General features: G+C 65.6%; 44 protein-coding genes (1 of these 44 running past the window's edge). 17 read left to right on the top strand and 27 right to left on the bottom strand.

The features are described 5' to 3' along the window. On the bottom strand, window positions 1-1237 hold the 5' portion of the coding sequence (locus tag FAS41_RS15730; RefSeq protein WP_138523810.1) for a TonB-dependent siderophore receptor. The gene continues 968 nt to the left of window position 1, outside the view; only the first 1237 of its 2205 coding nucleotides appear in the window; the start codon lies at window positions 1235-1237; its stop codon lies off the left edge, out of view. Between the two features lie 422 nt (window positions 1238-1659). Between FAS41_RS15730 and FAS41_RS15725 the strand changes: the two genes are divergently transcribed. Beyond that, window positions 1660-3231 (top strand): sensor domain-containing diguanylate cyclase, encoded by a 1572-nt coding sequence (locus FAS41_RS15725; RefSeq protein WP_138523808.1) that lies wholly within the window; start codon window positions 1660-1662, stop codon window positions 3229-3231. A gap of 147 nt (window positions 3232-3378) precedes the next feature. Next, a complete protein-coding gene (locus FAS41_RS15720; RefSeq protein ID WP_138523806.1) occupies window positions 3379-3693 on the top strand; it encodes a hypothetical protein in 315 nt (104 codons plus the stop codon). 42 nt (window positions 3694-3735) lie between these two features. Here the strand turns inward: FAS41_RS15720 and FAS41_RS15715 are convergent, their stop codons facing one another. From FAS41_RS15715 to FAS41_RS15695, 5 genes are all read right to left on the bottom strand, one after another. Continuing rightward, entirely contained in the window at window positions 3736-5685 is a 1950-nt protein-coding gene (locus tag FAS41_RS15715; RefSeq protein WP_138523804.1) for a hybrid sensor histidine kinase/response regulator, read from the bottom strand. Window positions 5686-5759: 74 nt separating this feature from the next. After that, window positions 5760-6944, bottom strand: coding sequence for a hybrid sensor histidine kinase/response regulator (locus FAS41_RS15710; protein WP_138523802.1), 1185 nt, complete (start codon window positions 6942-6944; stop codon window positions 5760-5762). Then, entirely contained in the window at window positions 6934-7521 is a 588-nt protein-coding gene (locus FAS41_RS15705; protein ID WP_138523800.1) for a chemotaxis protein CheB, read from the bottom strand. The genes FAS41_RS15710 and FAS41_RS15705 overlap by 11 nt, the downstream gene beginning before the upstream one ends. Next, a complete protein-coding gene (locus FAS41_RS15700) occupies window positions 7518-8336 on the bottom strand; it encodes a CheR family methyltransferase (protein ID WP_138523798.1) in 819 nt (272 codons plus the stop codon). The genes FAS41_RS15705 and FAS41_RS15700 overlap by 4 nt, the downstream gene beginning before the upstream one ends. Before the next feature lies 1 nt (window position 8337). Continuing rightward, a complete protein-coding gene (locus FAS41_RS15695) occupies window positions 8338-11808 on the bottom strand; it encodes a response regulator (RefSeq protein WP_138523796.1) in 3471 nt (1156 codons plus the stop codon). A gap of 289 nt (window positions 11809-12097) precedes the next feature. On the opposite strand from FAS41_RS15695, the gene FAS41_RS15690 reads away from it, so the two are divergent. After that, on the top strand, window positions 12098-14611 hold the full coding sequence (locus tag FAS41_RS15690) for an ATP-binding protein (RefSeq protein WP_138523794.1): 2514 nt from the start codon (window positions 12098-12100) through the stop codon (window positions 14609-14611). Window positions 14612-14626: 15 nt separating this feature from the next. Here FAS41_RS15690 and FAS41_RS15685 read toward each other — a convergent pair whose 3' ends face one another. The 8 genes from FAS41_RS15685 to pqqA form a co-directional block, all read right to left on the bottom strand. Continuing rightward, on the bottom strand, window positions 14627-16321 hold the full coding sequence (locus tag FAS41_RS15685) for a PAS domain-containing hybrid sensor histidine kinase/response regulator (RefSeq protein WP_138523792.1): 1695 nt from the start codon (window positions 16319-16321) through the stop codon (window positions 14627-14629). After that, window positions 16305-17468 carry an alcohol dehydrogenase-like regulatory protein ErcA gene (gene ercA, locus FAS41_RS15680; RefSeq protein ID WP_138523790.1) on the bottom strand — a complete coding sequence of 388 codons (1164 nt, stop codon included), beginning with the start codon at window positions 17466-17468 and terminating at the stop codon, window positions 16305-16307. The genes FAS41_RS15685 and ercA overlap by 17 nt, the downstream gene beginning before the upstream one ends. A 109-nt stretch (window positions 17469-17577) precedes the next feature. Further along, window positions 17578-19371 carry a S9 family peptidase gene (locus FAS41_RS15675; RefSeq protein WP_138523788.1) on the bottom strand — a complete coding sequence of 598 codons (1794 nt, stop codon included), beginning with the start codon at window positions 19369-19371 and terminating at the stop codon, window positions 17578-17580. 2 nt (window positions 19372-19373) lie between these two features. Continuing rightward, entirely contained in the window at window positions 19374-20522 is a 1149-nt protein-coding gene (pqqE, locus tag FAS41_RS15670; protein WP_138523786.1) for a pyrroloquinoline quinone biosynthesis protein PqqE, read from the bottom strand. After that, window positions 20494-20772 carry a pyrroloquinoline quinone biosynthesis peptide chaperone PqqD gene (gene pqqD / locus FAS41_RS15665; protein ID WP_017518379.1) on the bottom strand — a complete coding sequence of 93 codons (279 nt, stop codon included), beginning with the start codon at window positions 20770-20772 and terminating at the stop codon, window positions 20494-20496. Before pqqD ends, pqqE begins: the two co-directional genes overlap by 29 nt. Beyond that, on the bottom strand, window positions 20772-21521 hold the full coding sequence (pqqC, locus tag FAS41_RS15660; protein ID WP_138523784.1) for a pyrroloquinoline-quinone synthase PqqC: 750 nt from the start codon (window positions 21519-21521) through the stop codon (window positions 20772-20774). The genes pqqD and pqqC overlap by 1 nt, the downstream gene beginning before the upstream one ends. Window positions 21522-21546: 25 nt before the next feature. Next, a complete protein-coding gene (gene pqqB / locus FAS41_RS15655; protein ID WP_138523782.1) occupies window positions 21547-22461 on the bottom strand; it encodes a pyrroloquinoline quinone biosynthesis protein PqqB in 915 nt (304 codons plus the stop codon). 47 nt (window positions 22462-22508) lie between these two features. Next, entirely contained in the window at window positions 22509-22580 is a 72-nt protein-coding gene (pqqA, locus tag FAS41_RS15650) for a pyrroloquinoline quinone precursor peptide PqqA (protein ID WP_003106462.1), read from the bottom strand. 402 nt (window positions 22581-22982) lie between these two features. Here pqqA and FAS41_RS15645 point away from each other — a divergent pair, with 402 nt between their 5' ends. Beyond that, on the top strand, window positions 22983-24911 hold the full coding sequence (locus FAS41_RS15645) for a sigma-54-dependent Fis family transcriptional regulator (protein ID WP_138523780.1): 1929 nt from the start codon (window positions 22983-22985) through the stop codon (window positions 24909-24911). 318 nt (window positions 24912-25229) lie between these two features. On the opposite strand, the gene aldA is transcribed toward FAS41_RS15645, so the two are convergent. The 8 genes from aldA to pedF all read right to left on the bottom strand — a co-directional run bounded on the left by aldA (window position 25230) and on the right by pedF (window position 36849). Beyond that, window positions 25230-26666, bottom strand: a complete 1437-nt coding sequence (gene aldA, locus FAS41_RS15640; protein ID WP_138523779.1) for an aldehyde dehydrogenase — start codon at window positions 26664-26666, stop codon at window positions 25230-25232. Between the two features lie 37 nt (window positions 26667-26703). After that, window positions 26704-28887, bottom strand: a complete 2184-nt coding sequence (locus tag FAS41_RS15635) for a PQQ-dependent dehydrogenase, methanol/ethanol family (protein WP_138523777.1) — start codon at window positions 28885-28887, stop codon at window positions 26704-26706. A gap of 583 nt (window positions 28888-29470) precedes the next feature. Continuing rightward, on the bottom strand, window positions 29471-30991 hold the full coding sequence (gene exaC / locus FAS41_RS15630) for an acetaldehyde dehydrogenase ExaC (RefSeq protein WP_138523775.1): 1521 nt from the start codon (window positions 30989-30991) through the stop codon (window positions 29471-29473). A 746-nt stretch (window positions 30992-31737) separates the two neighbouring features. Continuing rightward, the gene (locus tag FAS41_RS15625; protein WP_138523773.1) at window positions 31738-33510 is read right to left on the bottom strand and encodes a methanol/ethanol family PQQ-dependent dehydrogenase; all 1773 of its coding nucleotides are present in this window, start codon (window positions 33508-33510) and stop codon (window positions 31738-31740) included. A 309-nt stretch (window positions 33511-33819) separates the two neighbouring features. Beyond that, window positions 33820-34749: a quinoprotein relay system zinc metallohydrolase 1 gene (locus FAS41_RS15620; protein WP_138523771.1), complete on the bottom strand. Its 930-nt coding sequence runs from the start codon at window positions 34747-34749 to the stop codon at window positions 33820-33822. 15 nt (window positions 34750-34764) lie between these two features. Further along, the gene (locus FAS41_RS15615) at window positions 34765-35517 is read right to left on the bottom strand and encodes a quinoprotein dehydrogenase-associated SoxYZ-like carrier (RefSeq protein ID WP_425467718.1); all 753 of its coding nucleotides are present in this window, start codon (window positions 35515-35517) and stop codon (window positions 34765-34767) included. A gap of 7 nt (window positions 35518-35524) precedes the next feature. After that, window positions 35525-36406: a substrate-binding periplasmic protein gene (locus tag FAS41_RS15610; RefSeq protein ID WP_138523767.1), complete on the bottom strand. Its 882-nt coding sequence runs from the start codon at window positions 36404-36406 to the stop codon at window positions 35525-35527. A gap of 5 nt (window positions 36407-36411) precedes the next feature. Continuing rightward, on the bottom strand, window positions 36412-36849 hold the full coding sequence (gene pedF / locus FAS41_RS15605; protein ID WP_138523765.1) for a cytochrome c-550 PedF: 438 nt from the start codon (window positions 36847-36849) through the stop codon (window positions 36412-36414). Between the two features lie 307 nt (window positions 36850-37156). On the opposite strand from pedF, the gene exaA reads away from it, so the two are divergent. The 3 genes from exaA to FAS41_RS15590 all read left to right on the top strand — a co-directional run bounded on the left by exaA (window position 37157) and on the right by FAS41_RS15590 (window position 40300). After that, on the top strand, window positions 37157-39013 hold the full coding sequence (exaA, locus tag FAS41_RS15600) for a quinoprotein ethanol dehydrogenase (RefSeq protein ID WP_138523763.1): 1857 nt from the start codon (window positions 37157-37159) through the stop codon (window positions 39011-39013). A gap of 57 nt (window positions 39014-39070) precedes the next feature. Beyond that, the gene (locus FAS41_RS15595) at window positions 39071-39733 is read left to right on the top strand and encodes a pentapeptide repeat-containing protein (RefSeq protein WP_138523761.1); all 663 of its coding nucleotides are present in this window, start codon (window positions 39071-39073) and stop codon (window positions 39731-39733) included. 132 nt (window positions 39734-39865) lie between these two features. Then, window positions 39866-40300 (top strand): carboxymuconolactone decarboxylase family protein, encoded by a 435-nt coding sequence (locus FAS41_RS15590; protein WP_138523759.1) that lies wholly within the window; start codon window positions 39866-39868, stop codon window positions 40298-40300. A gap of 230 nt (window positions 40301-40530) precedes the next feature. On the opposite strand, the gene codA is transcribed toward FAS41_RS15590, so the two are convergent. Genes codA through codB form a run of 3 tightly spaced genes read right to left on the bottom strand, consistent with a single transcriptional unit; the run spans window position 40531 to window position 44259 of the window. After that, a complete protein-coding gene (codA, locus tag FAS41_RS15585) occupies window positions 40531-41769 on the bottom strand; it encodes a cytosine deaminase (protein ID WP_138523757.1) in 1239 nt (412 codons plus the stop codon). Window positions 41770-41791: 22 nt separating this feature from the next. Next, window positions 41792-43003, bottom strand: coding sequence for a PucR family transcriptional regulator (locus FAS41_RS15580; RefSeq protein ID WP_138523755.1), 1212 nt, complete (start codon window positions 43001-43003; stop codon window positions 41792-41794). Next, window positions 43000-44259, bottom strand: a complete 1260-nt coding sequence (gene codB / locus FAS41_RS15575) for a cytosine permease (protein WP_138523753.1) — start codon at window positions 44257-44259, stop codon at window positions 43000-43002. The genes FAS41_RS15580 and codB overlap by 4 nt, the downstream gene beginning before the upstream one ends. A gap of 518 nt (window positions 44260-44777) precedes the next feature. Between codB and FAS41_RS15570 the strand changes: the two genes are divergently transcribed. The 5 genes from FAS41_RS15570 to FAS41_RS15550 are packed head-to-tail and all read left to right on the top strand — an operon-like array spanning window position 44778 to window position 48158. Further along, window positions 44778-45866, top strand: a complete 1089-nt coding sequence (locus FAS41_RS15570; RefSeq protein ID WP_425049046.1) for an amine dehydrogenase large subunit — start codon at window positions 44778-44780, stop codon at window positions 45864-45866. 33 nt (window positions 45867-45899) lie between these two features. Further along, a complete protein-coding gene (locus FAS41_RS15565; RefSeq protein WP_088421441.1) occupies window positions 45900-46439 on the top strand; it encodes a MauE/DoxX family redox-associated membrane protein in 540 nt (179 codons plus the stop codon). Window positions 46440-46443: 4 nt separating this feature from the next. Beyond that, entirely contained in the window at window positions 46444-47076 is a 633-nt protein-coding gene (mauD, locus tag FAS41_RS15560; protein ID WP_054910258.1) for a methylamine dehydrogenase accessory protein MauD, read from the top strand. A gap of 17 nt (window positions 47077-47093) precedes the next feature. Then, entirely contained in the window at window positions 47094-47615 is a 522-nt protein-coding gene (locus tag FAS41_RS15555; protein WP_017518360.1) for a methylamine dehydrogenase light chain, read from the top strand. Between the two features lie 15 nt (window positions 47616-47630). Continuing rightward, window positions 47631-48158 carry a c-type cytochrome gene (locus FAS41_RS15550; protein WP_138523749.1) on the top strand — a complete coding sequence of 176 codons (528 nt, stop codon included), beginning with the start codon at window positions 47631-47633 and terminating at the stop codon, window positions 48156-48158. Between the two features lie 327 nt (window positions 48159-48485). On the opposite strand, the gene gntR is transcribed toward FAS41_RS15550, so the two are convergent. Further along, window positions 48486-49529, bottom strand: a complete 1044-nt coding sequence (gene gntR / locus FAS41_RS15545; RefSeq protein ID WP_138523747.1) for an HTH-type transcriptional regulator GntR — start codon at window positions 49527-49529, stop codon at window positions 48486-48488. 217 nt (window positions 49530-49746) lie between these two features. On the opposite strand from gntR, the gene FAS41_RS15540 reads away from it, so the two are divergent. The 4 genes from FAS41_RS15540 (at window position 49747) to FAS41_RS15525 (ending at window position 55546) form a co-directional block, all read left to right on the top strand. Further along, the gene (locus FAS41_RS15540) at window positions 49747-50268 is read left to right on the top strand and encodes a gluconokinase (RefSeq protein ID WP_138523745.1); all 522 of its coding nucleotides are present in this window, start codon (window positions 49747-49749) and stop codon (window positions 50266-50268) included. A 108-nt stretch (window positions 50269-50376) separates the two neighbouring features. Next, on the top strand, window positions 50377-51729 hold the full coding sequence (locus tag FAS41_RS15535) for a GntP family permease (RefSeq protein ID WP_138523743.1): 1353 nt from the start codon (window positions 50377-50379) through the stop codon (window positions 51727-51729). A gap of 482 nt (window positions 51730-52211) precedes the next feature. Continuing rightward, window positions 52212-53837 (top strand): NADP-dependent glyceraldehyde-3-phosphate dehydrogenase, encoded by a 1626-nt coding sequence (locus tag FAS41_RS15530; protein WP_138523741.1) that lies wholly within the window; start codon window positions 52212-52214, stop codon window positions 53835-53837. A gap of 437 nt (window positions 53838-54274) precedes the next feature. Continuing rightward, the gene (locus tag FAS41_RS15525) at window positions 54275-55546 is read left to right on the top strand and encodes a RidA family protein (protein ID WP_138523739.1); all 1272 of its coding nucleotides are present in this window, start codon (window positions 54275-54277) and stop codon (window positions 55544-55546) included. Window positions 55547-55725: 179 nt separating this feature from the next. Here FAS41_RS15525 and FAS41_RS15520 read toward each other — a convergent pair whose 3' ends face one another. Beyond that, a complete protein-coding gene (locus FAS41_RS15520; protein WP_138523737.1) occupies window positions 55726-56199 on the bottom strand; it encodes a BRO-N domain-containing protein in 474 nt (157 codons plus the stop codon). 395 nt (window positions 56200-56594) lie between these two features. On the opposite strand from FAS41_RS15520, the gene FAS41_RS15515 reads away from it, so the two are divergent. Then, window positions 56595-56948, top strand: coding sequence for a hypothetical protein (locus FAS41_RS15515; RefSeq protein ID WP_138523735.1), 354 nt, complete (start codon window positions 56595-56597; stop codon window positions 56946-56948). The last annotated feature ends 723 nt before the right edge of the window (window positions 56949-57671 follow it).

The following is a 57671-nucleotide window of genomic DNA, read 5'->3' as shown; positions in this document are numbered from 1 at the left end:
CATCGCCCGAGCCGTTGCTCGGATCGAAGCTCTGCGGGCGGAACGAGCCCTGGTCGTTGAGCGACTCGTAGAGGTATTCACCGCCAAGGGTCAGCATGTGTGGGGTCTCGCCCCAGGCCAGCGGCAGGTTCACCTCGCTGCTGGCGCGGGTATTGCGCAACCGCGACATGGCCGCGCCGGTATCGTTGATCGAGCCTTCCGGCCCGCCGGCCAGGCCTTCGTTCATCCGCCAGTTGCGCACGTACTCATAGTTCAGCGAGCTTTTGGTGGTGCCCCAGTCGAAGTGGCCGAGGTGGGTCAGGTCCCAGGTACTGCGCTGGATGACATTGGTCTCGTGGCCGTAGAGGCTGGAGATGTAGTCAATGTCGCCGCCGCCATTGCTGTTCATGGTGTCGCCGGCATAGATGTTGCCCTGGCGCCCATAGCCGGCGCTCAGTTCCAGGGTGTGTTCGTCGTTGACCCGCCAGCTCAGCAGGCCGTCGATGTCCTTGTTGCGCACACCCTCGCGACCGGCCGGCAGCGCCGCCTTGGCCTGGTCAGCGTTGATGTCGAGGTCGTCCGCATCGGTCTTCGACAGACCGCCGTAGGTGCGGAAGGTCAGGTTGTCCGCCAGGGCGCCGCTGAGGTTGAAGTTGGCGCGCTGGCTGGCGCCCTCGGCCTTGTCCTCGGGCATCAGCGTGTAAAGGCTGACCTGCCCCTTGAGCTCTTCGCTCGGGCGCTTGGTAATGATGTTCACCACCCCGCCCATGGCGCCGGATCCATAGCGCGCCGCCGCCGGACCGCGAAGGATCTCGATTCGCTCCACCGCCTCGGCCGGTACCCAGTTGGTATCGCCCCGGGTATCGCGGTCGCCGTTCCAGCCATAGCGCACGGCATTACGCGAACTGGAGGGCTTGCCGTCGATGAGGATCAGGGTGTTTTCCGGGCCCATGCCGCGCAGGTCGATCTGCCGGTTGTTGCCGCGGGCACCACTGGCGCTGTTGCCGGTCAGGTTCACGCCGGGCTGGCGACGGATGATCTCCGACAGGTCGTTGGCCGGCGGGTGGCGCTCGATGTCCTCGGCGGTGATCACCGAGGAGCCCAGCGCCTGCTTGGCCTCCTGCTCCGCGGTGACGACGGTTTCGCCGAATTCCACGACGTCACCGGGGATCTCGGCATCGGCGGCCATCACGGCCAACGGCTGAAACGACAGGACCATGGCCAGCGCCAGGCGATTAGGGGTGAATAGGGACTCCATGTGTGCTCTCCACGCAACTGCAGGGGCAAGTCGACCTCCCCGGCGGCGCAGTATTCGCGGACTCCCCCGGTCGATCGGGTCGACTCAGGCGTATAGAGGGTATCCATATGCAGATGCGAATCACTATTATTTACTAAATTTACGAAACGCCCCTTTGCGTTGTTGACAGGAGCAGACAGCCTCTGCCGCCTACCGCTTGCTGGATGCACTGATCCGCCTGGACGCCTGATCCGCGCGGAACATGTGACTGGCGGCGCATCCCTGCCTATCCTGAAACTCGACCCGTCGAGGACAGACGAACCAGCCAGCCCGCCCCAGCACGGACCCGGCCCCATGGACAGCCCCCTGACATCGCGCCCCGGCGCAGCGCTCCGGCCCCTCGACGACGCCCCTGGCACTCGTCGCCCGTCCACGGTGGCCGCATGAAGCGCTGGAGCCGCAAGCCCCTGACCCTGCGCGTACTGATCCTGGTCTTTGTCCTGCTTGCCGCCCTGGCAACCCTCGGCAATAGCCTGTACGTGGCCTATACCGTGCAACGCTCGGCCCTGATCCACTCGACCCTGGAAGCCAACCGCGCCTATGCCGCCAAAGTCGCCTCGAGCATCAGCGAATTCATTCATTCGGCGCAGCGCAACCTGGCCTTCAGCGCCAATATCCTCGCCGCGCACCAGGGCGACCACGCCGTATTGCGTGCTGAAGCGATGCGCCTGCAATCCCAGGACACCTACTTCAACTCGATCGCCGTCGTCGACGCCCAGGGCAAGGTACTGGAGGCCTATCCCGACTCCCTGCAGATAGTCGGCACCACACTGCGCTCGGTCGGTGTTCAACAGGCGCTGCAACTCAAGCGCCCGACAGTCAGCCAGGCCTACGTATCCATTGCCGGCAACCTGGTGGTGTTCATCTCCCAGCCGATCATCAGCCCCTCCGGCGAATACCTCGGGCTGGTCGGAGGCTCGGTGTACATCCTCAAGCAGAGCGTGCTGCACACCATCATCGGCAGCCACTTCCACCACGAGGGCACCTATGCCTTTGTCGCCGACGCCAACCGCCGCCTGCTCCACCACCCCGAGGCTCAGCGTGTGGGCGAACTGCTCAAGGACAATCCGACCGTGGAGTCCGCCCTGCGAGGCGAAACCGGCTCGATGGAAGTGCAGAACACCCAGGGCATGGAAATGCTCGCCGGCTACGCCCAGGTACCCGAAGCCAACTGGGCGGTGGTGGCACAGAAGCCGCGCGACCTGAGCCTGGCCCCGCTGGGCCTGCTGATGAAAGACATGTTTTTCGGCCTGATCCCCGCCAGCCTGCTGGGCGTGCTGCTGATCTGGGGCGGCGCCCTGCTGATCACCCGGCCGTTGCGGCAACTGGCCTACAGTGCCGAGCGCCTGTCGGCGCCGGAAACGCCGGGCGAGCTGCGCGCCATCAATACCTGGTACCGCGAGGCCGCAGCCATTCGACAGGCGCTTTTGACGGGTGTAGGGCTCATGCAGCAGAAGCTCGGCCGGCTCAGCCAGGAAGCCCAGAGCGACGCCCTCACCGGCCTGGCCAACCGCCGCGCACTGAGTGCGGCCCTGATAACACTCGAGCAGTCTGCCCTACCCTATGCGGTGCTGCTGCTGGATATCGATCACTTCAAGCAGGTCAACGACAGCTGGGGTCACGACGCCGGCGACGAAGCTTTGCGCCAGGTCGCCAGCGTGCTGCGCGACTCTTCCCGCGCCGAAGACCTGGCCTGCCGCTCCGGGGGTGAAGAGTTCGTCCTGCTGCTGCCGGGGACAAGCCTGGAAGCCGCTCGCAGCATCGCCGAACGTATCCGCGAGACAGTCGCCGGCACGCTGATTCCGCAGGTGGGCAAGGTCACCCTGTCCATTGGCGTGGCCGAGAGCGGCGGCACATCGCGTCCGTCCGATGCCGTGCTCAAGCAGGCCGACCAGCGCCTGTACAGCGCCAAGCAGGCCGGCCGCAACCGGGTTGTCAGCAGCGACGCGCCCTGACCTGTCGCGCTGCGGATAAACCGTTCGTCCCCTTTCTCCGAACAGCCGAGCCGTGCCACCAGTCTTACCTGAACACGGCGCGCGCTCGTCCCGACTCCCTGCGCCACCCGGTCATCGGGTTTTAGTCAATCGAAGGAGGTGCCGACGATGGGCTGGAACGATCATCAGGACGTGGAACTCACCGACGGGCTTCGTCGTCTGCTCGACGAAGGAACGCTGGATGCCAACGGCGACCCGGCGATACTCGCCCAGTACATCCTCAACCACGGCTTGGCCGCCCTGTCCGAGGACCAACAACAGCAGTTCCAACGGGAGCTGCTGTCCTTGCTCAACTGTCGAGCACGAAGCGAAGGGCTGATGCCGCAGGGCGAGTTGGACGCGCTGATCAACGACCCGGGCAATGAAGACCCCGGTTCACTGATCGAGGTGGAAACCTCGGAAGGCTTGAACCTGCGACGCTGATCCCCCACGACGGCTCCCTCGCGGTGGACCAGGGGCGATCCCCTAACCCGTGCCCCTGACCCTCCGCAACAGGGAATACAGCTGCTCGCGGTCGAACGGCTTGGGCAGTCGCGGGACCGAGTCGGCGAGGATGTCAGGACGACCGGCGTAACCGGTGGTGAGCACGCAGGTCAGCGCCGGCTGGAGCAAGCGTACTTGCTGGATCAGCTGCATGCCGTCCATGTCCGGCATGGCGAAGTCGGTGATCAGCAGGTCGAACGGTGACTGCTCCAGCAAGCCAAGCGCCGTGCGCGCTGACTCGGCACGGGAAACCTGGCACCCCAGATCGGCCAGCAGCGCGCTGGTGCCCATGAGCACCAGCGCGTCGTCGTCCACCACCAACACCCGAAGGCCCAGGGGCTCATCCGGGTCAGCACTCATCTCAATCGGAGTGGCCACTTCCGGCACCGGCGATTCCGCCTTGGGCTTGACCGCCGGCAGCCAGATCTCCGCCGTGGTACCCATGCCGGGTGTGCTGCGCAGTAACAAGGCACCACCCTGCTGCTGGGCCAGCCCGTGGACGATGGAGAGCCCGAGGCCAGTGCCCTTGCCGGTGGCCTTGGTGGTGAAGAAGGGCTCGGCAGCGCGGCGCAGGGTTTCCTCGTCCATGCCCTGCCCGGAGTCGGTGACTGCCAGGCAGACATAGTCACCGGCTGTCAGCTTGCCGCTCTGGCGCGGCCCGACCTGGGCGTTGCGCGCCGAAAAGGTGATGCTGCCACCGCCAGGCATGGCGTCACGGGCGTTGGTGGCAAGGTTGATGATCGCCAGCTCCAACTGGTTCTGGTCACTCATCACGCAGTCCAGTTGCAGCGGAAAGCGGGTTTCCAGGGCGATGGTCGGCCCCAGGGAGCTGACCAGCAGCTCGCTCATGTCCTGCAGCAGCGCGGGTAGCTGGATCGGTTGCGGGAACAGCCGCTGCTTGCGGGCGAAGGCCAGCATCCGCTGGGTCAGCTGGGCACCACGGCGGGTCGCTTCCAGGGCATTGCGCCAGATGCCCTGGACCTTTTCGTTATCGCGGGGCAGCTGCCGCTCCAGCAATTGCAGGCCGCCGAGGATCACCGTGAGCAGGTTGTTGAAGTCATGGGCCACCCCACCGGTGAGCTGGCCGAGGGACTCCATCTTCTGCGACTGGATCAGCTCGTCGCGGGCGCGCTCCAGTTCCTCCTGGGCGCGACGTTTGTCGGTGATGTCGCGGGTGATCTTGGCGAAGCCCAGCAGCTTGCCGGTGTCGTCGAACACCGGGTCGATGACGATGTTGGCCCAGAAGCGCGAACCGTCCTTGCGCATCTGCAGGCGCTCTTCCTCGTAGCGTCCCTCGGCCAGCGCAGTATCCAGGCTGGCCTGCGGGACGCCGCCCTGGCGGTCCTCGTCGCAGTAAAAGCCGTCGAAATGTCGGCCGATGATCTCCTCCGGGTGATACCCCTTGATCCGCTCGGCTCCGGAGTTCCAGCTGGTGACATGGCCCTCGGCATCGAGCATGTACAGGGCATAATCGGTCACGCCATTGACCAGCAGACGGAACTGCTGCTCGCTGCGCCGCAGGGCCTGCTCGGTTTCATGCTGTTCGGTGCGGTCGCGGGTGATCTTGGCGAAACCCAGCAGCTCGCCATCGGCACTGCGAATGGCATCGATCACCACGTGGGCCCAGAACGAACTGCCATCCCGGTGCAGACGCCATCCTTCACTCTCGTAACGGCCGACCCGCGCCGCCTCACCCAGGGCCAGCTCGGGCAGCCCGGCCTCACGGTCGGCGGGCGTGTAGAAGCGTGAAAAATGCTCGCCGAGAATCTCGTCGGCGGCGTAGCCCTTCAGCCGTTGCGCTCCGGAACTCCAGCTGCTGACCCGGCCATCGGGGTCAAGCATATAGATGGCATAGTCGGTAACCGCCTCGACCAGCAGGCGGTAGCGCGCATCTTCGACGAGTTGGGCGGTGCTGGCGGTCGTGTCGGGCATCAGATCGGCTCTCTTGGCTCATTGGAGCAAAGCATAGGCGTAACGGCCCCATCGGAGATGCCGCCAGACGGCGCTCAATCCAGCGGCAGGTAGAGGCTGAACGCCGCGCCCTGCCCGGGCTCGCTGCGCAGCTCGATACGACCGCCGTGGGCCTGGACGATCTGCTCGGAGATGTACAACCCCAAACCCAGCCCAGCGATACGAGCCGCGCCGGCACCGCGCTCGAACTGCTGGAAGATGCGCCGCTGCTCATCGACGCCGATGCCGTCGCCATGGTCGCGTACGCAGAGCTGCGCCTGTCCCTCCTGCACTGCGACAGTCACCTCCACCGGTTGGCCGGGCCCATAGCGCAAGGCGTTGCTGACCAGATTGCTGATCACCTGCTCCAATCGGTAGGCGTCCCATACGCCCTCCACCACCTCGGGTGAATTCAGGCTCAGCTCGCAGCCAGCAGCCTGGGCCTGCACGGCGAAGTTGCCCAGCACGCGACGGGCGATGTCGGCGAGGTCGGCCGGTTCCGGGCGGATGGACAGCTTGCCCGTGCGAATGCGCGAGACATCGAGCATGTCTTCGATGAGTCGGTTCAGGCCGGTAAGCTGGCGTTCGTCGCGCTCGAACAGCACGCCAAGGCGGTCGGCCGCGAAGTGCTCCAGCTTGCCCTTGGCCAGGTGCAACCGACGCAGCTGGGTATCGAGCATCAGGCCATTGAGCGGCGTGCGCAGTTCATGGGAAACGATAGACATGAAATCGTCGCGCATCTTCACCGCGCGCTGCAGTTCCACCTGGGTTTCGCGCAGCTCGGCAAGCAGTGCGTCCTGCTCCGCACGCGCCTGCTCCAGCGCTTCCAGCTGCCGTGCCAGCACCTTGCGCTGGCGGTACAGATCGACGAAGACGTTCACCTTGCTGCGCACCGCATGGTTGTCCAGCGGTTTGTAGAGAAAGTCCACCGCGCCGCTCTCGTAACCCTTGAAGGCATAGTTCAGCTCGCGCCCGGCGGCGGTGACGAAGACGATGGGGATATTCTTGGTGCGCTCGGTGCCGCGCATCAGCTCGGCCAGGGCGAAACCGTCCATGCCCGGCATCTGCACGTCGAGCAGCGCCAGGGCGAATTCGTGCTCCAGCAGCAGCGACAGCGCCTCGTCCGCCGAGGACGCCTTGAATACCTCGCGACCCTCGCCCTTGATCAAGGCCTCCAGTGCCAGCAGGTTCTCCGGCAGGTCATCGACGATCAGCAGTTTGCTTCCCTGGTTACGCAGCATGTGGGGTGCCCATTCGGGTCAGGAGCGCGTGAATCTCACGCAGCGGAAGAATGTGGTCCGGGGCATGCAATGCGATCGCCGCCTCCGGCATGGTGGACACGGCGGCTTCGGCCGGGTCCTGGACGATACTCAGCCCGCCCTGGCGCTGGATGCGCACCAGCCCCTCGGCGCCATCCTGGTTGGCACCCGTGAGCAGGATGCCCGCCAGCCCCTCCCGGTAGGCGTCGGACGCCGAGTCGAAGAGGATGTCGATCGACGGCCGGGAGAAGTTCCTCGGCGCCTCGCGACTCAGGGCGAAGGTGCGTTCCCGCTCGATGGACAGGTGATAGCCGGCGGCGGCGAAGTACAGCGTGCCGGCTTCCACCGGCGCCTTGTCACGGGCCTCTTGCACCGGGATCGCCAGGCGCCGGGCGAACAGGTCCACCAGCTGGCTCTCATGGTTTTCCGGCAGGTGCAGCACCGCCACCATGGGCAAGGCGAAGTCCGCCGGCAACCCGCCGAAAAGCTGGAACAGGGCGTCCACGCCGCCCGCAGAGGCGCCGATGACCACGGCCTGGATCGTGCGTTGCGCGCTCATCGCTTGCGAAACACCCGCTCGCGGCGATTCACCACTTCGAATTCCGAGGCGAAGTCGGTGAAGTCCAGGCTTTCCTTGCTGCCCAGGCCGAGAAAACCCCGGTGGCACAGCGATTCGTGGAACAGCCCGATGGCACGGTTCTGCAACTGACGGTTGAAGTAGATCAGCACGTTGCGGCAGGAGACCAGGTGCGTCTCGGAGAACACGCTGTCGGTGGCCAGGCTGTGGTCGGCGAAGGTCACGTTGGCGCGCAGCATCTTGTCGAACAACGCGCCGTCGTAGGCCGCCGTGTAGTAGTCCGACAGCGAACCCTTGCCGCCGGCCGCGCGGTAGTTCTCGCTGGCCTGGGCCAGATCCTCGACGGCGTAGATACCGCGCTGGGCCTGTTCCAGCGAGCGCGGATTGATGTCGGTGGCATAGATCAGCGTGCGTTCGAGCAGACCTTCCTCGTGCAGCAGGATAGCCAGCGAATGCACTTCCTCACCGGTGCTGCAGCCCGCCACCCACAGGCGCAGCGACGGGTAGGTCTGCAGCACCGGCACCACCTCCTGGCGCAGCGCGAGAAAGTAGCTGGGGTCGCGGAACAGCTCGCTCACCGAGATGGTGAGGTACTGCAGCAGCTCATGGAAGGCGTGCGGGTCGTGCAGGATGCGCTCCTGCAGCGCCGATATGCTGCGGCACTCGAAGAGCTTGGTGGCATGCAGCACACGGCGCTTGAGCGAGGTGCCGGAGTAATCCCGGAAGTCGTAGCTGTACTTCAGGTAAATCGCCTCGATCAGGAGGCGCAGCTCGATATCCTGGCTGCGATCGGGCATGTCAGATGCGCTCCAGCTTCGGCAGCCAGACCCGGACCAGGGAGAACAGGCGATCCAGATCGATGGGCTTGGCCAGGTAGTCATTCGCGCCCGCGCGCAGGCACAGCTCGTGGTCGTCCTTCATCGCCTTGGCGGTCACCGCGAGGATCGGCAGCTTCTTCCAGCGCGCGTCCTGGCGGATCAGCCGGGTCGCTTCGTAGCCGTCCATCTCCGGCATCATCACGTCCATCAGCACCAGGTCGATGTCGCTCACTTCATTGAGCCTCTCGATCGCTTCGCGGCCGTTGCGCGCCACTTCCACCCGCGCGCCCTTGTGCTCCAGGGCGCTGGTGAGGGCGAAGATATTGCGCACGTCGTCGTCCACCAGCAGGATGCGCCGCTCCTCGAACGCGCGGTCGCGGTTACGCGAGGTGCGCAGCATGCGCTGGCGTTCGCTGGAGAGCTGCGACTCGACCTTGTGCAGGAACAGCGTCACTTCGTCCAGCAGGCGCTCCGGCGAGCGCGCGCCCTTGATGATGATCGAGCGTGAATACTTGAGCAGCTCGGCTTCCTCGTCACGGGTCAGGTTGCGCCCGGTGTAGACGATCACCGGCGGGAAGGAGCAGATGTCCTCCTCGCCCATGCGCTGCAGCAGTTCGTTGCCCTGCATGTCCGGCAGCTTGAGATCGATGATCATGCAGTCGTAGATGTTCTTGCGCAGCAGCTCCAGGGCCTGCGCCCCCTGCTCCACCGCGGTGATTTCGATGTCGTCGTCGCCGATCAGGCGCGAGACGCTGTCGCGCTGCAGTGGGTCGTCCTCCACCAGCAGGATGCGCTTGACCTCCTGGGTCAGCTTGGCTTCCAGCTTGCCGAACACCTCGCGCAGTTGCTCGCGGGTAGTGGGTTTCAAGGCATAACCGATGGCGCCCAGGTGCAGGGCCGCTTCACTGCGATCCTCCACCGACACCACATGCACCGGCACATGGCGGGTACGAGGGTTGGCCTTCAGGCGCTGCAGCACGGCGAGGCCGGATTCGTCGGGCAGGTGCATGTCCAGCAGGATGGCGTCGGGGCCGTGCTCATCGGCCAGGCGCAGGCCCTCCTCGGCGCCCATGGCGACCAGGCAGCGATAGCCCAGCTCGCGGGCCAGGTCATAGAGGATGCGGGCGAACTTCGGCTCGTCCTCCACCACCAGCACGCAACGCTGCCCCACATTGACCTGCTCGCGGTCGTCGGCGAAGGCCGCCGCAGCCGGCGCGCGCACCACCGGCGGCGCGACCGGGGCCGGCGCCACGATTGGCGCGGGCGCACTGACGATTTTCTCTTCGGCAGGCGCCTGGTAGTTCAGTGGCAACAGCAGGCTGAACACACTGCCCTTGCCCGGCTCGCTGCTGACGATGATGCTGCCACCCAGCAGGTGCGCGAGGTCGCGGGAGATCGACAGGCCCAGGCCGGTACCGCCGTAGCGACGGTTGGTGGCGCCATCGGCCTGCTGGAAGGCTTCGAAGATGCGCGCAAGCTGGTCCTCGGCGATGCCGATACCGCTGTCGCGCACATCGAAGCGCAGGCCCTCGGGTGCGGCGCTCACACGCAGGGAAACCTCCCCGGCATCGGTGAACTTGAAGGCGTTGGACAGCAGGTTCTTGAGGATCTGCTCGACCCGCTGGCGGTCACTGTAGAGCAGCGTCGGCGCGCCCTCCTCGACCTCGGCGACGAAGCGCAGCCCCTTGTCATCGGCCTGTGGGCGGAACAGTGTTTCCACCGCCTCCACCAGACGCCGCACGTGGGCATTCTCCGGGCGCACCTCGAGCTTGCCGGCCTCGACCTTGGAGATGTCGAGGATGTCGTTGATAAGGTTGAGCAGGTCGTTACCGGCACCATAGATCGACTCGGCGAACTTGATCTGCTCGTCATCGAGGTTGCCCTGCTCGTTGTCCGCCAGCAGGCGCGCCAGGATCAACGAACTGTTGAGCGGCGTGCGCAGCTCGTGGGACATGTTGGCGAGGAACTCGGACTTGTAGCGGCTGGCGCGCTGCAGTTCGTCGGCGCGGCCCTGCAGGTCCAGACGAGCCTGGTTCAGCTCGGTGTTCTTGCCGTCGAGGTCGTCGCGCTGGGCGGCCAGTTCCTGGGTCTGTTCGGCGAGACGTTCGTTGGTCTGCTCCAGTTCCGCCTGCTGGGCCTCCAGGTGCGCCTGGGACTCCTTGAGGACCCGCGACTGTTCCTCCAGCTCCTCGTTGGCGGTTTTCAGCTCTTCCTGCTGCACCTGCAGTTCTTCGTTGAGCTGCTGGGTTTCCGCCAGCACGTCTTGCAGGCGCTGGCGATGCAGCGCCGCCGCCACGGCACTGCCCAGGGTGTCGGCCACGCCCTGGAGGAACGCTTGCTCGCGGTCGCTCAACGAGCGCAGGAAGCCCAGCTCCAGCACGCCGACCACGCCCCCCTCATTGAGCAACGGCAATAGCGCCACGCTCACCGGCGAGCCGTTGCCCAGCGCCGAATTGACCTTCAGATAGTCCGCCGGCAACCCGTCCAGCACACGCAGCTTGCGCTGGCGCGCGGCCTGGGCAATCAGGCTTTCATCGGCGGCGAAATATTCCACGCCTTCCTGTTCGCGGGCGAAGCCGAAGGTCGCGCCGCGCAGCAGGCCGCCATGGTCATCGCGCACGTACAACGCACCGATGGGCGACCCGACGAACTCGCCGAGGAACTCCATCAGGTTGCGTCCCAGCGAAGGCAGCGACTGCTGGCCGATCAACTGCTCGCTCAGGCGGCTCTGGCCATCGCGCAGCCAGGCCTGTTGCTGCAGCTGCTCGTTATGCAGCACCTGCCGCCGCAGGGACTCGGCGTAGGACTCGGACAGGCTGACCAGTTGCCGGCGCCCGAAGTAGGCCAGCAGCGTGCCCACCACGATGCTGAACACCAGGTAGAGCACCACCACGCCGGTGGACAGGGTCGAAGCGAACTGGTTGCGGTCGTGGCGCAGTTGCTGCTCGGTGTTGATCATCGCGCCGTACTGGACGCGGATGGCGTCCATCATGCTCTTGCCGCGCCCGGCCTTGATGGCGTCCGCCACGTCCTGGCCGCTGCGGCGCAGCTGGATCATCTCCTGGGCGAAGCTCAACCACTCTTCCTGCATGGAACCCAGGCGCTGCACGCGCTCCACCTGCGGGGGATTGTCGGCCACCAGTTCGGCGAGGTTCTTGAGCCCCGAATTGATGCGCGGCCGCGCCTGCTCCAGCGGTTCGAGGAAGCGTGGATCATTGGTGATCAGGAAGCCGCGCAGACCGCTTTCCTGGTCCACGCTCAGGCGCTGCATCTCGTTGGCGCTGGAGATCACCCGATCGGTGTGCTCGACCCACCCCAGCACGTCGAGCATGTAGAGAATCAGACCGATGAACAGCACCGCTCCCAGCAAACAGATGCCCAGCGGCAGCGCCATGTTGCGCGCGAGGATGCGGCGGAAGGCGCTTTCGTCGGCGACGACTTTCTGGTTCATCGATGGATTCCCTGATGCAGTCCTTCCCTGGAAGCAATCGGCCGGTGTGGCAGCGACGGCAAGAAAGCCAGGTAAGTGTTTGAAGTTATTGTAAGAACGCTCTTAAAACGGCAGAAATAATAACGTGAAGCGTTGTAGGCTACACACCGGCTGGCCAATTGACACGCGACCCCGCACGGGCGTTCGAATTATTTGCGACCGGCCACGGAGAAAAGTGGAATCTTCTGTCACGGGGCCTTTCCAACGTCCGACAAGGAACAGAAGATCAATCGATCGCAGGATTTGCTCGATGCCAAGCTCCCAGGGGGACACCCCTATTTCGCCAGGCGATTTCCTCAACAGCAGTAGCGCCATGGCGCCGCTGATTCGTCAGCATGACTGGGCATCCTCCCCGCTCGGCCCCATGGATCAATGGCCGGCCATCCTCAAGGGCATCCTCGAAGTCGGGCTGAACTCGCGCCTGCCGGTGTGTATCTACTGGGGCCCCGAATTCATCCTGCTGTACAACGATGCCTGGAGTGCCATTCCCGGCGACAAGCACCCCGCCTGCCTGGGCCAACCGGCCCACGTCGCCTGGTCGGATATCTGGTCGATCCTCGACCCCATGTACAACGGCATCCTGCAGACCGGCGTCGCCGCCCACGAAGAAGATCGCCTGCTGCCCATGGTGCGGTTCGGCTACGTCGAGGAAGCCTACTTCACCTACAACGTCAGCCCGATCTTCGGCCAGGACGGCAAGCCCGTCGGCCTGTTCAACACCGCCGTCGAGACCACCGGCAACGTCATCGAACAACGCCGCCAGCGCCTGCTCACGCGCCTGGCCGAACGTCTCGGGCAGGCCGAGGACAGCGCGCAGATCTGCGCCCGCGCTTTCGCCCTGCTTGCGGAAGCCAACCATGACGTGCCCTTCTGCCTGCTCTACCAGGCCGGCACCCTGCTCGGCTCCTGCGGCACCGACACCAGCGACCGTTTCGCGCCAGCGCAACTGACGCTCGACGACGACCCACTGCACCTGTTCAACGGTTTGAAGGAAGCCCATCAGTCCCCGCTGGGCAGCCAGTACGTGCGCGCCTTCGCACCCTGGCCGGAAGTGCTCGACAGCACCTATGCCACCCCGCTATCCGACCACGTCGACAGCCTCGCGGTGTTCGGTATCAGCCCGCGCCGACGCCTGGACGAGCACTACGCGACCTTCTTCAAGGAACTGGCCGCCCTGCTCGGCCATGCGCTGGCGGCCGCCAGCCAGCGCACGGAGGAACGCCGGCAGAAGGAAGCGGTACAGGAGGAAGCCCGCCAGCGCACCCTGGAGCGCGACCGCGTCTGGACGGTCAGCCAGGACCTGCTCTGCGTGCTCGATCACCAGGGCGTACTGCGCAGCGTCAATCCCGCCTGGGGCAGCCTGCTGGGCTGGAGCGAGGAGCAGCTCACCGGCCGCAGCAGCGAAGAGCTGGTGCATCCGGACGACCTCGCGCCGAGCATCGACATCCGCGCCACCCTCACCCGCGGCGAGCGCCTGCAGCACTTCGAGAACCGCATGCGCCACGCCGATGGCAGCTACCGCTGGATTTCCTGGCACGCCACCGAGGACAAGGGCGTGATCTACGGCTGCGGCCGCGACATCACCGAGCAGAAGCGCGGCGCCTTGCTGCTGGAGCAGGCGCAGGCTGCCCTGCTCAATGCCCAGCGCATGGAAGCCGTCGGCCAACTCACCGGTGGCATCGCCCATGACTTCAACAACCTGCTGGCGAGCATCCGCTTCAGCCTCGACCTGATCACCCGTCGCGCGCCAGCCAACGCCCAGCCGGAGCTGAGCCACATCCTTCACGCTGCCACCCAGGCCACCGAGCGCGCCGCCGAGCTGACCCACAACCTGCTGGCGTTTGCCCGTCGCCAGGCGCTGGCGATGCACCCGGTGGACCTCGCCCAACAGTTGCGCGACTGGCGCGATGAGCTGGTCGAATACGCCGGCCCCGACGTCGCCCTGACGCTCGCCCTGGATGACGTGCAGAGCGTACTGACCGACCGCGACCAGTTGCACAAGGCCATGCTCCACCTGGTGGAGAACGCCCGCGATGCCATGTCCGGCGGCGGCCGCCTGGAGATCACCCTGCAGCACCAGGACATCCTCACCGGCGAGCATGACCTGCCGGCTGGCGACTACCTCGCCCTCTCCCTGCAGGACAACGGCCAGGGCATGAGCAAGGCAACCCTGCCTCATGTCTTCGACCCCTTCTTTACTACCAAGGGCATCGGCCCCAACAGCGGGCTGGGGCTGTCGATGGTCTACGGCTTCATCAAACAATCCGGCGGGCACATCCGCCTGCGCAGCGAACCCGGCCAGGGTACCTGCGTCACACTCTATTTCCCGAGAGGCAACTCAGTGGTCAGCATTCCCGACGTCCCGACGCCCCCCAATGAACCAGCCAACCAACCACTGTGCGTCCTGGTCGTCGAGGACAATGACCTGGTACGCATGCTCACCGTGGAAGTGCTGGAGGAGATCGGCTACCAGGTACTGCAAGCCGAGGATGCTGAAGAGGCGTTGCCGATCCTGCAGGGCGACACCGTCATCCACCTGCTGCTGACCGACGTCGGCCTGCCGGGCATGAACGGCGAGGAGCTGGCCAGCGCCGCGCGGGATGTCCGTCCGGAGCTGCCAATCCTGTTCGCCACCGGCTTCGCCGAGATCGTCCACATCGATGGCAGCGAGCTGGCCACGCGCATGTCGATGATCGCCAAGCCCTTCTCCATCGACGCGTTGCGCGACAAGGTCAACGGCATGCTCGGGCGCAAGAACGGCTGATCGACCAGCGCCCCTTCAATGGCTGAGCAGCACGCTCAATGTCGCGCGCAGCTTGCCCGGCTTCACCGGTTTGTTCAGTAGCGGCATCCCCAACCGCTGCAGGGCGCGGCGACAGTCGTCGCTGCGGTCGGCGGTGATCATCAGCGCCGGCAGCTCGCGGCGGAAATACTCGCGCAACCCGCGCACCGCCTCGCACCCGGTACGCCCCTGGTCGAGGTGGTAGTCAGCCAGGATCACCTCCGGCGCCTTGTCATCCAGCGCCTGCAGCGCTTCCTCATAGCTGGTCGCCACCAGCACCTCGCAGCCCCATTGCCCGAGCAGCGCCGCCATGCTGGCGAGGATTGCTTCCTCGTTGTCGATCACCAGCAGGCGCCGGCCCGGCAGCGGGTCGCCGGTCACCGGCCGCGGGCCGCTCTCGACCAGCCCTGGTTGCGGCAGGTCTCGTACCAGCGGCACTTCGATGGCGAACACCGAACCACGCCCCGGCACCGAGCGCACCTGCACCCGGCAGCCAAGGATGCCGGCAATGCGATCGACAATGGCGAGCCCCAGACCGACACCCCGGCGACTGGCCGCGCGGCCGGCGTCGAGCTGGTTGAATTCGAGGAAGATGGCTTCCAGCTGGTCCGCCGGAATCCCGCGTCCGGTGTCCCAGACTTCCAGCCTGACGCTATCGCCGCGGCGGCGCGCCGCGAGCATCACGCTGCCGCGCTCGGTATAGCGGCATGCGTTACTGAGGAAGTTGCGCAGGATGCGCGACAGCAGGCGGTGATCGGTGCGCACCGCCAGCGCGGGAATCCGTGAGCGCAGACGCAGCCCGGCGGCGCGGGCCACTTCGTCGAACTCCGAGACCAGCGGGCCGAGCAGTTCGTCCAGCGGATACACCTCCAGGTCCGGGCGGATCGCGCTCTGGTCCAGGCGGGCAATTTCCAACAGGTCGGTGAGCAGGTCCTCGGCGCCCTCGAGCGCCTGGTGCGTGCGCTCCACCAGTACCTGCTCGGCGTCCGGCAGCTTGCGTTCGCGCAAGGTGGAAACCAGCAGGCGCGCAGCATTCAGCGGTTGCAGCAGGTCATGGCTGGCGGCGGCCAGGTACTTGTCCTTGCTGTTGTTGGCGGCTTCGGCGGCGTCGCGGGCCTCGCGCAGTTGCTGGTTCAGCCCTTCCAGCTCACGGGTACGTTCGGCGACGCGCTGCTCCAGTTCCTCGTTGAGGTTCTGCAGGCGCTGCTGGGCCTGGACGCGCTCGGTGATGTCGGCGACGAAGCCCTCCACCAGGCCTTCCTCGTCCGGTTTCATCAACAGGTTCATGAGCACGATGACATGACTGCCATCGCGGCGGCGCAGCCGCGTCTCGTAGCCGAACAGCCCACTGCCCTCGCGCAGCAGCGCACGGATGCCACGCATCTCCGCCTCGCCGCCGACGAACAACTGGCTGGCCATGTCCTGCAGGTTCCACAGCACCTGCTGCGGGTCGTCATAGCCGAGCATCCGCGCCAGCGCCGGGTTGGCGGCGCGCAGGCCCTGGCTCAGGCTGGCCTGGAAGATGCCGTGGACGGCATGCTCGAACAGCCATTTATAGCGGTTGCGCTCGGCCCCCAGCTCGTCCAGCCGCGCCACCAGCTCGGGATAGTGGCTCTTGCGCGCGGAATGGCTGCCCAGCCCGAGCAACCCGGCCAGGGCCTGTTGCTGCTGCTCGTCAGAGGGCCTCGCCATACACCACCTCGACATCGCGCTGGCTGGACTCGCGAGGGTTGGTGAGGATGCACGGGTCCTGCATCGCGTGGCGCGAGAGGAAGGGAATGTCGGAACTGCCCACGCCATGCAGGGCGAGGCTTTCGTGGAAGCCTACGGCATTCTTCAGGGCGATCAGGTGCTCCACCAGGCGCTGGCGGATCTGCGCATGGTTCATGCCACGGCAGTCGATGCCGAAGGTCTCGGCAATCACCTTGAAGCGTTCCGGCGCGGCGCTGTAGTTGAAGGCCACCACGTGCTCGACCAGCACCGCGTTGCACAGCCCGTGCGGCAGGTCGAGGTAACCGCCAAGGCTGTGGGACATGGCGTGCACCGCGCCGAGAATGGCGTTGGAGAACGCCAGCCCCGCCTGCATGCTGCCGAGCATGATCTTCTCGCGCAGGGCGATGTCCGCCGGATTGGCGATCATCTGCACCAGGTTGCCGTTGATCAGCCGCATGGCTTCCAGCGCATGAGGGTCGGTGAGCGGCCCGTGGCCAGTGGACACGAAGGCCTCGATGGCGTGCACCAGCGCGTCGATGCCAGTGCAGGCGGAGAGGAACGGGTCCATGGTCAGGGTGGTTTCCGGGTCGATCAGCGACACGTCGGGCACCACTGCCTTGCTGACGATGGAGAACTTCATCCGCTCGTCCTGGTTGGAGATGATCACGAACTGCGAAACGTCTGCCGAGGTGCCGGCGGTGGTGGGAATCAGGATCAGCGGCGGGCTGGGCACGCGCAGGGTGTCCACCCCCTCGAACTCGAGGATGTTGCGGCCGTGGGCGGCGACGATGCCGATGCCCTTGGCGCAGTCCATGGGGCTGCCGCCGCCGACCGCGACTATCACGTTGCAGCCTTCGCTGCGGTAGACGTCGGCGCCGCGCATGACTTCTTCCACGCGCGGATTGGGCGACACATCGGTGTAGCGGCAGAAGGCAATGTCCTGGGCGGCCAGGCTGGCTTCGATGTCAGCGACCCAGCCGGCAGCGACTACACCGGGGTCCGACACCACCAGCACCTTGCGGGCGCCAAAGGTTTTTACGTAATTGGCGACATTGTGCCGGCATCCGGCACCGAAAATGATCTCAGGCGAGACGAATTTGCGCAGCTGGCTGAGCTCGTGGGACATCGGGGGCTCTGTCGTTATTGTTATGGGATATTTCCGGCAGCCTACTGTATCCGTCAGGTATTGCAATGCGACCTTGGCAGACGGTTCTTACAGCCGGCTCGGGCCGGGATCAGCCCCCCAGAAGCGCCTGATAGAAGCGCCACTCGGCCTCCAGTGCATGGGCCTGGTTGGCGGCCTGGCGGAAACCGTGGCGCTCGCCGGCGTAGCGGTGCACCTCCACCGGTACGCCGCGCTGGCGCAGGCTGTTGACCATGGCGTCGGTCTGTGCCGGCACCACCACCGCATCCAGCTCGCCCTGGAAGAAGATCACCGGCGCGCGGATGCGCTCGGCCAGCAGCACCGGCGTGCGCTCGCGGTAACGCTCGGCGTCCTGTTGCGGGTCGCCGATCAGCCAGTCCAGGTAGTCCGCCTCGAACTTGTGGGTCACCCGCGCCAGCGCCTGCGGGTCGCTGACGCCATAGAGGCTGGCGCCCCCGCGCAGGCCCGGCAGCCGCGCCAGCGCCATCAGCGCGCTGTAGCCGCCAGCACTGGCGCCACGCACGAACACCCGCTGACGGTCGATGCGCCCGGCCCTGGAGAGAAAATCCAGCGCCGCGCCGATGTCCTCCACTTCCACCTGCCCCCAGCCCAGGTGCAGGCGCTCCCGGTAGGCGCGGCCGTAGCCGCTACTGCCGCGATAATTGATATCGGCAACGGCGAATCCCCGGCGCGTCCAGAACTGGATGCGCCCGTCGAATACCGGGTAGCAGGCCGAGGTCGGCCCACCGTGCAGGAACACTACCAGCGGCGGCGCCCCGTCCGTGGCGTAGGGCGGATAGAAGAACCCGTGGCCGCATTCGTCCTCGCCCACCGGGTAATGGAAGGCCTCGCCACGGGACAATTCGGCCTCCGGCAGCGGCCTCTCGCCACCGGCCAGCACCTGGGTGGAGCCATCCACCCGCCGGATCGCCAGCAGCGTCGGCAGACGGTCCGGCGCGGCGGCAATGCAATAGAAGTGGCGCTCGTCCGCGGCCAGCGAACGGAAGCGGCTGTACTCCGGTGCAAGTCTGCGCTCCTTGCCGCGCTCGTCATAAACCACCAGCAGGCCGCAACCATCGACCTGGCGCGTCGCCAGCAGCCTGCCGTCCGGCAACGGCAGGAAGGTGCGCCCGCCCAGCTGCCAGGGTGCGCTGGCATGGTCGGCGGCAGCACTGGGCAAGGTGCCGTGCCCTTCGTGGTGAGGCTGCCAGTAGCCATCACGGTCACTCAGCCAGTGCAGGCGGCCGTCCTCGGCGAAGCGCGGCTGCTGGATAGACTCGTGGCGAGCCTGCCCGGCCAGGCAGCGCTCCTCCCCGGCGAACGACTCGCACAGGCGAGTGCGCGTCCAGGGCTGGTGCGGGCGATCCCACTCCACCCAGACGATGCGATCGGCTCCGCTGTCAGCCACCGGGGAGGCATAGAAGTCCGCGCCGGACGCGATCACCCGGCGCCGGCCATCGGCGTCGAGACGAACGATGCGGTGGCTTACCCCGCCGCTGCCGTACTCTTCTTCCACCGCCAGTAGCGCGTTCCACGCAGGCACGTAGTGCAGGTCGCCATAGCGGCAGTCGTCGCGATGGGTAATAGGCCGAGGCGTGCCACCCAGGCGCAGCCAACGCACCTGCTGGTCACTCTCTTCCACCCAGGCCACGCCGTCGGCGGTGGCGCAGCAGGAACCGCCGCCGTATTCGTAGACGCGGCTGCGCACCGAAGCGCCGGGCGGGGTCAGCTCGACGCTCTGCCCCTCACGGCGCAGAAACAGCCGACAACGCGCGCTGGAAGGGTCGAACGCCGCCCACAGCAAGCCGCCATGGGCCACGTGCAGTTCGGCAAAATCCCCCGCGGCGGCGACCGCGCGTTCGGCACTCCAATCGCTGCGTTCCACGCTCACGCCTTGCAGATCAGTTGTGAGGCGCGCTCGTTGCGCAGGGTCAGCGCACTGAGCGGCGCGGCCGCCGTTTCCGCCTCGCGACGGGCGTCGAGGATGATCCCGTGGTGGGCCGACTTGGCGCACACCGGGTCGGTGGCTTCGGCGTCACCGGTGAGCATGAACGCCTGGCAGCGGCAGCCGCCGAAGTCGCGCTCCTTCTCGTCGCAGGAGCGGCACGGCTCGGGCATCCAGGCATCGCCGCGGAAGCGGTTGAAGCCGAAGGACTCGTACCAGATGTGCTGCAGGCTGTGCTCGCGCACGTTGGGGAACTTCACCGGCAGCTGCCGCGCGCTATGGCACGGCAATGCGGTGCCGTCCGGGGTGACGTCGAGGAACACGCTGCCCCAGCCACCCATGCAGGCCTTCGGGCGCTCCTCGTAGTAATCGGGCACCACGAAGATCAGCTTGCACGGGTTGCCTTCGGCGGCCAGGCGCTCGCGGTACTCGGCGGTGATGCACTCGGCGCGTTGCAACTGCTCGCGGGTCGGCAGCAGGCCGGCACGGTTCAGCTCGGCCCAGCCGTAGAACTGGCAGGTGGCGAGTTCGACGAAGTCGGCCTCCAGCTCGATGCACAGCTCGATGATGCGCTCGATGCTGTCGATGTTGTGCCGGTGGGTGACGAAGTTCAGCACCATCGGGTAGCCGTGGGCCTTCACCGCGCGGGCCATGGCGAGCTTCTGGGCGAAGGCCTTGCGCGAGCCGGCGAGCAGGTTGTTCACCTCCTCGTCGGCGGCCTGGAAGCTGATCTGGATATGGTCGAGCCCGGCGTCGGCGAACTCCTTCAGGCGCTTCTCGTTGAGCCCGATGCCGGAGGTGATCAGGTTCGTATAGAACCCCAGCCCGCGCGCAGCAGCGATCAGCTCGGCGAGGTCCTGGCGCACCAGCGGTTCACCGCCGGAAAAACCCAGCTGCGCCGCGCCCATCTCGCGGGCCTGGCGGAATACCTCGATCCATTGCGCGGTGGACAGCTCTTCGCCGCCCCTGGCGAAGTCCAGCGGGTTGGAACAGTACGGGCACTGCAGCGGGCAGCGGTAGGTCAGCTCGGCCAGCAGCCAGAGCGGAGGACCCACCGGCGCCTCAGCGCAGCTCGATCCAGAATTGCGCATGGGCCACCTCGAGGAATGCCAGGATGTCTTCGTCGATGCCCGGCACGCCAGGGAAATCGGCGCGCAGGCCATCGATGATGCCGGCCACATCGGCTTGCCCGTCGACACGGCCGAGGATGGCCCCGGCGCTGTCGTTGAGCTTCACCATCCCTTCAGGATAGAGCAGCACGTGGCACCCCTGGGCCGGCTCGAACTGCAGGCGGAACCCCCGACGTAGCGCCGGTACGCTATCCAGTGAAGGCAGACTCATCACATTACACCCCTGTGCCACACGCGCTCGGCTGTCACCGTGTGGTACGGCGGGCGCTCTAGTTCATAGGCCATGCTCATCGCGTCGAGCATGCTCCAGAGCACGTCGAGCTTGAATTGCAGGATTTCCAGCATGCGCTCCTGAGCCTCGCGGGTGCGGTAGTGCTCCAGGGTGATGCGCAGGCCGTGCTCGACATCGCGGCGCGCCTGGGACAGGCGCTTGCGGAAGTAGTCGTAGCCGCTAGCGTCGATCCACGGGTAGTGCTGCGGCCAGCTGTCCAGTCGCGACTGGTGGATCTGCGGGGCGAACAGCTCGGTCAGCGAGCTGCTGGCCGCCTCCTGCCAACGGGCACGGCGGGCGAAGTTGACGTAGGCGTCCACCGCAAAGCGCACGCCGGGCAGCACCAGCTCCTGGGACAGCACCTGCTCGCGGTCCAGCCCAACGGATTCGGCCAACCGCAGCCAGGCCTCGATGCCGCCCTCCTCGCCCGGCGCGCCGTCGTGGTCGAGGATGCGCTGCAGCCATTCGCGGCGCACCTCGCGGTCCGGGCAGTTGGCGAGGATCGCCGCATCCTTCAGCGGAATATTCAGCTGGTAGTAGAAGCGGTTGGCCACCCAGCCCTGGATCTGCTCGCGACTGGCGCGGCCTTCGTACATGGCCACGTGGTACGGGTGGAAGATGTGGTAGCAGGCGCCCTTGGCGCGCAGTGCCTGTTCGAACTCGGCGGGACTCATGGCTTCGCGGGTCATCGCGAGGCTCCTTCTGAAAGGGCCGTCACAGGAAGATGCCCATGCCGTCGTACGCCACCTCGATACCGCGCGCATCCAGTTCGGCGCGTTCGGGCGAGGCGATGTCGAGGATGGGATTGGTGTTGTTGATGTGGATGAGCACCTTGCGCGGCCCGTCGATACCGTCGAGCACCTCGATCATGCCGCCGGGGCCGCTCTGGGCCAGATGGCCCATCTCGCTGCCGAGCTTGTCGCCGACTTCGCAGACGCGCATCTCGTCGTCGCGCCACAGCGTGCCGTCCACCAGCAGGCAGTCGGCGCGGCGCATCCAGGCCAGCAGACCATCGTCCACCTGGCCCAGGCCAGGCGCGTAGAACAGCTTGCCGCCGGTGGAGGTGTCCTCGATGAACAGGCCGATGTTGTCGCCCGGATGCGGGTTGCCCCGGTGCGGCGAATACGGCGGTGCGCTGCTGCGCAGGGCGATGGCGGTGAGGCGCAGGCCCGGGCAGGCCGGAATACTGAAGGGCTCGGCATCCAGCTCGATGAGGTTGTGCTTCAGCCCGCCGTTCCAGTGCGACAGCATGGGGAACAGCGGGAAGCCGGTGGACAGGTCCTGATGGACCATTTCCGTACACCACACTTCATGCGGGCAGCCCTCGCGCAGGCTGAGCAGGCCGGTGGTGTGGTCGATCTGGCTGTCCAGCAGGACGATGGCGGCAATCGCCGAATCGCGCAGGCGCCGCGCCGGCTGCAGCGCCGGGAAGGACGCCAGCTGGGCGCGGATATCAGGTGAGGCGTTGCAGAGAATCCAGTTCTCGCCGTCGTCGGACAGCGCGATGGAGGATTGCGTGCGTGGCTGCGCGATCACGCTGCCGTCGCGAACGCCGCGACAGTTGCGGCAATTGCAGTTCCACTGGGGAAAGCCGCCACCGGCGGCCGACCCGAGAATTCGGATGTGCATGACAGTGCCCCGTGGGCAGGGGCCCCGGCGGACCGGGGCGCAGTGGATCAGCGGTTGGCGAAGTACAGGGTCACTTCGAAGCCAAGGCGCAGGTCGGTGAAGCTAGGCTTGGTCCACATGGGTCTGTCCTCTTTCTTGTTGGAAGGCGCCGGCAGAACCGGCAAGGTCGAGTTAAACACCAGGGTCAGGCACTCCGAATGATACTTTCGAAGGAGATTCCCCCCTGATTTGGTAGCGGGCCCGCGACAGCTGTCGCGCCCCGCCGCTACAACTGTCCCATCGCTGCGACAGCCATTGCCCCATTGCGCCCGGCGCCTTGGGCGGCGAGCGGTCTGGCGCGGGGCTGGGCGCCCCGCGCGGTGTATTTCGGCACAGGCCTTGCTCGGGCTCTCGTCGCCCGTGACCGACCGGTCTAGACTGTCCAGTCCCAAGAGACTCCGTCCCAGGATCGGTCCTACACGAAGCCGATCCCCTACAAAAACAATGCGCCGCAGTCCGACTGACGGCCGCCGGGAGTGACCATGCACCCGCAATCCCTGGACAACTGCCCGAACGACCTTGCCGCCTTCATCGCCGATCACTTCGGCGAGCGTGACATCCAGCCCGAGGGCGCCATTGCGCGCTCCTGGTACCGCAGCGTGATGGAGCACCATCTCGACCCCCGTGCACGGGCGGAAAAACACATCCTCACCGCCGGGGAAATCCGCGAGCACCAGGGCCTGCATCAGGACTACCTGGCGATTGCCAGCCAGGGCGTTACCGGCCTGGCCCGGCGCGTGCTGCCGGCGGGCTTTGCGGTGCTGCTCAGCGACGAGCGCGGTATCACCCTCGATGCGCGCCTGCCCAGCGAGCGTGACCGCTACACCCAGGCCGGGTTGATCATCGGCGCGCGCTGGGACGAATCCATCGCCGGCACCAACGGTATCGGCACCGCGCTGGCCGCTGGCGAAGCACTGACCATCCATCGCCAGGAACACTTCCTGGTGAGCAATTTCCGCCTGAGCTGCTCCGTGGCGCCGATTTTCGATGCCCAACATCGGCTGCGCGGTTGCCTGAACGCCACCTGCCTGTACAACGACGGGCCCAAGGACGCGCAGTACCTGACCCTGCAGCTGGTCATCCTGTATGCGCGGCTGATCGAGAACGCCAGCTTCCGCCAGCGCTACCGCGACCGCCTGACGCTGTCGGTGAAGGCCCGCGACGAGGTGTCGGACCTGGCCAACGAGCAGCTGATTGCCCTCGACGAACAGGGCCGGGTGATCGGCGCCAACCATGCCGCCTTCACCGCCTGCCGGGGCGACCTGCTGGGCAGCCGAATCGAACAGCTGCTGGAAGCGGACGTCGACCAGTTGCTCGACCTGAGCCAGGGCGGCGCGCGGGGCATTCGCCTGCGCACCCTGGCCGATCACGCGCTGGTGGATGTGGGCCTGCGCACCCCAGCCAGCCCACCGCGCCGCCAGGCTCCGCCGCGCAGCGGGTCGCACAGCCCGGAACATCCCGACCTTTCTCGCCTCGCCGGCTCCGACCCGCGTCTGCAGGACGGCGTACGCAAGCTGCGCAAGGTGCTCGACAAGGGCATTTCCATCCTGGTCACCGGCGAGACCGGCACCGGCAAGGAAGCCTTCGCCCGCGCCATCCACCAGGCCAGTGCCCGCCATGCCGGGCCCTTCGTCGCGCTGAACTGCGCGGCGATCCCGGAGAGCCTGATCGAGAGCGAACTCTTCGGCTACCGCGGCGGCAGCTTCACCGGCGCCAGCAAGAAAGGCATGAAGGGCAAGCTGGAACTGGCCAATGGCGGCACCCTGTTCCTCGACGAGATCGGCGACATGCCCGCGCATTTGCAGACGCGCCTGCTGCGCGTGCTGGCCGAGCGCGAAATCCTCCCGCTGGGCGCCGAAGCCCCGGTGGCGCTGGACGTGCAGGTGGTCTCCGCGACCCACCAGAACCTCGCCGAGATGATCCGCGCCAAGGGTTTCCGCGAAGACCTGTTCTACCGCCTCGCCGGCATGACCCTGCAGCTGCCGGCGCTGCGCGAACGCACTGACCGCGAGGCGCTGATCGACGGCCTGCTGGCGGGCCTGGACGGCGACCTGCACCTCGACAGCGCGGTGCGCGAGCGGCTGCGCGGCCATCCCTGGCCGGGCAACATCCGCCAGTTGCTGAACTGTCTGCGCTACGCCGCCGCGCTGGCCGAGGACGGGCGCATCGATCTGGACTGTTTGCCGATGGAGTTGCATCAGGCCACTCCCGACATCGTCGCCGACATGCAGCCGCCAGCCACCGCCCTCGCCGCCCGCCTGGACGACGACGAGGCACGCCACCTGCTGGCGGTTCTACGCGAGCAGCAGTGGAACATCAGTGCGGTGGCGCAGCAGTTCGGCATTGCCCGGTCGACCCTGTATCGGAAGATGAAGAAGCACGGCATCGTGCAGCCCAACGCGTTGTATTGATCGCTTCCCTTTTCCCTGCGCTCGACCGACTCCAAGCGCAGGGAAAAAGGAGCGAGCCGCACCTGGCAAGGACGGCCCGCCCAGTCAAACCTTGGTCTGTTTACAGCGCGGTTTCGCCCTCCCTGGAGATTCGGCGCATGCCTTGGCGCCCTCTCTCCAGCCCTCTCCCTGAAGGGAGAGGGCGCCGTCCGTGCCGGCTGATGGCACGGCTTCACCCTGCGCCGACCCAGTCCCCTCTCCCTTCGGAGCGGGGCGCGCAGCCAGGGTTAAGGAGAGGGGCTCTTGCGGACGCCACCCAGGCACGGACTACCCACCAGCTCACTCCTGCGCATACACCACATGGGTATGGGTGTACTCGTACAACCCATGCTTGCCGTCCGCGCCGCCGATGCCGGACTTGCGTGTACCGGCGTGGAAGCCCTGCATCGCCTCGAAGTTCTCGCGGTTGATGTAGGTCTCGCCGAAGTCCAGCTCGCGACTGGCCTTGAGCGCGGCGCTGAGGTTGCGGGTGTAGATCGATGAGGTCAGGCCGTAGTCGCTGTCATTGGCCAGGGCGATGGCTTCGTCGAGGTCCTCCACCACCTGGATCGGCAGCACCGGGCCGAAGATCTCCTTGCGCATGATCTCCATGTCGCCCGTGCAACCCGCCAGCACGGTGGGCTGGTAGTGGAAGCCCTTGCCAAGATCGGCCACGGCGCCGCCGGTTATCACCTGGGCGCCCTGCCCGGTCGCCGTGCGGACCATCTGCGCAACCTTGTCCAGGCCGATGCGGTTGACCAGCGGGCCCATGTCCAGGTCGGCCTGCACGTTCGGGTCGCCGAAGCGGGTGGCGGCCATGGCGGCGGCGATCTTCTCGATGAACTGGTCGGCCACCTGGCGCTGCACGTAGACGCGCTCGGCGCAGTTGCACACCTGCCCGGTGTTGATCACCCGCGAGGCCTTGATGGCGTTCACCGCCAGATCCAGGTCGGCGTCGGCGAGGACGATGGCCGGCGCCTTGCCACCCAGTTCCAGGTTCAGCTTGGTGATGTTCGGCGCGGCCGCGGCCATGATCCGCGAGCCGGTGGCGACGCTGCCGGTGAAGCTGATCAGGTCGACGCCGGCGTGGCTGGTCAGCGCACTACCGGCGCTGGCCCCGGTGCCGCCGACGACGTTGAACACGCCGGTGGGCAGGTCGATTTCCGCCACCAGGCGGGCGAATTCGAAGCAGTTGATCGGCGTTTCTTCACTGGGCTTGATGACGATGGTGTTGCCGGTCAGCAGGGCCGGCGCCATCTTCCGTGCGATGAGGAAGAACGGGAAGTTCCACGGCAGGATGCCCGCCACCACGCCCAGCGGTTTGCGCAGCAGGAAGATGTGCTCGCCGGCGCGGTCGCTGGTCAACACCTCGCCCTCCAGGCGGCGCGCCCACTCGGCCATGTAGTCGAGGTAGTCGGCGGTGAAATTCACTTCCACTTCTGCCAGCGCCGGCACCTTGCCCTGCTCGGCGGTGATGATCTTCGCCAGGCGAGCCGCGTTGGCGCGCACCTTCTCGGCAATCCGGCGCAGGTAGCCGGCACGCTCGATGGCGGGCTTGGCCGCCCAGCCCTTCTGCGCCTTGCGGGCGGCGTCGATGGCACTGTCCACCTGGGCCGCACTGGCCTCGGGGATGCGCGCCAGCAGCTCGCCATTGGCCGGGTTGTGCACCTCGATCAACGGCTCGCCGGCGACGAAGCGGTTGTCGATGTAGTGCTGGTAAGTCGTTACGTCAGTCATGAGTCGGTCTCCTGCGGGACTGCTTCTTATGGAAAGGTCACTTGGCGGCGGTCTTCTGCGCGCCGGCCAGTTGTTCCTTGAGGTCGTAGGCGCGCTTGATCAGGTACTGGTGCACAGCTTCGGCCTGCTGCAGATCGAGATGCCCCTGGAACGAGGGCATGCCGTCGGGGATGCGGCCGCCATAGACGATGCCGAGGAAGCGCTGGTGGTTCTCCGCACTGAGGGTGCGCAGGTCGGGCACCACGCCGCCGCTGATGGCGTTGATGCCGTGGCACTGCGAGCAACTGGAGTTGAACAGCTCGCGGCCTTGGTCGATCTGCGCGGTGGTGCCGGTCAGCTGCGGCGGCTCGGGCTTGCGGTCGGCCCACTTGTAGTTGATGTCCGGTAGCCTGGCGGTGCCGCCAAGCTTGTAGGTCAGCACCTGGGCGTTGGGCTTCACCCCGGCACGGAGCGACAGGGCGCCGGCGAAAGTGGAGAAGGCGCCGCCCCAGCCGGCCATGAAGGTCACGTATTGCTCGCCGTCCACCTCATAGGTGATCGGCGCGGCCATCACGCCGGTGTTGGCCGGGGATTCCCAGAGCTTCTTGCCGGTCTCGGCGGCGTAGGCCACCACGCGGCCATCGGCGGTGCCTTCGAATACCAGGTTGCCGGCGGTGCTCAGGGTGCCGCCGTTGAAGATGGTGCTGTAGGGCACTTCCCAGCGTTTTTCCTGCTTCACCGGGTCCCAGGCGATCAGCTTGCCGGTCCAGGTGTCGGCGATCTTGCGCAGGCCTTCCGGGTCCTCGGGCATCATTCCGGTGTTGACGTCGAGCTGGTAGATGCTCTTGAACTTGGAGCGCGGCGGTGCTCCGTCGACGTCCTGGTACATCGCCGACATGATGTGCGCCGGGATGTAGACCAGGCCGGTGTTGGGGTTGTACGACATGGGCTGCCAGTCATGCGCGCCCCAGAACGCCGGCTGGATCAGCCGCGCCTTCTTCTCCGGGTCCTTCCAGTATTCGGCAACCTTTTCGTTGCGGATCGGCCGGCCGGTCTTCAGGTCGATGCCGGTGGCCCAGTTGATCGGGATGAAGTTCTTCGCCGAGAGCAACTCGCCGGTCACGCGGTCGATGACGTAGAAGAAGCCGTTCTTCGGTGCCTGCATCAGCACCTTGCGTGGCTTGCCGTCGATCTCCAGGTCCACCAGCATGATGTGCTGGGTGGCGGTGTAGTCCCAGGCATCGCCCGGCGTGGTCTGGTAGTGCCAGACGTATTCGCCGTTGTCCGGGTTGATCGCCACGATGGACGAGAGGAACAGGTTGTCGCCCTTGCCTTCGCTGCGGATACGCGGGTTCCACGAGGAGCCGTTGCCGACGCCGATGTACAGCAGGTTCAGCTCCGGGTCGTAGGACATCGAGTCCCACACGGTGCCGCCACCGCCCTGCTTGTAGAAGTTGTCGCCGAACCAGGTCTTGGCGGCGATTTCCATGCCCTTGCCCTTGGGCATTTCCTTGGGGTCGCCGGGTACGGTGAAGAAGCGCCAGTCCTGCTTGCCGGTCTCGGCATCGTAGGCGGTGATGTAGCCACGCACGCCGAACTCGGCCCCGCCGTTACCGATGATCACCTTGCCCTTCACGATGCGCGGCGCGCCGGTGATGGTGATGCTGCGCGAAGGATCGGTACGGGTATCGACGCTCCACACGCGCTTGCCGGTCTTCGCGTCGATGGCCTCCAGGCGGCCATCGAGCACGCCGACGTAGACCTTGCCCTTCCACACCGCCACGCCACGGTTCACCGCGTCGCAGCAGGCTTCGCCGGCGCGGCTGCGGTCGGACTGCGGGTCGTATTTCCACAGTAGCTCGCCGCTGCGGGCGTCCAGCGCGTAGACGATGGAGAACGGCCCGGTGGTGTACATCACGCCATCGACCACGATGGGCGTGGCTTCCACGCCACGGTCGATGTCCAGCTTGTGGCTCCAGGCCAGGCCCAGGCCACCGACGTTGCTCTGGTCGATCTGCTTGAGCGGGCTGTAGCGCTGTTCGTCGTAGGTGCGGCCGGTGGTCATCCAGTTGCCCGGCTCGCTGTTGGCGGCAGCGATGCGCTTGCCGTCGACGTTGGCCGGGACCTCAGCGGCGTGAAGGTGGGGGGACAGACCGGCCATCAGCAGTGAGGCAGTCAGCAGGGAGTGACGCAGGGCGGGTTGCAGGCGAACGGAAGGCACGTGCAGGCCAATCGATCTCATGGAGGTTCTCCGATTCTTGTTGGTGCCGCGGATCGTTCGCCGCAGCTTGCAAGGCTCAGAGCAACCGCTGTGCCAGGCTTTTCGAATCGGGCTGAGAAGCTCGCCGTTCGGGGCTTCTGGCGTTTTCTGACGGGTCTGGAGCGGGTGTTGCGGGCGCTACAGGTGTTGCGCAGTCGGGATGCACCTGTTGCGACCGTAGGATGGGTGGAGCGCAGCGATACCCATGCGGTCGGCGCACCCGATTGATGGGTATCGCTGCGCTCCACGCCATCCTACGGAACGTGCCTCGCCGGATAATCCGGCGCATGGGCGGGTTCGCGAGCAAGCTCGCTCCTACAGGTCAGGTCTGGCGGTTTTCTGTAGGAGCGAGCTTGCTCGCGAACAGGGGCTTGGCGGAAAAAAGAAAACGCGGCCGGAGCCGCGTTCGACGAAGGCCGTCACCCGTGGAATGGGTACGGAAGCGGACGGCCGCCCGAACCGGGCGCGTCGACACAAGGGATGCCTGGTGGAGTGCCAGGCGGGGTACACCGGAAAGGGACCGGCAAACCTGATGGGGGAAGGTTCGCCGGTTTACTGCTGAGGGTCAGAAGAAGCCCAGCGGGTTGATGTCGTAACTCACCAGCAGGTTCTTGGTCTGCTGGTAGTGGTCGAGCATCATCTTGTGGGTTTCGCGGCCGACGCCGGACTTCTTGTAGCCACCGAACGCGGCGTGGGCCGGGTACAGGTGATAGCAGTTGGTCCATACGCGGCCGGACTGAATGCCCCGGCCCATGCGCCAGGCACGGTTGATGTCGCGGGTCCACACGCCGGCGCCAAGGCCGAACTCGGTGTCGTTGGCAATCGCCAGGGCTTCGGCTTCGTCCTTGAAGGTGGTGACGCCCACCACCGGCCCGAAGATTTCCTCCTGGAACACGCGCATGCCGTTGTGGCCCTTGAGCAGGGTCGGCTGGATGTAGTAACCGCTGGCCAGGTCGCCTTCCAGGCGCTCGCTGGAGCCGCCGGTGAGCAGCTCGGCGCCTTCGCCCTGGGCGATGTCGAGGTAGGACAGGATCTTCTCGTACTGCTGCTGCGAAGCCTGGGCGCCGACCATGGTCTCGGTGTCCAGCGGGTTGCCGCGCTTGATCGCCTTGATCTTCTTCATCACCTCGACCATGAACGGCTCGAAGATCGACTCCTGCACCAGCGCCCGCGACGGGCAGGTGCAGACCTCGCCCTGGTTGAAGAAGGCCAGCACCAGGCCTTCGGCGGCTTTTTCGATGAAGGCCGGCTCCGCCTGCATGATGTCCTCGAAGAAGATGTTCGGGCTCTTGCCGCCCAGCTCCACAGTGGAGGGAATGATGTTCTCCGCCGCGCAATGGAGGATGTGCGAGCCGACCGGGGTGGAGCCGGTGAAGGCGATCTTGGCGATGCGCTTGCTGGTGGCCAGCGCCTGGCCCGCTTCCTTGCCGAAGCCCTGGACGATGTTCAGCACGCCCGGCGGCAGCAGGTCGCCGATGATCTCGGCCAGCAGCATGATCGACAGCGGGGTCTGCTCGGCCGGCTTGAGCACCACGCAGTTGCCGGCGGCCAGCGCCGGGGCGAGTTTCCACGCGGCCATCAGCAGCGGGAAGTTCCACGGGATGATCTGCCCGACCACGCCCAGCGGTTCGTGGATGTGGTAGGCGACGGTGTTCTCGTTGATCTCGGCGGCACCGCCTTCCTGCGCACGGATGCAGCCGGCGTAGTAACGGAAGTGGTCGGCGGCCAGCGGCACGTCGGCGTTCAGGGTTTCGCGCACGGCCTTGCCGTTGTCCCAGGTCTCGGCGACGGCCAGTTGTTCCAGGTTCAGTTCGATGCGGTCGGCGATCTTCAGCAGGATCAGCGCGCGGTCCTGTACCGAGGTGCGACCCCAGGCATTGGCGGCGGCGTGGGCGGCATCCAGGGCGAGCTCGATGTCCTCGGCGGTGGAGCGCGGAAACTCGGCGATGATTTCGCCGTTCACCGGCGAGGTGTTGCTGAAGTACTGGCCCAGCACCGGCGCAACGAACTCGCCGCCGATGTAGTTGCCGTAGCGCGGCTTGAGGGTGACGACGGCGCCTGGGGTTCCGGGTGCGGCGTAGATCATGGGGGTGCTCTCCTGTCGGTTCCCGGCCTCCATCGGCCAGGTCATGGAGCGATCTTAGGCAACGCCCTTCCCGGCCCGGAATGCCCCCATGGGAGCGGTGGGTTACTCATTTGGTAGTAGATGCGGCGAGCGTCGCAGGTTGTAGGGCGCCTAACCCGGAGCGGATTATCCGCCGACGCCACCACGGCGGATAACGCTGTCGCGTTATGCGACCTACGGTGCCGGGTGGTTCGCGAGCAAGCTCGCTCCTACAGGTGGCGGCGAGCATCTGATGTTGCTTATCAGCGCAAGGTCCGCCGCGAAAGATTTCGCGGACAAGGTCCGCTCCTACGGGAACTCCACAACACGGCTCTGGCTCTGGATTTTGAAGGTTTCCAGAGAGACTTCCGCACACGCCGAACGCCCCGTTCAGGAGGCCTCGTTGAAGCGCAGTTTCAGGGGTTGAGCGACATGGATGTCGCGAGAGCCGCGATGGGCCAGGGATGGCCCTTCGCGGCGGGCCCCTGAAACTGCGCTTCGACGAGGGAATTTTTCGCCTAAGCGAAAAACCGGATGTCCGGGGCAAGACCTTTGCCTACTTTGGGGCGTTTGCCAAAGTAGGTCGCCCGAGGGGGCGAAACCCAATGCATCCGCGCACACAGATGCGGCGCAGAAACGCCCAAAGGCCATGCACGCGAACAGCGCCAACAGCGCGCCAAAACAATGGGCCGGCACAATGGCCGGCCCCTGCTCACCTCACGGGCACATCACTTCTTCGCCACCAGGTCCTTGGGCAGCTTGAAGGTCCAGATCATCCCGCCCTGGTCCAGGTCCTTGATGCGCTTGGCCACCTCGCCGCCCCACAGCGGCACCGCGCCGCCCCAGCCGGACAACACAGTGACGTACTGCTCGCCGTCCATTTCCCAGGTGATCGGCGAGGCAATCACGCCCGAGCCGGTGTTGAACTGGTAGAGCTTCTTGCCGGTCTTGGCGTCGAAGGCCATCAGGTAGCCCTCGGGGTTGCCGGTGAACACCAGGTTGCCGTGGGTCGCCAGCACGCCGCCCCACAGCGGCGCGTAGTTCTCGTAGCGCCAGACCTGCTTGCCGGTCTTCGGATCGATGGCGCGCAGCACGCCGATGTACTTCTCGTTCAGCGGCTTGATGGTGAAACCCGCACCGAGGTAGGCCGCGCCCTTCTTGTAGGCGATGTTCTCGTTCCACATGTCCATGCCCCACTCGTTGGACGGCACGTAGAACAGCCCGGTGTCCTGGCTGTAGGCCATGGGCATCCAGTTCTTGCCGCCGAGGAAGGACGGCGCGACGAACACCGAGCTGCCCTTCTCCGTGCCCTCGCCCGGCGCGCCCGGACGGTGGGCGTCGTCGTAGATCGGCCGGCCGTTCTCGTCCAGGCCCTTGGCCCAGGTCACCTTGTCGACGAAGGGGAAGCCGCGGATGAATTTTCCGTTGGTGCGGTCGAGCACGTAGAAGAAGCCGTTGCGGTCGGCGGTGGCGGCGGCCTGTACGGTCTTGCCGCCGTCCTTGTAGTCGAAGGACACCAGCTCGTTCACGCCGTCGAAATCCCAGCCGTCGTGCGGGGTGGTCTGGAAGTGCCACTTGATCGAGCCGTCTTCCGGGTTCAGCGCCAGGCGCGAGGAGGAGTACAGGTTGTCGCCGGGGCGCAGGTGCGAGTTCCACGGCGACGGGTTGCCGGTGCCGATGAACAGCGAATCGGTGCTCGGGTCGTAGTAACCGCCCAGCCACGGCGCGGCGCCGCCGGTCTTCCACAGGTCACCCGGCCAGGTCTTGCCCGCCTCGCCGCCGGAGATGCCGTTCTCCACCGCCTTGCCGTCCTTGTAGACGTAGCCCATGTGGCCTTCCACGGTTGGCCGGCTCCACAGCAGCTCGCCATTGGTGGGGTTGTAGGCCTCGATCTTGCCGACCACGCCGAACTCGCCGCCGGCCACGCCAGTGATCAGCTTGCCCTTGGCAATCAGCGGCGCGGCGGAGATGGAGTAACCGGCCTTGTAGTCCGCCACGGTCTTCTTCCACACCACCTTGCCGGTGTCCTTGTTCAGCGCAACCAGCTTGGCGTCAAGGGTGCCGAAGATCACCAGGTCGCCATACAGGGCCACACCACGGTTGATCACGTCGCAGCAGGGCATGATGCCGTCGGGCAGGCGCGCGTCGTATTGCCAGAGCTTGCGACCGGTGCGTGCATCGGCGGCGAATACCCGCGAGTAGGAGGCGGTCACATACATCACGCCGTCCTTGATCAGCGGTTGCGCCTGCTGGCCGCGCTGCTTCTCGCCGCCGAAGGACAGCGCCCAGACTGGCCGCAGTTCCTTCACGTTGTCGCTGTTCAGGGTATTCAGCGGGCTGAAGCGCTGGCCCTGCTGGTTGATCCCGTTGACCACGATCTGGTCGGTGCGCTTGGCAGCGTCGCTGATGTCCTGGTCGGTTACCCCGGCGTGGGCGCCCAGGGAGGCCAGGCTGATGGCGGTGAACAGCACGGTGCGGGCGAAAGGTTGAAGCTGTCTCATGGCGGTGCGCCTCTGCGATTGTTGTTGTACCCGGGAAAATTTCCCGGTCTGTCGCAGATTCTTGGTTTGGTAAGGCGGGCCAACAATTGAACGCAGTGCCGAATTCCCTAGTTCCTTGGTAGCAATACCGGGCCGCAGCGCCACGAAATTCAAGGCTTACGTAGGGCGGATAACCTGTTCCAGGTTGTCCGACCTACGCTCCCTGGCAATCCGTGAATGTAGGATGGGTGGAGCGCAGCGATACCCATGCAGGCGGTGCACCGGAATGATGGGTATCGCTTCGCTCCACGCCATCCTGCGAAAGCAGGATCAAGGCTCATCGACGCGCGGCAAGGCCTGCTGCTCATAGCGCGGGTAGAGATGGCTGACGCTGCGGATCAGCTCGTAGCGCGTCAGGCTGACGCTGGCGAAGCGCTCCGGGATGGACGTACGCAGGAGGTCGTTCATGTCGGCGCCGTGGGCGATGCCGTCGCGCATCACGCTGTCGAGCCAGCCGAGGTAGTCGCGCATCTGCGCGAAGGGACCGGCATCGCTGGCAATGGGGCCGTGGCCGGGGACGATCTGTTTCCACGGCAGCTGCTGCAGCGTATCCAGGTCGGCCAGCCAGACGTCGAGCCCCGGACTGTTCGGCGTGGTCAGCGCACGCTGGTAGAACACGATATCACCGGCGAACAGCACACCAGTGGTCTCATCAAGGATCGCCAGGTCCGCGCCGGTGTGCCCGCGCAGGCCGACCAACCGGAACCGATGGCTGCCCATCGTCAATTCGCCCGGCGCCACCGTCTCGCTGGGCAGCACCACTTCCGTGCCGCGCATCCAGTCGCCCACCAGGCGATACATGTTTTCCGCCATGGCGTTGCCCTGCTCTTTCAGCAGCTTCGTGGTGCCGGCCAGCGCGCCGATGGGCACGTCGGTAAAAGCCTGGTTGCCCAGCACATGGTCGGGGTGGTGATGGGTCAGCAGTACGCGTTTCACCGGCTTGCCGGTGGTCTGCTGGATCAGCGCGCGCAGGGCTTCGCCGTAGCGCTTCGACGGGCCGGTGTCGATCACCAGCACGCCGTCGCCGGTATCGATGAAGGCGACGTTGACGATCGCGCCGCCGTTGTCCTTGGCGAAATTGTCGGTGCTGCCTTCCACCACCCAGGTGCCCTCGGCGATCTGCCTAGGCTGGAGGTGGTACTGCAGGTCGGCCAGTGCCGGCAGGCACAGGCACGCGAGGGCGATCAGGAGAAAACGCATGGGCACCTCGTCATCTCAGCGCAAGACGGCCTGAAATTCGTTGCCGTTGTTGTCGTGCAGCCAGAGTTCGGTTTGCGGATGGCCGCGCACCTCGAAGGTGAAGGTGGGGTTCTCGCTGACTGCCGGGAACAGCTCCAGCCTCGCGAAGACTTCGCCGTCCGGGCCGCGCAGTTCGGCGTGGTCGATGTAGAACTCGGGGATGCCACCAACCAGGCCGTTGTCCATCGGATGGGACACCGAGAGCCGCACCCGGCTGTATTCACCCTTGGGGTAAGCCTCGCCATGGACCTGGCCGAGGCGGTCCTCCCAGCCCGGCTGCGCACGCACCACGCTGGGCGCGGTACAACCTCCGCCGGCGGCGTCGATCCAGGCAGAACCAACGTGCCACACGCCCTTCTCGTCGCGCAGCGCAGCACGGATCGGCGTGGCCTGTTCGATGCGGATACGCACCGCCAGCAACGGCTCCAGATGTTCGCCCGGATAGAGCGTCAGCACATGGGGAATCGGGTTCAGCTCGGCCCATAGCAGCAGCCGGTCGAAGCGTCCCGGCAAGGCACGAGCATCGATTTCCACCGGCACCTGGCGCGCGTCTTCGGCGAACGGCGGCACGCCGAGTTTCACCCGCTCATCGAAGACGTAAGGCTCGCCGTTCAACAGACGCTGGTGGTGGTACTCCCACATCACCGAGGGCATCGGGTCGCCCTCCACCGCCGCTGCCAGCAGCGGCAGCGCACAGATCCCGAGCAGCAGTTCGCGCCGGTGCATCATGATTCCCTCACTGCACGTCCTGGTAGAGCCCCGGCAGTTCGTAGCGCATGCCGTAGGCCGCGTAGAGCTTTTCCATCTCGCCGCTGCGCACCAATTCCTCCAGCTCACCATCCAGGGCGTTGGAAAGCTGGCGATTGCTTTCATGCACCGCCATGCCGATGTCCCACTCGGGTTGGCCGAGGTTGGGATAGGTGTTCCCGGCGTTCTTCAGGTGCTCGTCGGCGGCTTGCGCCCGCATCCAGTCCAGTTCGCCGCGCAGGGCCATCACCGCGTCCACCTTGCCCGCGCGCATGCCGTCGAAGGCCGCCTGGGTGCTGGGGAAGTGGATGGTCATGCGGCTGAGCTGGCCGCCCAGCACCGAGGTCAGGTAGAACGACGGCACGCTGTCCAGCTCGACGCCGACGGGGTGTTCGCGGAAGGCGGCGATGGTGTCCACCTCCGGCAGCCGGCGGTCGTCGCTGACCACCTGCCAGCGCTCGCGCTGGTAGGGGCCGAACATCACCACCTGCTCGTTGGCGAACTCGCCGACATCGTTGCGCCGGTTGGCGTACTGGCGGTCGTAGGGCACGCGCAGCATCACATCGGCGACCACGCCGGGCCGCAGGTAGTGGCCCTTCCAGATGAAGTTGCGCAGGTCGTCGTCCAGGCGCTCGCCGGGCGTGACCCAGAGGAATTCCGCACGCAGGCCCAGCCCGCCGGCCAGGCGCTGCGCAAGGTCGACATCGACCCCGCGCGGCTGCCCGCCCTGCATGAAGCTGTAGGGCGGGAAGTTCTCGTACACCGCCACCCGCAGCACACCGCTGGCGACCATGTCCTCGTAAGGGCGCACCCCGGCCTGCGCTTGCCCGATCAGCAGGCACAGGCCGAACAACCAGACGAACAGGCGCATGGCGATCACTCGTCCACGTGCACGCTGTCCAGGTAGGTACGGATCGCCCAGAGGCCTTCCTGGCTGATGAAGTCGGCCATCTTCGGCATGTACACCGCACCGTCACGCACTGCGCCGTTGATCACCCGCTCCTTGAACCACTCGTCCCCCTCGGCGCCGACGTCGAGCATGCGCAGGTCGGGGGCGATGCCGCCGGACTTGGCTTCCAGGCCATGGCAGCGCGCGCAGTTCTGGTTGTACGCCGAGGCGCCGATCTCCACCGCCTTGGCGTGATTGGCGTAGGGCTCGCGGTAGGGGTTGGTCTCGCGCCATTCCTTGCCCAGCGGTTCCAGCCCCGTGGTATCCACTGCCTGGGGCGTCACATTGCCGTGGGACAGGGCCAGACCCGAGACACCCAGGCCGGCCACCAACATCAGGCCGCACAGCACGTTCTTGTTGTTCATCACTTCATCCTCTCATCGAGATGCTTGGCAAGGCACGGCGCCCGGAAAGACGCCAGTGATGACGATGGTAAGAACGCGCGCCTTGCGGCCGAATCCTGCTTTGGATGCTCCCGTCTACTCCCTTCGTACTAGGACGGCGGTCGGCCATTGCCGGCGCTTTGGCAGCAAGTCCAAGTCATGCCCGCACCGGGAAATAGTCCCGGCATCGCCGGGAGCTTTTCCGTTCCCCGCCTGCACGCCCTGCTCCCACCATGGATTCGCCGCGGCACGTGCAGCGGCCTGCCGCCATCCATCACGGGAAACCACCATGAGAACAACAACAGCTCCCCTGCGCCTGGCCTTGAACGGTCTCGCCTGCGCCATCGCCCTCACCGCCGCCGGCTCCGCCCTGGCAAAAGACGTGACCTGGGACGACATCGCCAACGACCACAAGACCACCGGCGACGTGCTGCAGTACGGCATGGGCACCAACGCCCAGCGCTGGAGCCCGCTCAAGCAGGTCAACGAAGGCAACGTGTTCAAGCTGGCCCCGGCCTGGTCCTACTCCTTCGGCGACGAAAAGCAGCGCGGCCAGGAGTCCCAGGCCATCGTCAGTGACGGCGTGGTCTACGTCACCGCCTCCTACTCGCGGCTGTTCGCCCTCGACGCGAAGACCGGCAAGCGCCTGTGGACCTACAACCACCGCCTGCCCGACGACATCCGCCCGTGCTGCGACGTGGTCAACCGCGGCGCCGCCATCTATGGCGACAAGATCTACTTCGGCACCCTCGACGCCTCCGTCGTGGCGCTGAACAAGAAGACCGGCAAGGTGGTCTGGAAGAAGAAGTTCGGCGACCACGGCGCCGGCTACACCATGACCGGCGCGCCGACCATCGTGAAGGACGGCAAGACCGGCAAGGTGCTGCTGATCCACGGCAGCTCGGGCGATGAGTTCGGCGTGGTCGGCCGCCTGTTCGCGCGCGACCCGGATACCGGCGAGGAAGTCTGGATGCGGCCCTTCGTCGAAGGCCACATGGGTCGCCTGAACGGCAAGGACAGCACCGTCACCGGCGACGTGAAGGCGCCCTCCTGGCCGGAAGACAAGAACTCCCCCACCGGCAAGGTCGAAGCCTGGAACCACGGCGGCGGCGCCCCGTGGCAGAGCGCGAGCTTCGATGCCGAGACCAACACCATCATCGTCGGCGCCGGCAACCCCGGCCCCTGGAATACCTGGGCGCGCACCGCCAAGGGCGGCAACCCCCACGACTACGACAGCCTCTACACCTCCGGCCAGGTCGGCGTCGACCCGAGCACCGGCGAGGTGAAATGGTTCTACCAGCACACCCCGAACGATGCCTGGGACTTCTCCGGCAACAACGAACTGGTGCTGTTCGACTACAAGGCCCAGGACGGCAAGATCGTCAAGGCCACCGCCCACGCCGACCGCAACGGTTTCTTCTATGTGGTCGACCGTACCAACGGCAAGCTGCAGAACGCCTTCCCCTTCGTCGACAACATCACCTGGGCCAGCCACATCGACCTGAAGACCGGCCGCCCGGTGGAGAACGAAGGCCAGCGCCCGCCGCTGCCGGAACCGGGGCAGAAGCACGGCAAGGCCGTGGAGGTCTCGCCGCCCTTCCTCGGCGGCAAGAACTGGAACCCCATGGCCTACAGCCAGGACACCGGTCTGTTCTACGTCCCCGCCAACCACTGGAAGGAGGACTACTGGACCGAGGAAGTGAACTACGCCAAGGGCAGCGCCTACCTCGGCATGGGCTTCCGCATCAAGCGCATGTATGACGACCACGTCGGCACCCTGCGGGCGATGAACCCCACCACCGGCAAGGTCGAGTGGGAATACAAGGACCACCTGCCGCTCTGGGCCGGCGTGCTGGCCACCGCCGGCAACCTGGTGTTCACCGGCACCGGCGAGGGCTTCCTCAAGGCCTTCGACGCCAGGACCGGCAAGGAGCTGTGGCAGTTCCAGACCGGCAGCGGCATCGTCTCCCCGCCCATCACCTGGGAGCAGGACGGCGAGCAGTACATCGGCGTGACCGTCGGCTACGGCGGCGCGGTGCCGTTGTGGGGTGGCGACATGGCCGAGCTGACCAAGCCGGTGGCCCAGGGCGGTTCCTTCTGGGTGTTCAAGCTGCCCAGCTGGGACAAAAAGACCGCCAGCCGCTGATGCACTGGCCCGCGTCGAACCCGGCGCGGGCCTTTTTCATTTTCCCAGGAGATCGCCATGCGCCTGCTCGCCTGCCTGCTCTTCCCCCTCTCCGCCCTCGCCTTCGCCACCAGCCAACCTGCGCCGGACGTCGATGACGATGCGGCCACCGTCATCGCCGGCTGCCGCATCGAGCCGGACAGCCAATGCCCTAATGCCGACCTGCGCGGCGCCGACCTGCGCAACCAGGACCTGACACGGATGAACCTGTCCGGCGCCAACCTCGCCGGAGCGGACCTGCGCCACGCCAAACTGGACCTGGCCAATCTGCAACAGGCGCACCTGAACGGCGCCGACCTGACCCGTGCCAGCCTGCAACAGGCCAATCTGCGTGGCGCTGATCTGAGTGGTGCCAAGCTGGTCGCCATCCAGGCCTGGGGACTGTTCGCCCAGGGCGCGCAGTGGCAAGGCGCGGACCTGACCGCCGCCTACCTGGAATTCGCCCGCCTGAGCGGCGGCAAGTTGCACCAGGCCAACCTGCGTGCGGCCGACCTGGAAATGACCTGGCTGTCCCGTGCCGATCTCAAGGGCGCCGACCTGCGCGACGCCAACCTGCAGGAGGTGAAGCTGGCCGAAGCCAACCTGGAAGACGCCGACCTGCGCGGCAGCCGCCAGCGCTTCGGTAATTTCCAGGGCAGCAACATGGCGGGCTGCAAGGGCTGCCCGGGGGGCTGGGACTGACAGCGGACACGGCGCGGGGATTGGCTCCATTGGTCTGCCGGTATTGCCGGGAATTGGCTATTCGAACGTCGGCGCGCCGGCGTTACCTTAGCTCCATTCCCCGCACTACCGCGGGCCCCACTGGAGATCACCATGAGCGCACGAATCGAATGGGCCAAAGCCGCCCCCGACGCCTACAAGGCCATGCTCGGTCTGGAGCAGGCCCTGGCCAAGTCCGGTCTGGAAACCTCGCTGCTGGAGCTGATCCGCCTGCGCGCCTCGCAGATCAACGGCTGCGCCTACTGCGTGAACATGCACGCCAATGACGCGCGCAAGGCCGGCGAGACCGAGGCACGGCTACAGACCCTGAGCGTCTGGGAGGAAACCCGCTTCTTCACCGAGCGCGAGCGCGCTGCCCTGGCCTGGGTCGAAAGCCTCACCCGCCTGCCAGAAAAGCATGCCCCGCAGGGCCAGTGCGACGCCCTGCGCGAACACTTCAACGATGCCGAGATCGCCAACCTGACCCTGGCCATCGCCACCATCAATGCCTGGAACCGCTTTGGCGTGGGCATGGCGATGGTGCCCTGAGCAGAGAGCCCTGACACCCGTAGGATGGGTGGAGCGCAGCGATACCCATGAGGTCGGTGCACGGAAATGATGGGTATCGCTGCGCTCCACGCCATCCTACGAATTGCATCTGTGGCTCACGCAGGGCGGGACACGGGCTCTTGATCTTGTAGGAGCGAGCTTGCTCGCGAACGTCCTCGCAGCGGGGCCAAGGTTCGCGAGCAAGCTCGCTCCTACGAAGAGCCGACCCGTCACTCGACCAGCGTCACCTGCTCCGGCTCGCGCTTCATCAGCACACGACCATTGCGGATCGAATACAGCGCCTTGGTCTGCTGGCGCACCGCCTCGTAGTCGCTCTCCACCCCCAATACCAGCAGGTTGGCCGGACGGCCGGCGGCGATGCCGTAGCGCGCGCCCAGGTTCAACGCGCGGGCGCTGTTGTCGGTGACCAGGTCCAGGGCCCGCTGCAGGTCATCGAAGCCCATCATGTGGCAGATATGCAGACCGGCATCCAGCACGCGCAGGATGTTGCCGTTGCCCAGCGGGTACCACGGGTCCTTGATCGAGTCCTGGCCGAAGCAGACGTTCATGCCGGCGCGGTCGATCTCGGCTACGCGGGTCACGCCACGGCGTTTCGGGAAGGTGTCGAAACGGCCCTGCAGGTGGATGCTCTCGGTCGGGCAGGAGACGAAGTTGATACCCGAACGCTTGAGCAGGCGGAACAGCTTGGAACAGTAAGCGTTGTCGTAGGAACCCATGGCCGTGGTGTGGCTGGCGGTGACACGGCCGCCCATGCCGCGCACGCGGGCTTCCTCGGCGAGCACTTCGAGGAAGCGCGAGTTCGGGTCGTCGGTCTCGTCGCAGTGCACGTCCACCAGGCAACCGGTGCGCTCGGCCAGGTCCATGAGGAACTTGATGGAGCTGACGCCCTGTTCGCGGGTGTTCTCGAAGTGCGGGATACCACCGACCACGTCCGCGCCCAGGCGGATCGCCTCTTCCATCAGCTCGCGGCCGCCCTCGTAGGACTCGATGCCTTCCTGCGGGAACGCGACGATCTGCAGGTCCACCAGGTGGCGCGCCTCTTCACGGACTTCCACCATGGCCTTGAGCGCGGCGAGGGTCGGATCGGTCACGTCGACGTGGGTGCGCACGTGCTGGATGCCATGGGCGGCCAGCATGCGGATGGTGGTGTGGGCGCGGGACTTGGTGTCCTCGTGCGTAATGGTTTCCTTGCGCTGGGCCCAGCGCTCGATGCCTTCGAACAGCGTGCCGCTCATGTTCCATTCCGGCTCGCCGGCGGTGAGAGTGGCGTCCAGATGGATGTGCGGCTCCACCAGCGGGGCGATGGCCAGGTTGCCACGGGCGTCGATGTCGTCGCCGCTGGCGGCCACGCTGCCGGTTTGCTGGACGACTTCGGCAATGACGTCGCCTTCGCAGCGGATGGTGAACAGGCCGGTCTGCTTGCGCAGCGAGGCGTTGATGATTTTCATGGGCTCGGAGGTCCTCTTCAGGCTATTCGTGGCGCGGCGCACTGGACATACGCCAGATGAGCAGCGCCACGGAGGTATTCAGGCGGAACTGCGCGTCGTCCAGGGACTGGCCGCTCAGGGCCTCGATGCGCGCGATCCGCTGGTTCAGGGTGTTGCGGTGGATGCCCAGGCGCTGTGCGGCCTTGAGGGCGTTGCCGTTCTCCTGGACGAGCGCGTCGAGCGTCTCGATCAGCAGGTGCGGCTGCTTGCGGCCCGCATCGATCAGCGGGCCAAGGGTGTCCTTGAGGAATTGCTCGACCACCGCGCGATCGGGGATCGCCCGCAGCAGGCGCAGCACGCCCAGCTCACGGTAGTCGCAGAAGCCACCGGGCGCCTGCATGCCTTCGGCGACGTCCAGTGCCTGACGGGCCTCGAGCAACGCGCGGGGATATTCCGCGCAGCTATCGGCGCAGGAGGAAAGACCGAGGTAGGCACGCAGCGGCGCCAGTTCCTGTTGCAGCCCGGCCGCCAGGGCTTGCAGTTCGGCGCGCCCGACATCGGCCAGCAGCAGGACGAACAGGTCGCCCTGGATCACCACCGGCAGGCGCTCGCGGCGTTCCTGTTGCCAGCTTTCCAGATGGTCGAGCAAGCGCTGACGGGTCAGCTGCAGCGCGCGCTCGGCCTCTTCCGGTTCATGCCGCTGGAATAATGTGTCGACACCGGACAGCCGCAGCGCCACCAGACGGCGCGGGACCTCCAGCGGCAACTCCAGGTGTTGCGCACGGCGGCGGACGATTTCCAGGCTGGGGAAGTCGCCGCTCAGCAACTGGCCGAGGATGTCCCGGCGTGAGGTCTTCACCTGGGTCATCTGCACCAGCGCCGTGCCAATCAGGTGGGTGACGATGACCATCTTCAGCGCGTAGGGCTGCTCGACCAGCGGCAGGCCCTCGGCTTCGGCCAAATGAATCACGGACTCGGGAATGCGCCGGATGAACTCGTCGCCGGTGAGGATGACGATGCCGGCGATGCCGCTGGCAACGCCTTCGCGCACCAGCTGCAGCAGGTTGGCTTCGTCACGGCTGTGGTTGATGCCGGTGACGAACACCAGTTCGCCACCCATCACCCAGTCGGCGATGCCGACGTTCTCCGCCACGTAGGACCAGCGCACGCTGCGATGCAGATTGCGTGCGCCGGCCCGCAGCGCGAGGCTTTCCAGCCCCGGCAGACGGAGGATTTCCTCGACGCTCAGGCTCAAGCGCGCGGCTCGGCCACCGGCGCGCGGGCGCGGGTGACTTCGGTGAGGACGATGTAGCAGAGGGCCGACGCGGCGATGCCCACCAGCGGCGCGATCCATGGCGAGGCATAGGCCAGGCCCGCACCGACCGCGTAGGACACCAGACCCGAGACGTTGAATGCCGGGATGTGGGTGCCCACCAGCGCCGGGTATTCGCCGCGGTTGCGGTACCAGTAGTCCGCCATGATCACGCCACCCAGCGGCGGGATGATCGAGCCCAGCAGCACCAGGAACGGGATCAGCCATTCGTACATGCCGCCGATGGCGAGGATGATGCCGATGCCGGCGGCCAGCAGGGTCATGGTGCGGCGGCGCTCGCTGCGCACCAGGTGGCAGGCGGCGGCGGAGACGTTGTAGATGGTCGGGCCCTGGATGGTCCACAGGTTCAGGCAGAGCATGATTACCGCGGCGAAGGACAGCCCCTGCAGCACCATCACTTCGACGATGTCGGCGTTCTGGTAGACGATGGCGCACCAGGCGCCGGCGACGATCATCAGGCCGTTGCCGATGAGGAAGGCGACCACGCTGGCGATCACCGCGATGCGCCCGCTGCGGGCCATGCGGGTCCAGTTGGTGGCCTGGGTTGCGCCGCTGGCGAAGGTACCGAAGACCATGGTCACGGCGGCGGAGAAGGTCAGGGTCTGGCTCGGCTCCTTCGCCAGCAGGCCGCTCCAGCCGCCGGCATGGTTGGTGGCGATGACCATCGACGCCACCAGCAGGATGAACATCAGCGGCACCGACACGCGGGACATGATGTCCAGGCCCTTGAAGCCGATGATCGCGGTGATCGAGAACAGCAGGCCGAACACCACCATCAGCGGAATGTTCAGCCACTCGGGCAGGCTGAGCATCTTGACCAGTACGATGGCGACGGTGGCGGTACCCCAGGCATACCAGCCCAGTTCGGCGAAACCGAGGAGGAAGTCTGACAGTTTGCTGCCGCGCTCGCCGAAGCAGAAGCGCCCCATCAGCACGGTGTTCAAGCCGCTGCGCGAGGCGATCAGGCCCAGGGCGGCGGCGTAGATGGCGAGCAGCACGTTGCCGATGAAGGCAACCCAGAGCATGTCGACGAAGTCGAAGGCCATGCCGATCTTGCCGCCGGCGAACATGGTGCCGGTGAAGAAGGTGAAGCTGAACAGGACCATGGCGATGGGCAGCAGGCCTTTGCGCCCTTCCCTGGGCGTCGCGCTCAGGGGGAACTCACTGGGGGAACTCATCGAGAGGGGTCTCCGCGAGGATTGGTTGAGGACTCCCGGCACAACGCAAATAGCGGGCCGGAAAAGCCAATCAGGAACGACGCGGAAATTTTGAGCATGTCGAACATTGTGAATTGTTCACAATGCACACTTCCGGTGGGTGTAACGGCGTTTCAAGATAGCTCAAATGTGCATTGTGCGGATTTTCGGGGCACGATGCAGCTTTTTCGCACCAAAAACTGACGAAGCCTTGATCCATGCCTGTGCCGTTCGGCGGATTTTCTCCTTCCAAGCCCGGCAGCCGTCTGCACTTTCTCCCTGCGACACCCTGTCACCCCCAGACAAGGAAATGGCACGGACAACAAGTCCGGCACGAACCGACGCAGGCAGACTCTCCTCAATGTTCCGTCCGCTGTCCGCCCCTGGCTGACGGCCTGATAACAACAGATAGCCCGCCAACAAGAAAAAGGGAGTACCCGCCAATGAGCGTCGCCAGGTTCCTCGCTCCATCGGTCCTCGCGCTGGCAACTTGCCTCGCGATGGGCGCAGCCCAAGCCGAGCTGCCGACCGAGAGCATCGGTGAGACCGTCTTGCCGTTCCCGCCCTCGCCGCACCGTGCGTACATCGTCGACGTGGAGTTCGAGAACTTCATCGCCGGCCGCGTCACCGTGGTCGACCCCGAGCAGAAGAAGATGCTCGGCATGGTCAGCACCGGCTTCGTCGCTCCGTCCACCCTGAGCCACGACGCCAAGACCCTGTACTCCGCTGATACTTTCTACTCCCGCGGCACCCGTGGCGTGCGCACCGACGTGCTGACCGCCTGGGACACCTCGAACCTGCGTCCGAAGTGGGAAGTGGAAATCCCGGCCAAGCGCGCCTCGATCCTGACCCAGAAGTACGCCCTGGGCACCAGCTCCGACGATCGCTTCGTCTACATCTACAACTTCACCCCGTCCACCTCGGTCACCGTGGTCGACACGCAAGAGAAAAAGGTCGCCAGCGAAATCGCCATCAGCGGCTGCGTGCTCAACTACCCGGTGGGCAAGCGCGCCTTCGCCTCGCTGTGCGGTGACGGCCAGCTGCAGATCACCAAGATCGGCGACGACGGCAAGGAAACCGGCCGCAGCCAGACGCCGTTCTTCGACCCGAACAAGGAGAAGCTCAACGAACGCGGCCTGGCCGTGGGCGAAACCTACTTCTTCGTGACCACCGACGGCATGGTCAAGCCGGTGGACGTTTCCGGCGACAAGCCGAAGATGCTGCCGAGCTGGTCGCTGACCACCGACGAAGAGCGCAAGAAAGGCTGGGGTACCGGCGGCTGGCAGTTGATGGCCGTAGCGCCCAAGCTGAACCGCCTGTACGTGCTGATGCATGAAGAGCACAGCGCCGGCAAATGGGAAGACCCGAGCCCGTTCATCTGGGTCTACGACCTGAAGACACAGAAGAAGATCGGCACCCTGGAAGCGCCCAAGCCGGTATGGAGCCTGCACGCCACCACCGACGACAAGCCGCTGCTGCTGGGCACCGACATCGAAGGCGGCCTGCAGATCTTCGACCTGAAGACCGGCAAGTACAACGGCGCCATGGACAAGATCGCCAAGACCCCGATCCTGGTCCTGAGCCACTAAGCCTTTCAAGAAAGCTAACCGAGAGGTACGGATATGTTTTCCGATCCGATCCTGATCATCGCCAGTGCGGTGGCCGTCGCGGTGCTGCTCGCCAGCGCCGCCAGCCACAAGCTGCGCGCGCCGATGCGCTTCGCCCGCCAGGTCGAAGACTACGGCCTGTTGCCAGCCTCGCTGGTCGGTCCGGTGGCCCGCGTGCTGCCAGTGGTCGAGGGCGTCATTGCCTTCGCCCTGCTGGTACCGGCGAGCCGCCACGTCGCGGCCCTGGCCGCCACGGCGCTGATCCTGTTCTATGCCGGCGCCATCGGCATCAACCTCTGGCGCGGTCGCCGCGACATCGACTGCGGCTGCTCCGGCCCCGGCCAGATGCAACCGCTGCGCCCGGTGCTGCTGCTGCGCAACGCGATCATCGCCGGTCTCGGCCTGCTCGCCGCCAGCAGCCCGCAGGCTCGCGAGCTGGGCGTGTTCGATGCCTTCGTGATCCTCGCGGCCAGCGCCGTCACCCTGCTCCTGTACGCCGCGGCCGACAGCCTGCTGGCGAACCATCCCCGTCTGCTCAAACTCATCGGAAGGTGAACAAATGGAAGGCCTGATCGTTTCCAACATTCTTCTCTGGGTGCTGCTCATCGCCCTCGCCTTCACCGTGATGGCGCTGGTGCGCCAGATCGGCGTCCTCCACGGCCGCATCGCTCCGGCCGGCGCGCTGATGGTCGACAAGGGCGTGGCCGTCAACGAGCCTGCGCCGAAAGTCACCGCCGCCGACCGCCATGGTCGCCCGGTCAACTTCGGCTATGAAGGCGAGCGCGGCCAGCTGCTGTTCTTCCTCTCGCCGACCTGCCCGATCTGCAAATCGCTGCTGCCGGCAATCAAATCCATCGCCAAGGACAAGGCCGGCGAGCTGGAGGTGATCTACGTCAGCGACGGCGACATGGCCGCCCAGCAGGCACTGATCGCCGAGCATGGCCTGGAGAAAGCCGCCTACGTGGTCGGCCCGGAAGTCGGCATGACCTACCAGATCGGCAAGCTGCCCTACGCCGCGCTGATCGACAGCAAGGGCGTGCTGCGCGCCAAGGGCCTGGTGAACTCCCGCGAACACCTGGACAGCCTGTTCGAGGTCGAGCACCTGGGCAGCGCCACCCTGCAGCAGTACATGAATGGCCACAGCCACAACGGCGTGCACACCCACGACGCCAGCCACGGCCACAGCCACTGATCACGGAGAGAACAAGAATGAAATTCCTCGACAACCTGTTCGAGCGCTCCTCCCGCCAGGTGGCCAACGTCACCTCGCGGCGCAAGCTGCTGGGCCGCTTCGGCTCGCTGCTGGTGGCCGGCGCGGCGCTGCCGATCATCCTGCCGATCGACCGCACCTCCAAGGCGCTGGCCGCCGAGGCCCCCAAGGCCGGCGATCCCGGCGACCCGAACAGCTGCGACTACTGGCGCTACTGCTCCATCGACGGCTTCCTCTGCTCCTGCTGCGGCGGCACCACCACTTCCTGCCCGCCCGGCACCGATGCATCCCAGGTGACCTGGATCGGCACCTGCCGCAACCCGGCAGACGGCAAGGACTACATCATTTCCTACAACGACTGCTGCGGTAAGCACAGCTGCTCCCAGTGCGCCTGTACCCGCAACGAGAGCGAGGAACCGCTGTACCGTCCGTTCAACAACAACGACGTCAACTGGTGCCTGGGCGCGGAGTCGCGCATCTACAACTGCACCGTCACCATCATCCGCGGCGTCGCGGTCTAGGTCGGGAGAAGTCACATGCGCAGTCTCGTTGTCGGCGCCCTGCTCTGCAGCCTGGTCGCCCCCATCGCCCAAGCCCGTGCGATCCCCGATCCGCACCAACGGCCGGCGCCCGGCAACGAGGAGGTGCAGAAGCCGATCTCCCAGCAAAGCTATACCCCGGCCACCAACTACCAGCTGCAATGCGCCGGCTGCCACCTCACCGAAGGCAGCGGCAGCAAGGCCAACGACACGCCGCGCCTGCACGGCTTCGTGGGCAACTTCCTGAAGGTCGACGGTGGCCGGCAATTCCTCGTGCGCGTACCGGGCATGTCCCAGTCCGCGCTGAACGACGCGCAACTGGCTGACCTGCTCAACTGGCTGCTGCGCAAGGACGGCATGGCGGGCGACAGCATGCCCGCCGAGTTCAAGCCCTACACCGCCGAGGAAGTCAAAGCCACGCGCTACCAGGCCCTGCTCAACCTGCCGGGCACCCGCGCCGGGTTGATCCAGGAAATGCGCAAGCAGGGCATCACCATCACCGATGGGATGAGCGACGCGTATTGAGTGATTGCTCCGGCGGCTTGCCCGCCGGGATGTTTTGCCTCCGCACTAATGCCCGCTGCTCCAGCGGGCTTTTTTATGCCTGGCCGGCGCTCCCTGCGGACTGCTTTATGTAGGAGCGAGCTTGCTCGCGAACAGATTCTCCGACGGCACTGGCATCAAAGCGGTTCGCGAGCAAGCTCGCTCCTACGAAGAACCGCTACGGCATGCACCTTAGGACGTAGGATGGGTGGAGCGCAGCGATACCCATGCTGTCGGCGTGCAGGATTGATGGGTATCGCTTCGCTCCACGCCATCCTACGGCGACGCCCCCTGTAGGAGCGCCGGTGCTCAGCTGCTCTCGCGCACCATCAGCTCGAACCCCAGATCCATCACCGGTTCACTCACCGGCTTGTCGTTGATCAGGTCGAGCAGGCGTTCCGCCGCATGGGTGCCGATGGCCTTGCGCGGCGTACGGATGCTGGACAGGCGCGGCACCATGAATTCCGAACTGGGCAGGTCGTTGAAGCCAAGCACCGCTACCTGTTCGGGGATACGGATGCCGTGGCGCATGGCTTCCAGCAAGGCGCCGTGGGCGAGGTCGTCGTTACCGAAGAAGATGCCTTCCACCTGTGGTTGGCTGGCCAGCAACTGGCGGAACAATTCGCCGCCCAGCCCCACCGAAGACGGGCGCGGCGTAAGGACTTCCAGCGCCGGGTCATAGCAGCCGGCCTGCTGCAACGCGCGGCGGTAACCTTCGCCACGCAACAAGGTGCGTTGATCCAGCTGCGCACCAATATAGGCCAGGCGCTTGCGGCCACTCTTGAGCAGGTGCCTGGCCGCCGCCTCCCCCGCACGAATCTGCGAGAAGCCCACGCAGTGCAGCCCTGCACCGGGGTCCAGGTCCATCATGTAGACGCTCGGCACACCGCTGGCCTCGATCATCCGCCGCGCGCTTTCGGTGCGATCAAACCCGGTCAGCAACAAACCGCGCGGCTGGTAGGCGAGGTAGTTGCGCAGCAGGTTCTCTTCTTCGTCGCGGGAATAGTGGTAGTTGCCGATCAGCACTTCCAGGCCGCGTGGATGCATCACCGCATGGATGGCTTCGAGGGTTTCGATGAACAACTGGTTGGCCAGCGACGGCACCAGCACCACGATGTTGTGGCTCTGCTTGGAGGCCAGCGCTCGGGCAGCCGGGTTGGCCACATAGCCCAGTTCGCTGGCCGCCTGTCGGACCTTTTCCGAGAGTTCCTCGGCCACCGTGCTCACCCCGCGCAGGGCGCGCGAGGCAGTGATCGGGCTTACCCCGGCGCGGCGCGCCACGTCGTTGAGCGTGGGTTTGCCAGTGGTGCGGGAGTTCCTGTCGTTCTTCTTATCGTTCTTCTGGGCGGTCATCAGGCGTATTGCCAAATAAAAATCGAGGCACTAAGGTAGCGCTGTCTCGTGACCAGGGCAATTGCCTGAGGCCGGCTCAACCGGTCCCTCGCCCGCCGTCAGATCACCTCTGCCGAGAGCGCGAGACACACCGACTAGAATGACAAGAATACGGAGGCAGCCGATGCTTTTCGTTACGCCCACTAAAGACAGCGCTGTCTCAGCCATGAGGCCCTCCATGACCACCTCCATCGATGCCGTGCTCATCATGGGTGTCTCCGGATGCGGCAAGTCCAGCGTCGGCGAGGCCCTGTGCCTGCGCAACGGTGCGTTCGCCATCGAGGGCGACTCCTTCCACCCCGCCGCCAACATCGAGAAGATGAGCGCCGGCATCCCGCTCACCGACGATGACCGCGCCGGCTGGCTCGACACTCTCGCCGCCGAGCTGCAGAAAGCCATCGCCGCCGGCCAGCGCCCGGTCCTCACCTGCTCCGCGCTCAAGCTGATCTACCGCGAACGCCTGCGCCGCGCCGTGCCCGGCCTGGGCGTGGTGTTCCTGGAGCTGACCCGTGACGCCGCCGCCGAGCGCGTCGCCACCCGCCCCGGCCACTTCATGCCGGCCAGCCTGATCGACAGTCAGTTCGCCGCCCTCGAACCACCGTTGAGCGAACCGCTGACCCTGCACCTGGATGCCACCCGCCCGGTCGATGACCTGGCCGAAGCCGCCCACCTGTGGTGGCGACAGCATTCCAGCGACTGACCCCGATAGCGCCTGCCCGCTCAAGATAGCGCTATCTCAACTCACCAAACTCTCTACACCCTAGAGAAGAGCCGCTCCGGCACACAACGACAACAACAGGAGAGCCCCATGCTCGGCATGTCCCACGAGACCTATCTGCTGCTGGATGCGGTGGTCACCATCATCGGCCTGATCCTGCTGATTACCCGCTTCAAGATCCATCCCTTCGTCGCCCTGATCATCGCCGCCGGCTTCCTCGGCCTGACCTCCGGCATGCCGGTGGCAACCATCGTCAAGTCCTTCCAGGACGGTTTCGGCGGTGTGCTCGGCTTTGTCGGCATTATCCTCGCGCTGGGCACCATGCTCGGCAAGATGATGGCCGAGTCCGGCGGCGCCGATCAGATCGCCCGCACACTGATCCAGGCCTTCGGCAAGCAACGTGTGCACTGGGCAATGATGCTCGCCGCCTTCCTGGTCGGCATCCCGCTGTTCTTCGAGATCGGCTTCATCCTGCTGGTGCCGCTGGTGTTCATCGTGGCGCGGCGCAGCGGCGTATCGCTGATCAAGATCGGCATCCCGCTGCTCGCCGGACTCTCCGCCGTGCACGGCCTGGTGCCGCCGCACCCGGGCCCGCTGCTGGCCATCGGCGTGTTCGGCGCAGACATCGGCAAGACCATCTTCTATGGCCTGCTGGTCGCCCTGCCCACCGCCGCCATCGCCGGCCCGATCTTCGGCGCGTGGATTTCCAAGGTGATCCCCGGCCAGCCCAATGAAGAACTGGTGGCGCAGATCGCCCACGAGCCGGACACCAGCAACCTGCCGAGCTTCGGCGTCACCCTGTTCACCGTGCTGCTGCCGGTGTTCCTGATGCTGCTCAAGACCTTCGCCGACGTCATGCTCGCCGACGGCCATGTGGTGCGTGCCTGGCTGGACATGATCGGCCACCCGATCACCGCCCTGCTGCTGGCCCTGCTGTTGTCGCTCTATACCTTCGGCCACGCCCGCGGCTTCGACTCGAAGAAGATCCTCAAGCTGCTCGACCAGAGCCTCGCGCCCACCGCCGCCATCGTGATGATCATCGGCGCCGGCGGCGGCTTCAAACAGATGCTGGTGGCCAGCGGCGTCGGCGACGTGATCGGCCACATGGCGGTGCACGCACAGATTTCGCCGATCCTCCTGGCCTGGCTGGTGGCCGCGGTGATCCGCATCGCCACCGGCTCCGCCACCGTCGCCACCATCACCGGCGCAGGCATCGTGGTGCCGGTGATCGACCTGATCCCCGGCGTCAATCGTGAGCTGCTGGTGCTGGCGACCGGCGCCGGCTCGCTGATCCTGTCCCACGTCAACGACGCCGGTTTCTGGCTGGTGAAGCAGTACTTCAACATGAGCGTGATGGAGACCTTCAAGACCTGGACGGCCATGGAAACCATCCTCTCGGTGGTCGGCCTGGGCTTCATTCTGCTGCTGTCGTTGTTCGTCTGATGCGCTGATCGATGGGTATCGCTTCGCTCCACCCATCCTACGGGAGCCCTAACGAACTCCGTTCGTAGGATGGCGTGGAGCGCAGCGATACCCATCAGGCCTCGCTCAAAAACACCCGGCGAGCTCCCCAAACCGCCCGCCAACCGGATTCCTGCAACGAGGTATCGCCCGTGACTTCCTCCGCAACTCCGAAAGCCCCCGCGCAACCCACCTGGCCCCGCGATTTCGACATCCGCGCCCGCTACGCCGAGCAGCAGGAACTCCTGCAACCACTGCCCGCCCCACATCCAGTGCAACACTCGTAGGGCGCATAACGCGGCACGCGTTATCCGCCATCCGCCCACGCCCCGAACCCCACGGCGGATAACCGCAAGCGGTTATCCGCCCTACGAAAAGCATGGCGATAGTGCTGAATCGATTTACTAAACCGTAGCTACGATCTAAAACAGACCCGTCGCCCACCTTCCCCCGAGGGATGTGTCATGCCCGCCAATAACAAGCTCGACCATCTGTTCCCCCGCTTAACCGACATCCCCGACGCCTGGCGCCCCGACGCGCCCGTCGAGCAGCGCGAGTACCTGGTCAATGGCGAACTGCGCCGCTGGGATGGCCCGCTCGCGCCGGTGCGCAGCCCGGTGTTCCTCGCCACCGACCGGGGTGATGAGCCCGTCATCCTCGGCAGCACGCCATTGCTCGATGCCGATGCCGCCCTCGCCGCACTGGATGCCGCCGTGGCCGCCTACGACAACGGCCAGGGCGAATGGCCGAACCTGCGCGTGGCCGAGCGGATCGCCCACGTCGAACGCTTCCTCGCCCGCATGCGCGAGCAGCGCACCGCCGTGGTCAAGCTGCTGATGTGGGAGATCGGCAAGAACCTCAAGGACTCGGAGAAGGAGTTCGACCGCACCTGCGACTACATCGTCGACACCATCCAGGCACTCAAGGAACTGGACCGCCGATCCAGCCGCTTCGAGCTGGAGCAAGGCACCCTCGGGCAGATCCGCCGCGTGCCGCTAGGCGTGGCGCTGTGCATGGGCCCATACAACTACCCGCTGAACGAGACCTTCACCACGCTGATCCCGGCGCTGATCATGGGCAACACGGTGGTCTTCAAGCCCGCCAAGTTCGGCGTGCTGCTGATCCGCCCGCTGCTCGAAGCCTTCCGCGACAGCTTCCCGCCGGGCGTGATCAACGTCATCTACGGGCGCGGCCGCGAGACCGTCAGCGCGCTGATGGCCAGCGGCAAGGTCGACGTTTTTGCCTTCATCGGCACCCACTCCGGCGCCGCCGACCTGAAGAAGCTCCACCCGCGCCCGCACCGCCTGCGCGCAGCCCTCGGGCTGGACGCCAAGAACCCCGGCATCGTCCTGCCCAGCGTCGACCTGGACAACGCCGTCAGCGAAGCCATCACCGGCGCCCTGTCCTTCAACGGCCAGCGCTGCACCGCGCTGAAGATCCTCTTCGTTCACGAAGACGTGCTGGACAGCTTCCTCGACAAGTTCAGCGCCAAGCTGGCCGAGCTAAAGCCGGGCATGCCCTGGGAGCCCGGCGTAGCGCTGACGCCGCTGCCCGAGCCGGGCAAGGTCGACTACCTCAACGGCCTGCTGGAGGACGCCCTGGCCAAGGGCGCCAGGGTCATCAACGCGGGCGGTGGCGAAAGCCGCGAGAGCTTCTTCTACCCCGCGCTGCTCAGCCCGGTGCGCGCCGACATGCGCCTGTACAGCGAGGAGCAGTTCGGTCCGCTGGTGCCGGTGGTGCCGTACCGGGACATCAAGGAAGTGATCGACTACGTCCTGCAGTCCGACTACGGCCAGCAGCTCAGCCTGTTCGGCGACGACCCCGAGCAGATCGGCCCGCTGGTGGACGCCTTCGTCAACCAGGTCGGCCGCATCAACATCAACGCCCAGTGCCAGCGCGGCCCGGACAGCTACCCCTTCAACGGCCGCAAGAACTCCGCCGAAGGCACCCTCTCCGTCCACGATGCGCTGCGTACCTTCTCCATCCGCACACTGGTCGCCACGCGCTTCACCGATGCCAACAAGGCGCTGATCAGCCAGATCATCCGTGACCGCGATTCCAGCTTCCTGACTACCGACTACATCTTCTGACACTCAATTGCGCAGAGCCCCCTCTCCCTAACCCTCTCCCTGAAGGGAGAGGGGACCAGGACGGCGCAAAGCGCAGCCTTGGTCTCATCCTGATACCAAAGCACCAGGAGAGCACAGCAGGCACGCCTCACTCGAATACCCCCACTCCCTTCAGGGAGAGGGCTGGGGAGAGGGAAACCCCCAGGCACCCCGCCTCCAGTGAAACGCGTGCCAACCATCCCGACTAACGCCCATCGCCAATTGAAACAACCCGGTAAACAGACCCCACTACCCTTGCCTTAAGTCAAAGGGGTCGCCCTCCTTGACCCGATAGTCTGCGCACCTCTCGACGAGTTCGATATCCGTCGTCTGACCAACAGTGGCAACGACCGATAGCGAAGCGACGTAAGCCTTTGCCACGAAACCCACGGATTCCCAGCAAACCAGGGAGCAACCCTATGAGTGGCTACAACGCAGTACTGGCGAGAAACACCGACAAGGCACCCCAGGGCATCGGCCCGTATGCCCAGACCGTCGCCTTCTCCCACTACAACAACCTGTCCGCACAACTCCCCGTCGACCCCGCCACCGGCAAACTGGTCGCCGGCGGCGTCAAGGAACAGGCCGAGCAGTGCTACCGGAATCTCAAGGCCGTGGTGGAAAGCATCGGCCACACACTCGACGACAGCGTGCGCATCTCGATCTTCCTGACCGACATCGCCGATGCCGAAGCCATCGCCAAGGTCCACGCCACCTTCTTCCCGGACTACCTCCCGACCCTCACTACCGTTGGTGTGACAACCCTGCCGCTGGGCGCCAAGGTACAGGTCGAAGCCCTCATCACCTGCGGCGAAGGCACCATTCCCAACGCCCCGCAGGCCGGCGACCTGATCAAGGTCGAAGGCAGCACCGAGAACGCGCCGCTGAATGCGCTCTCCACCCAGTCGGTCGCCTTCTCCCACTACAACAACCTCTCCGCTCAACTGCCCGTCGACCCGCGCACCGGCAAGCTGGTGGCCGGCGGCATCAAGGAACAGACCGCGCAGTGCCTGCGCAACATCAAGAACATCCTCGAAGGCATCGACGTGCCCTTCGACGACATCGTGCGCATCACCGTCTTCGTCAAGAACCTCGCTGACATCGATGCGGTGAACCAGGTCTACACCACCTTCTTCCCCGATTCGGCCATCGCCCGCGCGGTCGGTTACTTCCCGGCCCGCACCGTGGTGCAGGCGAAAGCGCTGCCGCTGGACGCCCTGGTGCAGGTCGAAGCCGTGGTATCCCATGGCGACGGCACCCCGCCGCAAGCGGTGGAAGACCGCCACGGCATCGTCATCAAGGCGCACAACACCGACGCCGCACCGCGCTGCCCCTACTCCACCCAGACGGTCGCCTTCTCTCACTACAACCACATCTCCGCCCAGCTGCCGCTGGATGTGAAGACCGGTGAATTGGTGGCAGGCGGCGTGAAGGAACAGGCCGCGCAGTGCTTCAAGCACCTCAAGGCCATTGTCGAAAGCATCGACCATGCGCTCGCCGACGTGGTGAAGGTCAACGTGTTCCTGGCCAGCATCGAAGACCTCGCCGCGGTAGACGAGGTGTATGCGACCTACTTCCCGGGTGGCACTCCGGCGCGCCGCGTCGTTGGCGTCTCAGCCCTGCCCAAGGGCGCAGCGATCCAGATCGACGCCGTGGTCGCCAACGCCGAAGGCACGCCGCCGGCTGCGTGAACGCGCCAGAACCGGAATCACCGTTTCTGACCGGCTGACTCCACCCCATCCCCACACGCCAAACGGCCCCCTCTCCCATCAGGGAGAGGGCTGGGGAGAGGGCAACGCCCAACGCCGACCTTCCCCTGAACCTGTAGGAGCGAGCTTGCTCGCGAACCCACTTCACTCAGCGGAGACAATCACTCCCTCCGCCACCACCTCCCCCGCCTCTCCTCACGCATCAACCGCGGCACCTCCCCCATCGGCACCCACAGCTCTCCCTGCCAGTCCAGCACCGCCACCGGCCGCCCCTCGCCTTTCGCCAGCATGCGCTTCGGCTGCCCCGCAGCCACTCGACCCTGATCCCTGAGCGTCGGCAACACATGCCCGGTGATCCACTTGCGCAACTCCCGATGCTCCGGATCGCGGGAACGATGCAGCAAACAGAAAGCGCCAAAATCACTGACCAACAGAGCGACCTCTTCGCCGCCGCCCGTCATCAAGCGCGCCTCACGAAAGAGATCGTCATCCAATCGAAGAACATAAGACTCGACCCGCTCGCGGATCAGATAGCCCAGCTCGCGGGCAACCAACCAGGGCTGGTTGTCGATCAACACGCCGCGCAGGGAACGGTTGTAGCGGTGGAATACGGTGGGAACGTAGATATCGTCCATGGGACAGCTCCTATGTGTGAGAAGCCGCCACGTCCGTCGCCAAACGGATTGGGTGGCGGAACCGCGCAAGGTTGGCGAACCGGCACATAGAACCGGCAGACCCGAAGGTCTCCCTGCGCGGCCCGCCATAGCGAAGAACCGTGGACGTGCGGATACGTCACGGTCTTACGAAGCGATACCGCGCCTATGTGTTCCGGGTCGCCAAACCCGCTCCCCTGTCGCTTTCACAGGGGCGTCGGGAGGTTATGAGGAAGGCTGGAAGAGGTCAAGCCAGGCCATCTCACCCAAAGACATCAACCGCCCCTAGCGAACTAGCTTCGCCGCGCTCAGGAGCGGCTTGAGGCGGAGGACAGCGCGAGCTATGCCTAATGATGGCAATGTCAGGGAGGCGTGCCATGAAAGGGTTGCTCTTGTTGTTGCTGTTTGGCGTCGTAGCCATTGGCTTGCCTGTACTCTTCGTGCTCGCGCTGCTGCTGGACTACCGCATCACTCGCCAAATGAAGATCGATCTGGCCGAGGACTTCAGTAGAACACTTGAGGAGTTCCGGATTGGGTCCTATGAAGTGTTGGCCGAACAAATCTCGCACGGTCACGCCAGGAGGGTTTCGGAGGTATATCGGATTTTTGTCGATGACACGGGGCAGTACTACTTCTACCAATATGTCCCAGGGTCTCGAGGAATTCTGAAACCTTTGAGTCGTGAACGCGCACTGCTGGCAGCCGGAACGGACGGATTGCTCAGAGCTTGAACGACCCCAAACGTCTGCCGCTGCCGATTGCCTCCTCAGACGAGAGGCAGCTACCGACCCATAGCTGACATCCGGATTTTCAGGACATTGAGTAGACTTGGCTCCCACGTCATCTATTTCGAATACAAATGAACAGCGAGTCTTCCCGAAGCAAGGCGTACGTCCGTGCTCAGGCACATGGTTCCGGGCCACTGTCTGTTGAGGGCTATCAGCAGACTGTGGAGGTTTGCGGCCGTCTCCCCAGCGGCTGGCTGTTCCGCTACCGGATCGTTTGTAGCTTGGACATCCCTGCACATGAGCAGGAGTTGTTTGCCGGCGCTGCAGGTTGCCTAGTCGCTGATGATGGGCAGGTACATGATTTGTTGTACCCGATGTTCATGGACATGCTTCGCTCGCTGGAATAGCTCACGCGTCTGCTTCCAAGCTATTAAAAAATGCCGCGTTGACTCATGCCTCCCTGAACGCAGGGTAGCAATTCAGATGATGGAGGAGCTCATGTATACGGTGGTGGTCGTTGCAGATCGTCCAGACTTCAGGTGCTTTCTGGATCTACTTTTTGGCCCTGGACGAAACGTGGACACAGAAGGTGACTCGTACCCTGTGAACAGTCGCTCTTGGACGTTACTGCATATGAAAGACAGAGAGAGCGATGCCCCTTCCGTAGAGATCCATGCCAGTGAGGTAGATAAATCGCGGTTCAAGGTGCAATCCGAGTCATCAAGA

The sequence above is a fragment of the Pseudomonas nicosulfuronedens genome (assembly GCF_005877905.1).
In the GTDB taxonomy this organism is placed as follows: domain Bacteria; phylum Pseudomonadota; class Gammaproteobacteria; order Pseudomonadales; family Pseudomonadaceae; genus Pseudomonas; species Pseudomonas nicosulfuronedens.
This window is presented reverse-complemented; position numbering and strand designations above follow the sequence as displayed.

What these genes read in the sequence shown, in the direction of transcription:
- FAS41_RS15615 (WP_425467718.1), bottom strand. Translation starts at nt 35,517, where the DNA reads ATGATGCACCGGCGCGAACTGCTGCTCGGGATCTGTGCGCTGCCGCTG.
- gntR (WP_138523747.1), bottom strand. Translation starts at nt 49,529, where the DNA reads ATGACCGCCCAGAAGAACGATAAGAAGAACGACAGGAACTCCCGCACC.
- pqqC (WP_138523784.1), bottom strand. Translation starts at nt 21,521, where the DNA reads ATGACCCGCGAAGCCATGAGTCCCGCCGAGTTCGAACAGGCACTGCGC.
- ercA (WP_138523790.1), bottom strand. Translation starts at nt 17,468, where the DNA reads ATGTCCCACGAGCTCAGCCAGCTGCGCAAATTCGTCTCGCCTGAGATC.
- FAS41_RS15690 (WP_138523794.1), top strand. Translation starts at nt 12,098, where the DNA reads ATGCCAAGCTCCCAGGGGGACACCCCTATTTCGCCAGGCGATTTCCTC.
- exaC (WP_138523775.1), bottom strand. Translation starts at nt 30,991, where the DNA reads ATGATCTACGCCGCACCCGGAACCCCAGGCGCCGTCGTCACCCTCAAG.
- FAS41_RS15520 (WP_138523737.1), bottom strand. Translation starts at nt 56,199, where the DNA reads ATGGACGATATCTACGTTCCCACCGTATTCCACCGCTACAACCGTTCC.
- FAS41_RS15610 (WP_138523767.1), bottom strand. Translation starts at nt 36,406, where the DNA reads ATGCGCCTGTTCGTCTGGTTGTTCGGCCTGTGCCTGCTGATCGGGCAA.
- pqqB (WP_138523782.1), bottom strand. Translation starts at nt 22,461, where the DNA reads ATGCACATCCGAATTCTCGGGTCGGCCGCCGGTGGCGGCTTTCCCCAG.
- FAS41_RS15565 (WP_088421441.1), top strand. Translation starts at nt 45,900, where the DNA reads ATGTTTTCCGATCCGATCCTGATCATCGCCAGTGCGGTGGCCGTCGCG.
- FAS41_RS15645 (WP_138523780.1), top strand. Translation starts at nt 22,983, where the DNA reads ATGCACCCGCAATCCCTGGACAACTGCCCGAACGACCTTGCCGCCTTC.
- exaA (WP_138523763.1), top strand. Translation starts at nt 37,157, where the DNA reads ATGAGAACAACAACAGCTCCCCTGCGCCTGGCCTTGAACGGTCTCGCC.
- mauD (WP_054910258.1), top strand. Translation starts at nt 46,444, where the DNA reads ATGGAAGGCCTGATCGTTTCCAACATTCTTCTCTGGGTGCTGCTCATC.
- FAS41_RS15620 (WP_138523771.1), bottom strand. Translation starts at nt 34,749, where the DNA reads ATGCGTTTTCTCCTGATCGCCCTCGCGTGCCTGTGCCTGCCGGCACTG.
- FAS41_RS15530 (WP_138523741.1), top strand. Translation starts at nt 52,212, where the DNA reads ATGCCCGCCAATAACAAGCTCGACCATCTGTTCCCCCGCTTAACCGAC.
- FAS41_RS15540 (WP_138523745.1), top strand. Translation starts at nt 49,747, where the DNA reads ATGACCACCTCCATCGATGCCGTGCTCATCATGGGTGTCTCCGGATGC.
- FAS41_RS15720 (WP_138523806.1), top strand. Translation starts at nt 3,379, where the DNA reads ATGGGCTGGAACGATCATCAGGACGTGGAACTCACCGACGGGCTTCGT.
- codB (WP_138523753.1), bottom strand. Translation starts at nt 44,259, where the DNA reads ATGAGTTCCCCCAGTGAGTTCCCCCTGAGCGCGACGCCCAGGGAAGGG.
- FAS41_RS15525 (WP_138523739.1), top strand. Translation starts at nt 54,275, where the DNA reads ATGAGTGGCTACAACGCAGTACTGGCGAGAAACACCGACAAGGCACCC.
- FAS41_RS15515 (WP_138523735.1), top strand. Translation starts at nt 56,595, where the DNA reads ATGAAAGGGTTGCTCTTGTTGTTGCTGTTTGGCGTCGTAGCCATTGGC.
- codA (WP_138523757.1), bottom strand. Translation starts at nt 41,769, where the DNA reads ATGAAAATCATCAACGCCTCGCTGCGCAAGCAGACCGGCCTGTTCACC.
- FAS41_RS15685 (WP_138523792.1), bottom strand. Translation starts at nt 16,321, where the DNA reads ATGGCGAGGCCCTCTGACGAGCAGCAGCAACAGGCCCTGGCCGGGTTG.
- FAS41_RS15710 (WP_138523802.1), bottom strand. Translation starts at nt 6,944, where the DNA reads ATGCTGCGTAACCAGGGAAGCAAACTGCTGATCGTCGATGACCTGCCG.
- FAS41_RS15570 (WP_425049046.1), top strand. Translation starts at nt 44,778, where the DNA reads ATGGGCGCAGCCCAAGCCGAGCTGCCGACCGAGAGCATCGGTGAGACC.
- pqqE (WP_138523786.1), bottom strand. Translation starts at nt 20,522, where the DNA reads ATGCGCAATTCTGGATCGAGCTGCGCTGAGGCGCCGGTGGGTCCTCCG.
- FAS41_RS15595 (WP_138523761.1), top strand. Translation starts at nt 39,071, where the DNA reads ATGCGCCTGCTCGCCTGCCTGCTCTTCCCCCTCTCCGCCCTCGCCTTC.
- pqqD (WP_017518379.1), bottom strand. Translation starts at nt 20,772, where the DNA reads ATGAGTCTGCCTTCACTGGATAGCGTACCGGCGCTACGTCGGGGGTTC.
- aldA (WP_138523779.1), bottom strand. Translation starts at nt 26,666, where the DNA reads ATGACTGACGTAACGACTTACCAGCACTACATCGACAACCGCTTCGTC.
- FAS41_RS15700 (WP_138523798.1), bottom strand. Translation starts at nt 8,336, where the DNA reads ATGCCCGATCGCAGCCAGGATATCGAGCTGCGCCTCCTGATCGAGGCG.
- FAS41_RS15695 (WP_138523796.1), bottom strand. Translation starts at nt 11,808, where the DNA reads ATGAACCAGAAAGTCGTCGCCGACGAAAGCGCCTTCCGCCGCATCCTC.
- FAS41_RS15705 (WP_138523800.1), bottom strand. Translation starts at nt 7,521, where the DNA reads ATGAGCGCGCAACGCACGATCCAGGCCGTGGTCATCGGCGCCTCTGCG.
- FAS41_RS15555 (WP_017518360.1), top strand. Translation starts at nt 47,094, where the DNA reads ATGAAATTCCTCGACAACCTGTTCGAGCGCTCCTCCCGCCAGGTGGCC.
- FAS41_RS15535 (WP_138523743.1), top strand. Translation starts at nt 50,377, where the DNA reads ATGCTCGGCATGTCCCACGAGACCTATCTGCTGCTGGATGCGGTGGTC.
- FAS41_RS15625 (WP_138523773.1), bottom strand. Translation starts at nt 33,510, where the DNA reads ATGAGACAGCTTCAACCTTTCGCCCGCACCGTGCTGTTCACCGCCATC.
- pedF (WP_138523765.1), bottom strand. Translation starts at nt 36,849, where the DNA reads ATGAACAACAAGAACGTGCTGTGCGGCCTGATGTTGGTGGCCGGCCTG.
- FAS41_RS15725 (WP_138523808.1), top strand. Translation starts at nt 1,660, where the DNA reads ATGAAGCGCTGGAGCCGCAAGCCCCTGACCCTGCGCGTACTGATCCTG.
- FAS41_RS15550 (WP_138523749.1), top strand. Translation starts at nt 47,631, where the DNA reads ATGCGCAGTCTCGTTGTCGGCGCCCTGCTCTGCAGCCTGGTCGCCCCC.
- FAS41_RS15590 (WP_138523759.1), top strand. Translation starts at nt 39,866, where the DNA reads ATGAGCGCACGAATCGAATGGGCCAAAGCCGCCCCCGACGCCTACAAG.
- FAS41_RS15715 (WP_138523804.1), bottom strand. Translation starts at nt 5,685, where the DNA reads ATGCCCGACACGACCGCCAGCACCGCCCAACTCGTCGAAGATGCGCGC.
- FAS41_RS15635 (WP_138523777.1), bottom strand. Translation starts at nt 28,887, where the DNA reads ATGAGATCGATTGGCCTGCACGTGCCTTCCGTTCGCCTGCAACCCGCC.